Source organism: Aquitalea aquatica (genome assembly GCF_013911085.1).
Lineage (GTDB): Bacteria > Pseudomonadota > Gammaproteobacteria > Burkholderiales > Chromobacteriaceae > Aquitalea > Aquitalea aquatica.
In genome coordinates this window covers 1-57,671 of the sequence record NZ_JACERN010000037.1, presented here as the reverse complement: position 1 = coordinate 57,671, position 57,671 = coordinate 1, and the positions used below count along the sequence as shown (strand labels likewise).

Genomic DNA, 57,671 nt, shown 5'->3' with positions numbered 1-57,671 from the left:
TGGCCAGGGCGAAGGTACCGGTACAGATGGCGCCCAGCGGCACACCCTGTGCCGCGAAACGGCGGATGACGGAAACCACCTTGTCGTCCACCGCTTCGCGTACCTGCCAGCCGCCACAGACAATCAGCATGTCGTACTGCTGCGGGGCTTCGGGAGCAGTGATGGGGGAGAGTTCCAGACCATTGCTGGCGGCGACCGGCTGACCATCGGCCGATAGCAGGCTCCAGCGATACAACTTCTTGCGTGACAGATAATTGGCCATGCGCAGCGGCTCCACGGCATTGGAGAAGGCGATCATGGAAAACCTGTCGAGCAAGAGGAAACCAATATGCGACAACGATGCGATTTGTTGCGGACCCATGGTGACCTCGGCATGTGATGTGTGTTGATCTGTTTTTGTATGAAGGAGGCCGCAGCGGACACGCCGCGCGGCCCGGCCGGGTACTCACCCGCCGCTAGCTGCCCTGCTCGGCCGCCCGCGTGGTGGGCGTATGGCCGAAACTCTCGGTAATGCGGTCCAGAATGATGGCGAGCAGCACCACCGCCAGACCACTTTCAAAACCTAAGCCCACATCCAGTCGCTGGATACTGGCCAGTACGTCGTTGCCCAGGCCACCCGCGCCCACCATGGAGGCGATGATCACCATCGACAGCGCCATCATGATGGTCTGGTTGACCCCAGCCATGATGGACGGCAGCGCGATGGGCAGCTGCACCTTGAACAACAGCTGCCAGGAGGTACAGCCAAAGGCATGGCCGGCTTCCACCTGTTCCTTGTTCACCATGCGGATGCCCAGGCTGGTCAGGCGCACGGCCGGCGGTACGGCAAACACCACCGTAGCCAGAATGCCGGGCACCCGGCCCAGGCCAAAGAACATGGCGGCCGGAATCAGGTAGACAAAGGCCGGCATGGTCTGCATGAAGTCCAGCACCGGGCGCACCAGCATGCCCACCAGCTTGTTGCGCGCACACCAGATGCCCACCGGCACCCCCAGCAGCAGGCTGACACAGGTGGCAGACAAGGTCAGTGCCAGCGTGGCGATGGTCTGGCCCCAGAAGCCGGTGGCCCAGATCAGCCCCAGCGCGGCACAGACGAACAGGGCAAACTTCCAGCCCAGCCGCCAGAAACCGACTCCGGCGAAAATCGCTCCCATCACCAGCGGAGGAATGCCCAGCAACAGGAATTCCACCATGGTGGCAAACCAGTCGATGGTATTGCCGATGGCGTCGAAAGCCCCGGCGTTGTGGTCCAGCATGAAATGAATGACCTTGTTGACCCAGTCGCCAATCGGCAACATGTCTTGCGTGCTGATATCAGCCATGACGGCGTACTCCTTCGCTGCGGCTCACATACCTTCCCGGCACGGTGGCACGGGGATGGCACGGTCTGCCTGTTGTCCGGTTCAGTGGGTGGCGGTGCTTTGCAGGCGGTGCTGGGAAATCTTGCTCAGCACGCTGCTGGGCGTAATCAGCCCCAGGCACTGGCCCTGATCGTCGCGCACCTGCAAGGGTTCGCTCTGTCCCAGCAACTGCTGCAACACATCGGGCAGGCTGCAGGACGGCGGCACATGCAGACCAGGCCGGCCGGAGTGCGGCGGATTGGCCACTTCGATCAGGTCCTTGGCTTGCAGATAGCGCGAGGTATCCACGCTCTTGAAGAAGTTGCGCACGTAGTCGTCCGCCGGGTTTTCGATGATTTGCTGCGGCGTACCCACCTGTACCAGCCGCCCGCCTTCCATGATGGCGATGCGGGTACCGATACGCAGGGCCTCTTCCAGATCATGCGAAACAAAGAAAATGGTGCGGCGCTGTTCGCGCTGCAGATCCAGCAGGATGTCCTGCATTTCCGAGCGCTTGAGCGGGTCCAGCGCCGAGAAGGCTTCGTCCATCAGCATCAGTGACGGGTTGACCGCCAGCGCGCGCACCAGGCCAACCCGCTGCTGCATGCCACCGGACAGTTCATGCGGATACTTGTGCGCAAACGGGGCCAGGCCCACTTGCTCCAGTACCTCCATGCCACGGGCTTCACGTGCCTTGCGGTCTACCCCGGAAATTTCCAGCCCGAAAGCGGCGTTATCCAGCACCGAGCGGTGCGGCATCAGGGCAAAGCTCTGAAATACCATGCTCATGTCGCGCCGACGCAGCTCAACCATCTGCTTGGGCGTAAGCTTGGTGATGTCCTGACCGTCCAGAATGATCTGGCCATCGGTAGGGTCCATCAGGCGGTTGATCAGGCGGATCAAGGTGGATTTGCCGGAGCCCGACAGGCCCATCAGCACGAAGATCTCGCCCTCTTCCACCGCAAACGACACGTCGTTGACCCCCACGACGCTGCCGGTTTTCTTGAAAATCTCATCCTTGTGCTCGCCAGACTTCAGCATGCGCATGACGTCTGCGGACTTCCCTCCGAATACCTTGTAGAGGTTCTTCACCACTATCTTGGCCGACTGCATTGTCTCTTCTCCTTCGTAGCGATCGCACGCTGGCCCTATCCTGCTACCTGCTCCATTCACCGCTGTCCGGGGTACTGGAGTCTTGTGCAACAGAAAGTCATCCATCGTGTCCGGCACGGCAGCGCTGCTGCCGGCCAGTACTGTGGTTTACCCGGATGCGTCGTGCCTTGCTCCGGGCCATCTCATACATGCGTGCCAGGCTGGCCTGGCAGATCGGTGTGCAACGCAGCACCCCATTGCACACAGCGTCCGGTGACGCCGGCCTGTCGTCTATTCCCCATGGCCGTCACCCGTGCGGCAGATGCTGCCGTGAGCGGGCGAATCGCGGCGAGCGGATGCTTGGCACCAGCCAACAAGGCATCCTTTGCGCAGCAGACGATTTCGAAGAATATTTAATGTAAATCAAGGCTCACCTTAGGGAGTTAGTGGTATTCAAAATAACCGCATTCCGACATCAAGCTGTCTTGAAACGACATGAGGTCGAAAAATGACAATTCTTTATCCCCGCTAGCAAAATCAGGCCCTTAGCCGCCCCCGGATGAGCATCAAGCACCACTGATAGCTGTCGTAAAAAAACAGCAACATTGCTTTTTCCGCCCATCGACAGCCAGTGCTTTTCTCTACCGCAACGCAGCAAATATTTCCGCACGAGCACACTGATCAGCTAAAAGGTGATTAGCAAGAAAAATGCCTGCTATCGGAATGACAGACAGGCATCAAGGGAGCCACACGGCGAACCTGCCGGGGAAGCAGGCCCAGGGGAAATTCAGCGGTCGACCACCAGATCGGTCAACGGCTTGCTACAGCAAGGCAGGAAATAGCCCTGATCAACCTCGCGCTGGCGAATGCCACCTTCGTGTTGCATGTCCACCTTGCCTTCCAGCAATTTGGTCTTGCAGGTACCACACACGCCACGCGTGCAGGAAGCCGGCAAACGCATGCCCTTGGCCAACGCGGCGGCCAGCACGGTCTGGCCGGGAGCCACCGACAAATCGTCGCCCATCTTGGCAAAGTGCACATTAAAGCCACCGCCCTCGCAGCTGGCTGAGATTTCGTCCACCGCCTCATCCGGCGCGGCGGCGGCCAGCTCGGCAAAATTGAAGCTCTCTTCGTGGTAGTGCTGCATGTCAAAGCCACAGTCCTGCAGCAGCTGTCGCACCGAAGCCATATAGGGTGCCGGGCCGCAGCAGAACACCTGGCGCGCCATCAGGTCCGGCACCATGTGCAGCAGACGGGCGGCATCCAGTCGGCCGGTAAAACCCGGCCATTCCGGTTCGCCCTGGCGGTTTTCACAGACAATGGCCTGGCTGAAAGTGGGATGGCTGCTCGCTAGCTGGGCCAGCTCCTTGCGGAAAATGATGTCACGCGGAGAGCGGGCGCTGTGTACGAACACGATATCTGCGCCGCTGGCCAGATCGGTCAGCGCGCGGCTCATCGACATCAGCGGGGTGATGCCGCTACCGGCAGACAAGAACAGATAGGGCGTGCTGGCATGGCGCACATAGGTGAATTCACCGGACGGTCCCAGCACATTCAGCTGCATGCCGGGCCGCAGGCTGTCATGCAGCCAGCCCGACACCACGCCACCAGGGATGCGCTTGACGGTAATGCTGACCCGGTCAGGCCGGGTGGGAGAAGACGACAGGGTGTAGCAGCGATTGATGTTTTCGCCGTTTATTTCCAGCTCCAGCGTGATGAACTGGCCGGGCTGGTAATGAAAGCGGCGCGGCGGATCGGCGCGGAAAACAAAGGTTTTGACATCGTGCGTTTCTTCCCGCACCTGCACGCACTGCAGCGTGCTGTCTTCGGCAAGATCCCACAGCGGCAGATCGGCCGGCTGCGGGTGATAGTCCGGGCTGCTGGGTATGCTTGCGCTGGTCATGGTTGGTCCTCGACACGGGCAGATCGCCCTTTGGGGGCTGTTGCTGTGGTGAATACGGCAGGCCAAACTGGCCTGCCGCGTACTGCCTCAATAAAGGTTCACGGCCTGCTGCGCCCGGGTTCTGCAGCAGCAGAGCGCACGATGCAGGCTTATCCCTGCTCCAGGCCGGCTTCCATACGGCCGATATACCAGCTGGTAAATTTTTCCACCAGTTCTTCGGTATAGGGCGAGTAAGGGCCGGGACGGTAGGCACTGCTGTTGACACCCACTTGCGACTCTTCCACCAGATGGCGATCCTGGCCGTTGGTGGCGTTCCACACGCGGGTGAGGTTGGCCACGTCGTAATCCACGCCTTCCACCGCGTCCTTGTGCACCAGCCACTTGGTACGCACCAGGGTGGTGTCCGGGCTCAGCGGCAGCACGGTGAAGGTGACGATGTGGTCGGCCATGAAATGGTGCCAGGAGTTGGGCTGCGTCCAGAAGGACAGGCCACCCGAATCCGCGTCCTTGATGTCGCCCAACAGCTTCTTGCAGGCTGCGCCGGTGTCCATGGTTTGCGACTGGCCCTTGCGGTCCAGCGGCATGCGCATGGTACGGAAGCCAGACACATCGGACAGCTTTTCGATTTCCGCCGACGGCAGGCCACAGGCCTCCCAGCGCGCATGGCTGTCCTTGACGATGTTTTCGTAATTGGCGAGGCCAGCCGCCAGTTCGGCCTTGGGGGCAAAGCCGTAGCTGTAGGCATACAGCGAGATGGTCAGCTCGGGATGGTTGCCGGTGCAGTGGTAGCACTCGCGGTTGTTCTCCATCGTCAGCTTCCAGTTACCGGCCTCGATGATGTCGATCTGGGCAGCTACCTTGGTGTTTTCGATCTGGTGCGGGGCGATATAGGGGCCCATCTGCTCCAGCATCTGGTCGATGTCGGCCGGCGGCTCGTCGGCCAGACAGACAAACAACAGGCCTTCCAGGTTTTTCAGATGCACCGGCTTCAGGCTGTGGTGCGTCAGGTCGAAGCCTTCCGGCATGTGGTCGGCAAAAATCAGCTTGCCGGCCAGGTTGTAGGTCCACTGGTGATAAGGACAGACCAGGTTGCCCACCGAGCCTTTTTCATCGGCACACAGGCGCGAGCCGCGATGACGGCAGACATTGTGGAAGGCTTTGATCTGCATGTCGTCGTCGCGCAGGATCAGGATGGGTTCCTTGCCGATCTCCACGGTGACATAGTCGCCCGGCTCGGGGATTTCCGCCGCTACCGCCACATAAATCCAGTGACGCTGGAAGATGTATTTGAGGTCGGCCTCGAACACCTCCTGCGAATTGTAAAACGGCGCTTCCAGGCTATGGCCCGGCTGGCGGCGGGCGACCAGCTCGCGCAGTTTGTGCACCGGCTGGAAGGTAATGGCGCTCTGTTGCATTTCACTCATCTCCAAACAAGTCTTGGTTTGCATCCTGCGAGCCGGTGGGTGGGGTGCTGGTCGGATGCTGCGGGGTTGTTGTCAGAAATCGACGAGCTGATGTTGCCTGAGGTAATCCAGCACAACTTGCGCTTTCTCGACAGAATCACCCTGTTTTACGACTATCCCGGCCGACTTGCCTTCGCCCCCGGCAATGGCACCCTGCATGCGGGCATGGCCGCTGACCTTACTGGCAGCCACCAGCGCCCGCGCGCGGCGGGCCGGCTCCAGCACCACCTGGGGCAAGGCCGCGCCAGTGGCGGCTTTGCGCTGGATCTTGCCCTGTTGCAGCCGGGCATAACTCCAGCCGACAGCACTGGCCGCACGGGCATGGACACTGGCTACCAGCGGCAGCTTGGCCGCCAGTGTGCGCCGCACACCCTTGGGCAGCGCCTGTAGCGCCTGCCATTGCTGGTCGGATTTCGACAAGTCGAGTACATCCGGCAACAAGGCTCGGCCCAGCTGTTCGGCCAGTTGATAGGGCAGCAGGCCGGAGCCATCGCCGCCACCGGCACGAGCGCCACACAGCACCAAGGCGTAATCCTGCAGGGCCTCGGCCAGGGGGCTCAGTACCTCGCGGCCCGCCGCCAGTGCCAGAGTGTGGATATGTGTGGCACCGCGCGCCAGATAGTCGGCCAGCGCGGCATCGTCGGCGGCTCCGGCATACCAGACATCCACCTGGGACGACAGGCGCTGCGCCAGTGCCAGTGCGGCCAGATCGGCCTCGCCGGCACAGGGCCGGCCACTGACCGGATGCACGGCGGGGGCAATCAATACGGCTATTTTCATTTCAGTGTCTCCTTAAAGCCGAAATCTGCTGCGCTTCGGTGATACTGCGTTAAAAACGCCTTCGGAATGCTCATTTACGCGCATGTAAACTCGGCTTCCTCACGCGTTTCCGCCTTGTCTCACTCTAGCTCGCGAGATTTGCCTCAGACTAAATTACGCTCGCGCCGCACCAGCGCCTCGAATGCGCTGATGAAGGACTGGCAGTCGTCGATGATGCTGAGGTCGGCACGCTTGATCATGGGGGCTGCCGCATCCAGGTTCACCGCAATCACATGACGACAGGACTTGATGCCCTGCAGGTGCTGTACCGCACCGGAAATGCCCAGCGCGATATAGGCACTGGCCTGCACTGTCTTGCCGGTGGCCCCCACCTGCTTGTCGCGGCTAAAGCGGCCATCGTCCACCGCCACGCGGGACGCACCCACGGCAGCGCCCAGCGCTTCGGCCAGCGCCAGAAAGCCCGGCACATTACTGACGCCATTACCCGCAGACACAATCAGGTCGGCCTCTTCCAGCGCCAACTGCGAAGCCGGACTGGCGGCACTGCCCAGGTCCTGCACCTGTTCGCTGATGGCAGGCAAGGCAGCGGTTTGCAGCCGCTCGCCCTTGCCGACAAAGGGCAGCTTGGCCTCGGCCACTCCGCGCGCCAACAACAGCACTTGTGCGCGCTCACGCAGGCTGAAACCGGCACCGGGCTGGCGACGGCGCACTCCATCAGCGGCAATTTCCACCACATCCGTCACCACCGACAGCCGGGCGCGGCAGGCCAGACGTCGCCCTAGGTCAGCATCCTCGCTACGGTCGGCAAACAGCACGGTATGCGGGCTTTCCTGCTGCAGCAGTTGTTGCAGCAAGGCCAGTTTCTGTTCCGGCGCATAACCGGGGTCGGCCACGGTCAGGGCGCGGTCCACCGCCAGCTCGGCCAGCGCTTCCGGCGCAGCGTCTTGCATGCCGTACAGCAAGGCCAGTACTTCGCCGTCCTTGCCCGCCAGAATGGCGGCGGCGGCGATGGCTTCGCGGGCCGCATCATCCAGCTGGCCGCGCTCGGCATGGGCCACCACCAGCAGGCGCTGGCTGAACGGCCCGCTACTGCGCAGCGGCTTGTGGGCCGGGCCGTGGGCCAGCAGGGCGGCATCGCGGCTGCCGCTGTCATCGCCCAGCACAATGCGCTTGAGGCCGCTGGGCCCCAGCACCCACGGGCGACGCGGGTCGATGCGCGGAATGGCCTGGGTAGAAAAATCCATCACATTCTCCTTGTAAGGATGGTCGAACCAGGTGGTGCAGCAGCACCCTGCCCCGGCCCGCCTCAGGCCAGGCGCTCGACCACCAGTTCGGCCAGTTCGATCACGTCTGCCCGCTCACCCACCACGCCTTCCAGCATGGCCGTGCAATTGGGGCAGGCCACCGCCACCCGGCCGGTGCCGGTTTCGCGGATGTCGTCCATGCGCATGTCGGGAATACGGCGCTGGCCGGGAATATCGGTAAAGGCTGCACCACCACCCCAGCCGCAGCAGCGGGCATCCCGCCCGGAGCGCTGCATGTCCACCACCTTGATACCAATGCCTTTCAGCACATTGCGCGGCGCATTGAAGCCATCGTTGTAACGGCCCAGATAGCAGGGGTCGTGAAAGGTGAGCGGCGGCAGCGGCGTGGCATCGGCCTTCAGCGGAATGGCACGACGCGCCAGCAGATGCTCCAGCAGCTTGCTGTGGTGCCATACGTCAAACTGGCCGCCCAGCGCCGGGTATTCATTGGCCAGGCAGTGGAATACATGCGGGTCCGGCGTGACGATGTGGGCAAAGCGGTATTGCGCCAGCGTGGCGATATTGGCCTGGGCCAGCCGCTGGAAACCGGCTTCGTCACCCAGACGCCGCGCCACGTCGCCGCAGTCGCGCTCGGCTGCGCCCAGCACGGCTACGTTTACGCCAGCCGCCTTCAGCACTTTCACCAAGGCGCGCAGTGCACGCTGGTAGCGCATGTCGAACGCGCCCTCACCGGCCAGCAGCAGCCATTCGGTGTGCTCGCCCGGCTGCAATAGCGGCAGGTCCAGGTCGATGGCCCAGTGGTAACGCACCGCCAGCGGGTAGCCGCCCACCGTGTCGGTATTGCGCAGATTGGCCAGCGCCTCACTGCCCTTGCCCGGCACTTCGCCACGGCTGAGGGTGACATGGCGGCGCAGGTTGACCACGGTATCCACGTGCTCGATCAGCATCGGGCAGTTTTCCACGCAGGCGCGGCAGGTGGTGCAGGACCACAACGTCTCCGCCGCCAGCACGCTGCCAACGATGTCCTCGCCCGGCTTCACCACCACGGTGGCCTCGCGGCCCGGATGCGGGTTGCCGGCATAGGCCGGGTCGGTGCCACGGCTTTGCGCCGCCACCATGTCCTGGATCAGCTTCTTCGGGTTGAGCGGCTGCCCGGCGGCATAGGCCGGACAGGCCGCCTCACACTTGCCGCATTGCACGCAGGCATCGAAAGACAGCAGGCGGTTCCAGGCAAAATCCTCCACCTTGGCCACGCCCAGCTCACCAGCGGCCAGATTCAGCGGCTTGAGGTCGGAGGATTTACCGGCAAAGCGTTCGACACGCGGATGGAAAGCCAGATGCAGCAAACCGGCCACCGCATGTTTCATCGGCCAGCCCAGGCCAATGCCCAGCGCCAGTTCGGCACCGCCCAAGGCCAGCATCAGCAATGCCACCACGGCAATCAGTTGCCCGGCCAGGCCCAGCTGCGGACCGGCAAACAGCAGGCCGGCGGCCAGCAGGCTGCCCAGGGCAAACAGGCGCAGACGGGCCGGCAGCACTTGCCAGCGGCCTTGCGACAGCCGCGGCGGTGCTTGCAGACGCCGTGCCTGCATCATGCGTGCGCCCAGCAGCATCACGACGGCCATCAGCACCAGCAACACGTCCAGCCAGCCCTGGTACAGCATCAGGCCGTAGTTGAGTGCCGACAGCAGCAGGATGGCAACGCCACCACCGGCAGCCGCCACGTGGGCGCGGGCCACGGCGGGCTCGCGCGCCACCACGTGGTGGATATCGACAAAATAACGCTTAGGCATGGCCAAGAGGCCAAGCCAGGACACACTGGCGCTGCGCCCCTGCTGCCACAGGCTGGCGCGTCTGGCCAGGCCACCCAGTAGCAGGAGCGCACCCAGCCAGAACAGTCCGGTCAGGGCATGGGCAAGGGAGAAGCTCATGTCAGAAATCCTTCACCAGACGCAGGGCGTCGTAGATGGCACCGTGGATGTTGTGCATGGAAATGCAGTCACCCACGCGGAACAGCAAAAACTCACCCGCCGCCAGCGGCTGCGACAAGGACGGCTGCGGCTGCGAAGCGAACAGGGTGTGGACATCGGTCTGGCCCTGGTTTTTCGACAGCTCCTTCATGTCCCAATACAGGCTGTCATTGGGCAGGATGCCGTTTTCGATCACCACCTGATCCACCGCCCGCTCTTCCAGCGCCTCGGTGTATTCGTTGCGCAGCACGGCGATTTTCTTGTCGCCCTCGGCATACACCTTGTCCAGCCAGAAATTGGGGGTGGGGATGATGCCTTGTGCGTACAGGCGGCGGTAGAAAATCGGGAAGGTTGTCCCGCCGGTGTCGTCGCCCACTTTCACGTCCGGGGTGACGATTTCCACCGTGCTACCACGGCTGGACAGGAAGTCGGCCACGCCAAAACCAGCCTGGGTGCTCACCGCGTCATACACCAGCACGTTCTTGCCCGGTTCCACCTTGCCGGACAGGATGTCCCAGCTGCTGACCGCCACGCCTTCGTCCACGCCCCAGTCCGGCACCTGGCTGGTATAGGGAATACCACCAGTGGCCAGCACCACGATGTCCGGTTTTTCCGCCAGAATCATCGCCTTGTCGGCGGCCACGCCCAGACGGCGATCCACGCCCAGACGCTGGGTTTCCATGTCCAGCCAGCGCACGATGCCGGCCATCTGTTCGCGCTGCGGAGCCTTGGCGGCGAGTACGATCTGCCCGCCTACCTGCGGCTGCTTCTCGAACAGCACCACCTCGTGGCCACGTTCGCGTGCCACGCGGGCGGCTTCCAGCCCGGCCGGGCCAGCGCCCACCACCACCACCTTGCGCAGCTTGTCCGCCTTGGCAATGTCGTGCGGCATGGTGGCTTCGCGGCTGGTGGCGGCATTCTGGATGCACAGCACGTCCTGACCGTGATACTGGCGGTCAATGCAGTAGTTGGCGCCCACACACTGGCGGATCTGATCTTCCTTGCCATCGCGGATCTTGATCACCAGATGCGGGTCAGCCATATGGGCGCGGGTCATGCCCACCATGTCCACCATGCCGCTGGCCAGAATGCGCTCGGCCTGTACCGGGTCGCGAATGCTTTGTGCGTGCATCACCGGCACCTTGGACACGGATTTGATGCCGGCGGCCAGATGCACAAAGGGCTCGGGCGGCAGTGCCATCGGCGGCATGCAATTGGCCAGGGTGTTGTGGGTATCGGCCCCGGAACCCACTACCGACAGGTAGTCGATCAGGCCGGTTTCCGACATGGCCGCCGCAATGTCTTTCAGCATGTCGTGGCTGAGGCCGTCTTCGTGAAACTCATCACCACACATGCGCAGGCCAACGCAGAAATCCGGCCCCACTTCGGCCCGCACCGCATTGAGCACTTCCACGCCAAAGCGCAGACGGTTTTCAAAGCTGCCGCCCCATTCGTCGGTGCGGAAGTTGGTGCGCGGGCTCCAGAACTGGTCGATCAGATGCTGGTGGGCGGCGGAAATTTCGATGCCGTCCATGCCGGCGGCCTTCACCCGGCGCGCAGCCTGGGCAAAGTCGGCAATGATGCGGCGGATTTCATGCGTCTCGATGGTCTTGGCATTGCCACGATGCACCGGCTCGCGAATGCCGGACGGGCTGACCAGGTGCGGCCAGTGCTCGCCGTAATAGCTGGAGCGGCGGCCCATGTGGGTGGCCTGGATCATGATCTTGGCGCCGTGGCGGTGCATGGCCTCGCTCAGTCGTGCCAGCGGCTCGATAACGGCATCGGTGGCCAGGTTCACCGACTTCCACCAGCTTTGCGGGCTGTCGATGGACACCGGACTCGAGCCGCCACAGATGGCCAGCCCCAGGCCGCCCTTGGCCTTTTCTTCGTAATAGCGGATGTAACGGTCGCCGGGCAGGCCGCCCGGCTCGGCATACACCTCGGCATGCGCGGTGCTCACCACGCGGTTGCGCAGCGTCAGCTTGTTCAGGGTAATGGGCGCAAACAGGTGCGGATAGCGCATGGGGCGACTCCCGGCTTACAAGGGGTGAACAGTAAAGATGCAGTAATCGGCACCCAGGCCGGCACACTGGCTTTCGCGGCTGACCGTGCGGTAGTCATGGCCCAGGTTTTCACCCACCCAGTCCATGGCACCGGCAAACCAGCCGGCAAACAAATAGCAGGCCATGTGTTCGCTCTGCGGCGCACCGGCCACGCCCTGGGCCAGTACGAAACAGGAGTTGTCCAGGCGGATGCTGGCATTGCCGGTCACTTCGTCCGCCTCGATGAAGCTGAACTGACCCCAGCCGCGCTGCGACAGGCGCGACAGATAGTGCTCGAACACCGCCTTGCCCTTCAGGCCATGGGTTTGCGCTTCACTGCCACACCAGAAATGGGCAGAGCGGTAGCCGGCTTCGTACAGCGAATCGGCATACACGCGACGGCCCAGCGCGGCCTCGATAGCCAGATGGTTGTTGATGAAGAAATGACGCGGCACATACAGCATGGGCAGGCCGTTGGTAGTCCAGACGCCGGTTTCGGCATCGACGTCGATGGGAAGTTGAGGTTGCATGCCACTCTCCTGAGCAAGATGGGCGATTTGTCCGCCATTGCCCAGCATGGTGCAGCAGGCCCCGCACCGGCGGTGCAGCGGGCACGACAGGTATTTGCCCCATACCGACCAGCTGGTCGTTCCCGGACAAGCCGCGACCGTAAGCCCGGCCTGAAAGACAATGAAGCAGCCCTCCCCGGTGGCGGGGCGACCATTCAGGCGGGTCCTGATCCTGCAAATTCTGCCAGTCCAAGCTGGCTATCAATCCGTGCATATTCAACGGTCATGAACCAGCCCGGCCTGGCCGGCTCCTTACCTCCTCTTTAATCTGGTCCAGCCCATGCATACCATTACCGACGATGGCACCCGCTTGTTCATCAGCAGGATAGGCGACCGTGACGCCCCGCCCCTCATCCTGTCGCACGGCACTTTTTCCAATCAGCGCAGCTGTACCCCGCTGGCCCGCCATCTGGCGGCACGCGGCTGGCAGTGCTGGCTGTTTGACTGGCGCGGCCATGGCAGCAGCGCCATGCCACGCCATCCCTACAATTTTGAAACCATTGCCGGACAAGACGTGGTCGCCATCCTGCGGGCAGTAGAGGAAGAATGCGGCGCGCAGCGGCCATTCTGGCTGGGTCATTCCGGCGGCGGACTGATCGCCAGCCTGTGGCTGGCGCGCCAGGGAGCAGACTGCAAGCGGCTGGCCGGGCTGCTATTGCTGGCGGCACAGGCCAGCAGCACAGACCGGCCATGGTGGCCACAATGGCAGATACGGCTGATGTCCATGCTGCTGCCCTTACGGCAGCAGATTTCGCCGCGCTGGGCCACGGTGGCCAGCGAGGCGGAAAGCAGCCTGCTGCTGCGGCAGTGGTGCCGCTGGAATCTACGGGGAAAAATACACAGCGCGGATGGCTTCGACTACCTGGCCGCACTAGGCCAGCAAACCCTGCCGGTACTGGCCCTGGCCGGCGGGGCGGATCGCTTCATCTCGCCGGGGGATGGTTGCCGGCAGTTGCTGGCAAGCTTTGCCAGCCAGGATCAGCGCTTTGTGCTGTGCGACCGCGACCATGGTTTTCTGGAAGACTACAGCCACGACCGGCTATTGCTGTCCAAGAATGCCAAAACCGAAATCTGGCCCTTGCTGGCCAACTGGCTGGAACAGCGCGCCGCGCTGTCCCGTGCACCAGAGCCGCCCACCCAGCAAGGCCATGCGGGTGAGCACTTCAGCCGGCCAGGCAGCCAGTTACTGACTAATTTTGACAGCGGCTAACCGGCAGCGGCCGGCTGCCCGCCATCAACACAGTGTCAATGCGTCCACTCGCTAACCTTGGCCGGATTGGCCTTGACCCAGCCATCGGCTGCGGCGGCCGGCTTGGCACCATTTTCCACATCCAGCATCACCTTGCCGATCTCTTCCGGCTTCCAGCGGAATTTCTTCAGGAAGGCCACCACTTCCGGTGCCTTGGTAGCAAGGCCGGGGTGGATCACGCTATCGACATGCTCGGCGTCGCCATAGACTTTCTGCGGGTCATCCAGGAAGCGCAGCTTCCACTTGGCAAACATCCAGTGCGGAATCCAGCCGGTAACGGCAATGGCTTTCTTGTTGTTGATGGAGCGGGCCAGTTCGGCCGCCATGCCGGTACCGGAGCTGGGCAGCAGGGTGTAGTCCAGCTGGTATTTCTTGATGGCTTCTTCGGTTTTCTTCATCACGCCGGCACCGGCATCAATACCGACAATACGGCCCTGAAATGCCGCCTTGTTGGCATTGAGGTCGGCAATGGAGTGGGCAGCGACATAGTCCGGCACGATCAGGCCGATCTTGGCCCCCGGGTAGTTGACCGCCACATCCACCACTTTGTCCTTGAACTGGGTGTAATAGGCCTCGTGCGTGGTAGGCAGCCAGGCGGACAAGGTGGCATCCAGATCACCCCGTGCCACCCCCTGCCACATGATGCCGGCGGCCACCGGCACGATTTCCACCGGGTAACCCAGCTTGTTGCGGATGATGTTGGCGGCCACATTGGTGGTGGCCACACTGTCCGACCAGCCCTCTACATAGCCGATCTTGATGGTGGGTTTGTCGGCCGCCTGACTACAGAATGGCAGCGCCAGACCGGCTAGCAGCAGGGCAAGGAAATGGCGTTTCAGCATTGCGTTCTCCACAGAATAGAAAAGGATGAATCAAGGATGAACTGCACAGGCTTGCCGCAGCCAATAATGGCGGGCGCCTGTTGTTGCGACTGCATGCCCGGTGCGCTTGCGGCCCAGGGTTCTTGTGATGGCTTGTTGATGTTTTGCGCCCGGCACAAAACCGACGGGCGAAAAAAAGCGGGGCCTTGCGACCCCGCTCAAGCTCTAACGCCCCCAGACATCTGCAAATACCCGCAGCCAGTTTTGACCCAGCACCTTGCGGATCTTGCCTTCCGACCAGCCGGCCTTTTCCATGGCAGCGGTCAGATTAGGTGTTTCACCGATGGTGCGGATACCTTCCGGATTGAGAATGGTGCCAAAATTGGTCAGCCGGCGATGACGGCCCTTGTCGTGGGTGATCCAGTCAAAGAAGCCCTTGTCGTAGCCCTGGGTAAAGTCGGTGCCGTAGCCCACGCAGTCTTCACCCACCAGATTGATGATGTAGTCCATGGCTTCGACATAGTCGTCCACCGTGGCCTCGATGCCGCGCTTGAGGAAGGGCGGGAACATGGTGACGCCGATGAAGCCGCCGTGGTCGGCGATGAAGCGCAGTTCTTCATCGCTCTTGTTACGCGGGTGTTCTTTGAGGCCGGAGGGCAGGCAGTGCGAGTAGCACACCGGTTTTTTCGATTCCAGAATGGCCTCGCGTGAGGTGTTGCCGCCCACATGGGACAGGTCGACCATGATGCCCACCCGGTTCATCTCGGCAATTACTTCACGGCCAAAGCCGGACAGGCCGCCGTCACGCTCGTAGCAGCCGGTGCCCACCAGGTTTTGCGTGTTGTAACACAGCTGCACCACGCGCACGCCCATGTCGGCAAAGGCTTCGATATAACCCAGGTTGTCTTCAAAGGCATGGGCGTTCTGGAAACCCAGGATGATGCCGGTCTTGCCCTCGGCCTTGGCGCGGCGCACATCTTCCGTGGTACGCACCAGGGTGAGGATGTCGCTGTAATCGCGAATCTGCTTTTTCATCTCGGCGATATTGCCCACCGTGTCCTGAAAACCTTCCCAGACCGACACGGTACAGTTGGCCGCCGACAGGCCACCACGACGCATGTCGTCGAACACCTCGCGGCTCCATTTGGCAATAATCAGGCCATCGATGACCAAGGCATCCTGATGTAGCGTCATTTCGTATTCTCCCTTGCAAATAGCGGTTGGGCGGCAGCCAGCGGCTTAATGCGCACTGGGCATGGCCTCAGGCTGAAACCAGCAGCGGCTGCGGTGCGGCCAACTGGGCAAACAGCGGGTGATCGCTGCGCGCTTCCAGCTGGCATACGGCAAAGCCGTAGGGCTGGGCGGCGCGGCGCAGCAGCCGCCACACGTAGTCGGCAAAGCTGCGGCGGAACAGCACGAACACGCCGTCGCCATCCAGGCGGATGACCTGCACGGTGGCCTTGCCCAGTACGGTGCTCACCATATGGCCCAGCGGGATGGATTCGAAGTCGTACACCCCCAGGTGGCGCAGCACGGTGATGTGCTGCGTGCCACCCAGCCAGGCCAGGGTCAGGCCGCCGCTGGAGTCCACCGTCTGGGCAAACAGCTGTTGCGCGGCAAAACCGGCATCCAGCTGCGCAGTCCAGTCGGCCAGGCGCTGGCGATGGCTCACCAGCAGCCATTCGTCCGGCGAGGTCCACATCAGCACACCTTGCGGGCCCTGGCTGACTGCCCCGGCTTTCAGCGGCAGGGCGAGGCCGGTGACCTGCTCCACCAGCTGGGCAAAACCGGCTTCGGCGGTATCGCCACGCAGCACGGCATAGCCCAGGTGCGGCAGTTCGTTACACCAGATGCGGCCATCGGCACGGCGCGGTTGCGCCTCGGCATCCAGCTTGAAGTGATGGAGCGGCGACTCCATGAATGGTTGGAAACCTTGCTTAGGCATGTTGACGCACCCCTTCCTTGTCCACGAATACTGACGACACCACCTGCGCCGGCACACTCTTGCCATGCGCCCAGACGAACACCGTGTCGCCCTCACGCTTGCTGCCATCCTTCAACACAGCCATGGCAATGGAGCGGCCAAGGAAGGCACTGTGATAACTGGAGGTGACATGGCCCTGCATGGCAGCCGGCACCGTGTCATCGGTATTGCTGAGAATCTGCGCGCCTTCGGCCAGCACCACTTTCGGGTCCAGCGGCAGCAGGCCCACCAGCTGTTTGCGGCCTTCACCTGCGGTGTGCGAGCGCAGCAGCGAACGCTTGCCGAGGAAGCTGAACGGCTTTTTCATGCCGACAGCCCAGCTCATGGCCAGATCGTTCGGGCTCATCGAGCCGTCGGTATCCTGACCGACGATGATGAAGCCCTTCTCGGCACGCAGCACGTGCATGGTTTCGGTGCCGTAGGGAGTGATGTTGAACGCGGCACCCGCCTTCATCACTTCTTCCCACATGTAGCGGCCATAGTTGGCATCCACGTTGATTTCGTAAGCCAGTTCACCGGAGAAGCTGATGCGGAACACCCGTGCCGGCAGGCCGGCCACGGTGCCGCTGCGGCCATCCATGAACTTGAAGGCGTCCTTGTCGAAGTCGATGTCCGTGCACAGCTTTTGCAGCACCTGGCGGCTGTTCGGCCCCACCACGGCCACCGTGGCCCAGTGGTCGGTGGTGGTGGTAAAGCGTACTTTCAGCTCCGGCCATTCGGTCTGGTGCCAGCGTTCCAGCCAGCTGTAAACCCGTGCTGCACCACCGGTGGTGGTGGTCATGTGGAAGTGGTCGTCTGCCAGGCAGGCGGTCACGCCGTCGTCCATCACCATGCCGTTCTCATCCAGCATCAGGCCGTAGCGGCACTTGCCGGGGTCGAGCTTGCTCCAGGCATTGCTGTAGATGCGGTTGAGGAATTCCCGCGCATCCGGGCCCTTGACGTCGATCTTCCCCAGGGTGGAGGCATCCATCACCCCCACGCTGTTACGGGTGGCCAGGCATTCGCGGTTCACTGCGGCATGCAGGTCCTCGCCCGGTTTGGGGAAGTACCAGGGGCGCAGCCACTGGCCCACCACTTCGTACTCGGCCTTGCGCGCATCATGGCTGGCATGCATGGCGGTGTAGCGGCGCACATCGAAGGTTTCGCCCACATGCGGCCCGGCCAGAGCCCCGAAGGTGACCGGGGTGTAGGACGGGCGGTAGGTGGTGGTGCCCACCTCGGCAATGGGTTTGCCCAGTGCTTCGGCAGCAATGGCAAAACCATTGATATTGGACAGCTTGCCCTGATCCGTACCAAAGCCCAGCGCGGTGTAGCGCTTGACGTGTTCGATGGAGCGGTAGTTTTCGCGAATGGCGGTGTGGATGTCGGCGGCGGCCACATCGTTCTGGTAGTCGACAAAGGCCTTGGCACCATGGCCTTCCGGCTTGCCATCCGGCAGGCGGAAGATGGCGCGCGGGGCGGCCACTTCTTCGCTGGCGACGCTGGGCGCATTGCCGCTGCTGCCACGGCCGTGGCCCAGCAACAGGGCAGCCACGGCGGCGTGGGTCTGGCCCAGCGCCTCGGACAGCTCCCAGCGGCCGGTAATGGCACCAACACAGGCGATATTGTCGCGGCCTTCATCCGGGCAGACAAAGGACAGCTGCTGCTGATTCCACACTGGGCGGCCACCGTTGTGGCAGAACAGGTGGACAGTAGAGGTGAGGCCGCCGGAGGACAGCACGGTATCCACACTCAGGCGCGGACCGGAGCCGACCACCTGATTGTTGCGGCCATCCAGCTTCACCAGCTGCGCGCCGCTGACGCTCTTGTCGCCCAGCACCTTGGCAATGCCATGGCCCAGCAGCAGCTCGACACCAGCACTCTTCAACGCCTGTTGCCGCCATGCCGCCGCCCCGCCCTGCCGGGCATCGGCCAGCATCACCTTGACCCCGCACTGCGCCAGGTCCAGCGCGGCTTCGTAGGCGGCATCGTTCTGGGTTTGCACCAGCACTTCGCGGCCCACAGCTACGCCGTAACGGTTGAGATAGCTGTGACCGGCAGCGGCAGTCATCACACCGGGCACGTCGTTATAGCCAAACACCAGCGGGCGTTCGATGGCACCGCTGGCCAGAATCACCTGATGGGCGCGGATCTTGTGCAGACGCTGGCGTGGCAGCGCGGCATTGCGCTCGGTCAGCGGCAGGTGGTCTTGCAGCAGTTCCACCGCCTGCACCAGGTTCAGATCATGCAAGGCAAAAGCCGTCGTGCGCGGCAACACGCTGACATTGGGCAGGCTGGCCAGTTCGGCCAGACGCTGGTTCACCCAGTCCATGCCGGACAGGCCGTCAATACGGCTGCGACGCTCGGTCAGCAGCCAGCCGCCCATTTCGGACTGTTCGTCCACCAGCAGGGTTTTCAGGCCGGCACGGCCAGCCAGCGTGGCCGCCCACAGGCCGGCAGCGCCGCCGCCCACCACCAGCACATCAATATGATGGTGCAGGTGGTCGTAGCTTTCCGGATCGGGCAAGACCGGGGCATGGCCGTAACCCGCCGCCTTGCGGATGTATTTCTCGTAAACGGGCCAGGCTTTCACCGGCTCCATGAAGGTCTTGTAGTAAAAGCCGGGCGGCATGAAGCGGCCAAACTTGCCCAAGAGGCCCTTGAGGTCGAAATCCAGCGAGGGATAGCCGGTGGTGCTGCCGGCCAGCAGGCCCTGGTACAGCTCCACTTGCGTGGCCTTGAGGTCGGGCACGGTATGGGCGCCGGTTTCCAGCTGGATCAGCGCATTGGGTTCTTCGGCACCAAAGCCGACGATGCCGCGCGGCCGGCCATACTTGAAGCTGCGGCCAATCAGGCGCACGCCGTTGGCCAGCAGGGCCGAGGCCAGGGTGTCACCAGAAAAAGCCTTGTACTGCACATTGTCAAACTGGAAGCTGACCGGTTTCTGGCGATTGATGCGCTCGCCCGGGCGATGGATGCGGTAGCCGCTCATGCTTGCTCCTTCAGATACAGTGCCTTGCCGTCGGCCAGTGTCCAGGAACCGGCAATTTCATAAGTGACGGTATGGCGCTTGACGGCGAACACCTTGCGACAGCCAGCCACGTGCTGCCATTGCTCCCAGTGCCAGCCACGCGGATTCTTGCGGTGGAACACATAGTCGCCCCAGGTGGCGTCGTCGGCCTCTTCCGGCACCGCCGGCCGGGCAATATAGGCTTCGCCGGCATAGCTGAATTCTTCTTCTTCCCGCGCCTCTTGGCAGTACGGGCAGGTAATCACCAACATAAGCCTCTCCCTAGTGAGCCACGGCAGCAGCGCCGTGCTCGTCGATCAGATGTCCGGTGGCAAAACGGTCCAGCGAGAAGGCCCGGTTCAGCGGGTGCGGATCGTCATGGGCGATGGTGTGGGCAAACACATTGCCCGAGCCGGGGGTGGCCTTGAAGCCGCCAGTGCCCCAGCCGCAGTTGAAATACAGGCCCTGGATACGGGTTTTGCTGATGATGGGGCAGGCGTCCGGCGACACATCCACAATGCCGCCCCACTGGCGGTTCATGCGCACGCGGGAGAAGGACGGGAACATCTCGATGATGGCGGCGGCGGTGTGCTCGATCACATGCGGGCTGCCGCGCTGGCCATAGCCCAGATAGCTGTCGATACCGGCACCGATCACCAGCTCGCCCTTGTCCGACTGGCTGACATAGCCGTGCACGGCATTGGACATCACCACGGTGTCGATGCAGGGCTTCATTGATTCGGACACGAAAGCCTGCAAGGGGTGGCTTTCCAGCGGCAGGCGCAGCCCGGCCATCTTGGCCAGTACCGAGGAATTACCCGCCGCCACGCAACCCACGCGGTCGGCCATGATATCGCCACGGCTGGTATTCACCCCCTTGATGCGGCCGCCTTCGATGATCAGGCCGGTGACTTCGCACTGCTCGATGATGTCCACGCCCAGCTCGGACGCGCCACGGGCAAAGCCCCAGGCCACCGCATCGTGCCGTGCGACACCGCCACGCGGCTGGAAGCTGGCGCCCATGATGGGGTAGCGCGCACGGTTGCTGATGTCGATCAGTGGCACCATGTCCTTGATTTCCTGCGGGGTCATCACCACCGCGTCCACGCCGTTGAGCAGGTTGGCATTGGCGCGGCGTTCGATGTCGCGCATGTCCTGCAGGGTGTGGCCCACGTTCATCACGCCACGCTGGCTGAACATCACATTGAAGTTGAGGTCCTGCGACAGGCCTTCCCACAACTTCAGGCCGTGTTCGTACAAGTGCGCCGCCTCGTCCCACAGATAATTGGAACGGATGATGGTGGTGTTGCGTGCGGTATTGCCGCCGCCCAGATAGCCCTTTTCCAGCACCGCCACATTCTTGATGCCGTGTTCCTTGGCCAGGTAGTAGGCCGTGGCCAGGCCATGGCCACCACCGCCGACGATGATCACGTCGTACTGCTTCTTCGGCTGCGGGCTTTTCCAGGCCGGCTGCCAGCTTTCATGATGCTTGAGCCCGTTCTTGATCAGGCTCCACAAGGAGTATCGGTTTGCCATCTGCGGCTCCAGCGGGGTGGATGTATTCGGACAAGGCCCATTCTCCCGGCCTCTCCCCTATCCCGTTTGGCTGAAAAGGACAAGCACTTGCCCACAGCCGACACCGCACAACATGTCTGAAATCGACGTAAATCCGGCGTTTGCAAGCCAGCACAGCGGCCAGACAGGCCTTAGGGTTAGCGCACACACCGCAGGCAACACGCCTGTACTACAAGGGAAGACCAGCCATGATTGCCACCACCCCGTCTTATGTCCTGAGCTTTACCTGCCACAGCGCCTCTGGCCAGGTTGCCCGTTTCTCTGCCCTGCTGGAGTCGCAGGGCTGTTATATCGACGAGCTGGCGGTATTCGACGACCCCAGCAGCCAGCGCTTTTTCGTGCGCTGCGTCTTCCACCCGCAAGCGGAAAGTTTCGACCGGTCACGGCTGGCGGCCGGCATGGCCGAGATGAACCAGCACTATCAGGATTTGCGCTGGCAGCTGCACGACCGCCGCGAGCGGGCGCGGGTGATGATCATGGTGTCCAAGCTGGACCACTGCCTGAACGACCTGCTGTACCGGCAGAAAATGGGCGACCTGGAAATGACCGTGACCGCCATTGTTTCCAATCACCGCGACCTGGCCCCCATAGCCGAAGCCTACGGCCTGCCCTTTCACCACCTGCCGGTCAGCCCGGCTAACAAGGCCGAACAGGAAGCCGCCGTACTGGCGCTGATCAAGGAAACCGGCTCCGAGCTGGTGATCCTGGCGCGCTATATGCAGGTGCTATCCAGCGAAACCAGTGCCCTGCTGGCCGGGCGCGCCATCAACATCCATCACTCCTTCCTGCCCGGCTTCAAGGGTGCGCGCCCCTACTGGCAGGCCCACGAGCGCGGGGTCAAGCTGATCGGCGCCACCGCGCATTACATCACCGACGATCTGGATGAAGGCCCGATCATCGAACAAGTGGTAGACCGGGTAGACCACGCCTGCACCCCGGAAGACCTGCAGGCCACCGGCCGCGACATGGAATGCCAGGCGCTGGCCCGCGCCGTGCGCTATCACCTGGAGCGGCGGGTGTTCCTCAACGACAACCGCACGGTGGTGTTGCGCTAGCTGCTTGCAGGTTCGACTGCCCCACCGCCACGACAAGGCATGCAACGATGGGGCAAACACGACTGCACGCAATGTGGCCGGCAAGTTGACACTCCAGCGCCGAGCTGCCAACCTTCCCGGCCCAATTTATTAGCCCATTGCCCACCATGAAAATCACTGAAAACAGCGCCGTCACCCTGCGCATGAAAGTGTCCGACAGCCAAGGCCAGGTTTACGACGATGGCAAGCACCCCGTTTCCTACCTGCACGGCGATTACGACAATCTGTTCGCCAAGCTGGAAGCCGCACTGGAAGGCCAGGAAGCCGGCTTTCAAACCACGCTGGAGCTGGCCACCGAAGACACCTTCGGAGAACGCGACGAAGCCCTAGTCACCACCATGCCCAAGGCCGACTTCCCGCCCGGCATCAAGGTAGGCGGCCAGATCCAGCGCATCGGCCCGGATGGCGAGCCGCGCTACTACTTTGTCACCAAGATCAAAGGCCCCACCGTGTTGCTGGACGGCAACCACCCGCTGTGCGGCAAGACCCTGCGCTTTGCCATCACCGTGCTGAATGTACGGGCGGCCACGGCCGAGGAAATTGCTCACCAGCATGTGCATGGCGAGCACGGGCATCAGCACTGATTCTCCCCTTGTCTGACTGTCAAAGCCCTCCCGCTGCGGAGGGCTTTGTTTATGCAGCGCAGTGGCAGACAGGATAGTGCACTGACTGAACACAATGCCGCATAGCCGGCCACCATGCGGCAATCCGTCAATTCCCCACCGCACCGACACTCCCCTCCTTGCCATCCGCCGCGCCGAAGCGGCAAGGCGAATCATCATCCGCACGCACGGATTCCCAGCAGCCCAATCCTTCGAACACTGCATAAAAATCAAGGGCAAAGACAACTCGCGGCACTCGCCCCGCCGTCGTGGCCCTGTCTTTTGCTGCGCCGGGATGGACCGGAGAGATAGCAGGCAGGTGTACAAGGGGGCGGCACATCCACCTCGGCTTGCGCTGACGGGAATGGGTTTGGCCAGCGCGATGCTTGCTGTCGTGAAAGGTGATGAAGCAGGGGCCTGACTCGGGCCAAGAGATTATGTCAATGTGATAGCATAGCTGCTGTTGGCCATCAGCAGCCAGCTGGCACGTGACGGAAAAGCAGTCGCCCGCCAATACATGTGATGACTGCTGCGTTTGTCAACGGACTTGGTCCGTTAGATCAAGCATTGGCAGGGTTGCCGCTTATTCTTGGCAGAATAGGCAGCGTAATTTGCAGATTAGACGGTGGATTTGCCGCATACAATCCAGTTGTATTACTAGGTTACACAATGGAAATCACTAGCATTGAAGTAGAGCGGTTCAAGCGGGTCCAGAAAGCTGAAATTAATCTGGGCGAGATAAATGTATTGGTCGGTGCTAATAACGCTGGCAAAAGTAGTATGCTCCAAGGTATACATTTTTGCGCTGGTGCTGCCGTTGCGGCGAGACGGCTGGACAAGGTTACATTCACCCAACAGTCTCTTCTTTACTGCCCTGCTAGAAATTTCGTTGACCTTCGCAATGGCGACCCGTATCAAAACCAATCCGCATTTGGTTACCTCAGAGTAAGGGGAGTCGTTGAGGGTGATGACGACCAATACACAGTCCGCGTATATCGCGGAAGAAACGAAGGTAATGTTGGCTGCGAACGACACGGCAATCCGGTTATTGGCGCCATGGTCACAGCATTCATCCCGCCATTCTCAGTTTATGTTCCAGGTTTGGCCGGAATTCCAGAAGTAGAGGAATATCGCTCTGAAAGCGTTATAAGGAAGGGTGTTGCAAGTGGAGACGCAAATCTTTATCTGAGAAATGTTCTTTTATTAATAAAAACCAAAAAACTTCTCAATGAATTAATTCAGTTGATGAAGCTGATTTTTCCTAATTTTTCTATTGATATCAGATTTGATCCTGTTCATGACAATTACATAGAAGTATTGATTAAGGCAGGTACCAGTCAGTCATTAAAACCCATTGAACTCATTGGAACGGGCGTACTTCAAACATTGCAAATCTTCTCATATGCAACCCTCTTCAAGCCAAAGCTATTGCTATTAGACGAACCTGACTCACACTTACACCCAGACAATCAAGGCCTGCTAGCAGCGTCATTTGTTGCACTAGTCGAAAATTTGGAGACGAAAATTATCGTATCCACACACAGTAGGCACCTAGTGGAAGCTTTATATGGTGAGGCCAATTTTGTCTGGATGAAAGGTGGAAAAATTCAGGAGCAGGGCAATTCTCTCGAAAAAGTCCCTATGCTTATGGATATTGGTGCACTTGATAGTTTCGACAAGTTAATAAATGGAAAAATCAAACATGTCCTCCTAACTGAGGACACAAACCTCGATATGATGAAAATTTTGGCGGAGGGGTCTGGCTTCGATATGGCCAGGACGCTCATATATTCATACAAGGCTTCTACCAACCTAAATTCCGCCTACTCCCTATGTGAATTTATTTTGGCATCAGCCCCAGAATGCACGGTAATAATTCACGCTGACAATGATTTCCTAACAAAAGATGAGGAAGAATCTCTACGTGACAAGATAGAAAAATGCGGTGCAAAGGCCTTTATTACTGAATATTCTGATATTGAAAGCTACTTCGCAATCCCCGAGCACATTGGAGTTTTACTTGATGAAGACCCTGCAACTATACGTGAATGGCTTGATGAGATTGCCCTGACTAAGCATAACAAGCTGGCCCACAAGTTTTCAAGAAAACGTGACGAGGCAAAGAAGAAGCTTTACAAAAGTGATAATGCCCCGGACACCCTAGCGCTTATGGGAGAGAATGTGCCACTGCCGGCCGAAAAACGCCTAGGGAAATTCATGCTAGCCGAATTACGCAATGCAATGCATGAGAAATTTGGTCGGACTGTAAACATAATTACTGAGTCCGAGTACCTTTACTCAGATTACTTACAAAGTGTGGCAGAGTAGTTAGACAACAACTCGCTCAAGCACGCGGCTTTGCCGCTGGACACGCTAACGAGCCGCTTTGGTCAAAGCATTAGCGGACGCATTCCCTAGCAGCCAACGACCTCTTAGGGTCGAAACCAGAAACTCCATTTCCCGTATTGGCTTTACCATACAAAGTAACCCTCATCTCCCCGTCTTTCCCACCGCACCAACGCCAAACCTGGGCCCCGTCAAGCATGCCGACGGGTGGCGCTGCTGCGGTTTTAAGCGGCTGGCTGTTTGAGCGATTGGACGGTAGCCAATCGCGAGTTCAGGCGCGCCTCGCCCTGGTCGGGTCCCGGAGGGCAGCCGCAGGCCATGCTTGTGGGGTGGCCTTGGAGGTGAAGGAGGGATTGGCCAAGCAATCCCTCCTTCCCGGCCGCCGCGCGGAAGCGGCATTCACACCATCATCCGCGCCAAGCGGATTCCTACCCACCAGCATCAAGCAACCAGCGCAGGCCACCGCCTCCCCCATGTCGCCACAATCCGCCCCCGTGTCGGCTTTTGACACGCAAGCTTCCCTGCCTGATGGCTAAATCAATGCCATCATCGGCAATCGCCTACCCAGAACACAAGGAAGACACCGTGCAAGATGGCATCCTGAAAAGCTATATCGGTGGCCGCTACCTGGACAATCCAGCGCTGCCGCTCGCCGACAACTTCAACCCCGCCACTGGCGCACTGCTGTGCAAGGTGCAGCAGGCTGGCGCGGCCGAGGCCGAACAGGCGGTGAAGAGTGCCGAAGCCGGCTTTGCCGTGTGGAGCGAAATGACCGGGGCCGAGCGTGGCCGCATCATGAACAAGGCGGTGGGCATTCTGCGTGCACGCAACCGCGAGCTGGCCGAGCTGGAAGTACGCGACAACGGCAAGCCCATCCAGGAAGCCGAGGCGGTGGATGTGCTGTCCGGTGCCGATTGCATCGAATACTTTGCCGGCATGGCCGCTGGCATTCACGGCGAGCACTTTCAGCTCAAGGGCGCATTTGCCTATACCCGGCGCGAGCCGCTGGGCGTATGCCTGGGCATAGGCGCGTGGAACTACCCCATCCAGATTGCCTGCTGGAAATCCGCCCCGGCACTGGCCTGTGGCAATGCCATGATTTACAAGCCCTCGGGCATGACGCCGATGAGCGCGGCGCTGCTGGCTGAAATCTACAGCGAAGCCGGCGTGCCGGATGGCGTGTTCAACGTGATCCAGGGCAGCTCGTCCGTGGCGCGCCAGCTGATTGCAGACGAACGCGTGGCCAAGGTGTCGATTACCGGCTCGGTGGATACCGGCAAGGCCATCATGAAAGACGCGGCCAGCACGCTCAAGCGCGTCACCATGGAGCTGGGCGGCAAGTCGCCGCTGATCATCTTTGACGATGCCGACATCGAACAGGCGGTGTCTGCCGCCATGCTGGCCAACTTCTATACCCAGGGCGAAATCTGCACCAACGGCACCCGCGTGTTCGTGGCCCGCAGCATCCACGCCGCCTTCATGCAGCGTCTGAAAGAACGCACGGCGCTGTTGAAGATTGGCGACCCGATGCACCCGGACACCCAGGTGGGGGCACAGGTATCGCCCAGCCATGCGCAAAGCGTGCTCAAGTACATCGACATCGGCCAGAGCGAAGGCGCGGTACTGGCCGCCGGTGGCCAGCGCGTGATCGTACCGAGCTGCGAAGCCGGCTGGTTCATCGCCCCCACCATTTTCGACCAGTGCCGCGACGACATGCGCATTGTCAGCGAGGAAATCTTTGGCCCGGTGATGTCGGTACTGGTGTTCGACGACGAGGCCGAAGTCATCCAGCGCGCCAATGCCACCCGGCTGGGGCTGGCGGCGGGGGTGTTCACCCGCGACCTGGCACGCGCCCACCGCGTGGTGGCCAAGCTGCAAGCTGGGGTGTGCTGGATCAACAACTACAACATCACGCCGATTGAAATGCCGTTTGGTGGCTACAAGGAATCGGGCCTGGGCTATGAAAACAGCCTTACCGCCATCGACTGCTACACCCAGCGCAAGAGCGTGTATGTGGAGCTGACCGGGGTGGCCAGTCCTTACGCCTGAGCGCTGCCAGCAGAACTCCTGTTGCAGCGTTACCCCGCCTTGCCGTACTGCTTGTACTGTCTGCGTCGGCGCGCCTTGCACCAGGGGCTCTGCCTTATTTTGTCAGCCGCGCCAAGTGGCTCACCCGGTCATCCACACGATAACGGCAGACCTCACGGCCTGCCCTTGTCTTGTCTGAACCATCCGTAGCAAGGAGCACCCATGTCGCAACAGTTCGATTACATCATCGTCGGGGCCGGTTCTGCCGGTTGTGTGCTGGCTGCCCGCCTCACCGAAGATGCCGATGTCAGCGTGCTGCTGCTGGAAGCCGGCGGCCCGGACTGGCGGCTGGACTGGCGCACCCAGATGCCGGCGGCGCTGGCCTACCCGCTGCAAGGCACCACCTATAACTGGGCCTACACCACGCTGCCGGAACCACATATGGGCAACCGCATCATGACCCAGGGCCGGGGCATGGGGCTGGGTGGCTCGTCCTTGATCAACGGCATGGTGTACATCCGCGGCAATGCGCTGGACTTTGACGGCTGGGCCGAAAACAGCGGGCTGGAAAACTGGAGCTATCTGGACTGCCTGCCCTACTTCCGCAAGGCGGAAAGCTACGACAAGGGTGCCAACGACTTTCATGGCGGCGAAGGCCCGCTGCATGTCACCACCCCACGGCCGGACAACAACCCGCTGTACCACGCCTTTATCGCGGCAGGCGAGCAGGCAGGTTACCCGCGCACCGACGACCTCAATGGCTACCGCCAGGAAGGCTTCGGGCCGATGGACCGCACCACTACGCCATCCGGTCGCCGCTGCAGTACCTCGCTGGCCTATCTGGATCAGGCGCGCACCCGCGCCAATCTCACGGTAAAAACCCGCGCACTGGCTGACCAGATCCAGTTTGCCGGCAACCGCGCCGTGGGCGTGAGCTATCTGCAAGGCGGCAACCTGCAACAGGCCGAAGCGCGGCGCGAAGTCATTGTCTGCAACGGCGCGATTGCCAGCCCGCAGCTATTGCAGCGTTCCGGTGTGGGCAATGCCGACCAGCTCAAACAACACGGCATCAGCAGCGTGGTACACCTGCCCGGCGTGGGCGAGAACCTGCAAGACCATCTGGAAATGTATCTGCAATACCACTGCACCAAGCCGGTTTCCATTTACCCGGCGCTGCAGTGGTGGAACAAGCCGCCCATCGGCGTGGAGTGGTATCTGAACGGCACCGGCCTGGGGGCCACCAACCATTTCGAGGCCGGTGGTTTCATCCGCAGCAACAGCGACTTTGCCTGGCCCAACCTGCAATACCACTTCATTCCGCTGGCGATGAATTACGACGGCAGCAATCCGGTGAAGGCGCACGGTTTCCAGTGCCATGTCGGCTCCATGCGCTCGCCCAGTACCGGTTTTGTGCGGCTGGCCAGCCGCGACCCGCGCGTCAAACCCTTGCTCCAGTTCAATTACATGGCGCATGCAGTGGACTGGCAGGAATTCCGCGCTGGCGTGCGGCTGACGCGCGAAATCATCGCCCAGCAGGCGTTTGATGAATTCCGTGGCGAAGAAATCAAGCCGGGCATGAAGATTCAGAGCGATGCCGAGATCGACGCTTTCGTGCGCGAACATGCCGAAACCGCGCTACACCCGTCCTGTACCTGCAAGATGGGCTACGACGACATGGCAGTAGTGGACAAGGACGGCCTGGTGCACGGCGTGGACGGCCTGCGCGTGGTAGACGCCTCCATCATGCCGCGTGTCACCACCGGCAACCTCAATGCGCCGGTCATCATGATGGCGGAGAAACTGGCCGATGCCATTCGTGGCCGCACGTCATTGCCACGTTCGCAAGCCGCGTATTTCACCGCCGGCACGCAGCCGGTACGGCTGATGGGTACGGCGGATTTTCCCTGGCCCGCCAGCGCCACCACGCCGGCACACTAAGCCAGGGTCGCGGGCAGGGCAAGCCAGCGAATCGCGCGAGGTTTGCCCTGCCCATCCCACACGCCACAGTCGCTGCAGCTTGACTGTGGCGCTGTGCTTTCTACAATGCCCTGCAGCAGCTGCGCCGCAGCCGCATGCATGGAGATGAAAATGCACACCGTGAAACCGCGTAATCCCTACGCCTGCTCACCCTTGCTGAAAAAGGGTGGCGCCCACCGCAACAGCCGTTCCGGCCTGCGCCAGAACGCCCGTCAGGCCATGCTGGCCGAGCTGGATGAGCTGGACTGGATCGATCACTCCCCGGCAGCCCACGCTGTCGAACCCAACAGTGAGGACAACGCACCTGGCAGTTTTTCTCGCCACCTCCCCATGACAAAGGCCGCTTCCCAGCGGCCTTTGCCTTGTTATACCCGCCTCTGCGCCTGACTACACGGTAAAGCGCGCCGCCAACACACTGAGCTGCTCGGACAAACCCTGCAACTGCCCCACCGTCTCCGCAGTCCCCTTCATCGCCCGGCTGTTTTCCTCCGACATCTGTGCCACCTGCTCCACATTTTTTGCCAACACCTGGCTGGTATTGCTCTGCTCGTTCAAAGCCATCTGGATGTCGGCCACCACCAGTTGTACCTGGTCAACCTGCTGCTGGATGGTGATGATGGCCGAGCCGGCATCGCGGGCATGTTGCTGGCCGCTTTGCACGGTATGCATCCCAGCATTCATGCTGCCAGCAGCATGGCGCGCCGTACCCTGGATCTGCTGCACGATGCCGGCGATCTCCATGGTGGACTGCGCAGTGCGCTCGGCCAGCTTGCGTACCTCATCCGCCACCACGGCAAAGCCACGCCCTTGCTCGCCGGCCCGCGCTGCCTCGATAGCCGCATTGAGTGCCAGCAGATTGGTCTGATCGGCCACGTCGCGGATCACATCGACAATGCCGACGATGGACTCCGACTGTTTGCTCAGCACCTGAATGGTGTCGGATACGGTGGATATCTCGCGCACGATGCTGTCCATGCTGCGCCCCGCCCCCTGGATCACCGTAGCGCCGGAGCCAGACTGCTGCACCGCGCTACGCGACAGCTCATGCGCCTCGACCGAACGCTCGGCACTCACCGCCAGGCTGGTACTCAACTCCTCTACCGCTGCGGCCATGCTGGAAGCAGCCTCGGACTGACGATCGCTGCTATGCGCCACCTGGCTGGCCCCATCCGCCACGTCATGGGCCGCACCATCCAGCTGTCGTGACGTCGCAACCAGTTGCTGTACCGTCTCGCGCAGCTGATTGCGCATCTGGCGGATGGCGGCCAGCAAGCTGGAATCATCCCTGCCTTGCAGCTCGATACGCGTATCCAGCCGCCCGGCGGCAATCTGCTCCACCACACTCTGCACATAAAACGGCTCGCCCCCCAGCTGGGCGGTAATCGACAGGTATAGCGCAATAAACAGATACGTAGACAGCAGGAAGGCAAAAGCAGCGCAAGCCAGATACACATCGCGCTGCCACTGTATGCGGCCGATGCGGGCGTCCAGCAGGCTGCCCAGTTGTTGCAAGGCTACTTGCTGAAAATGGCCGGCGACCTCTAGCGAAGCGGCCTGCAGGGCGCTGTCGGCCTGTCCCTGCCCGGCAATCGCCTTGTCCAGTGCTGCGGCATTCAGATCCGACTGGGCAACCAGCTTTTCATCCGCGCCGGCAAAGCCGGTTTTGACTGCGGCGTTATAAGCGGCCGCCTTGGCCAGATCCTGTTGCAACCGTTGCAGGCTGTCATGCAATAGCGGTTGCAGGCCCAAGGCCTGATCACGGCCACTGCCGCCCAGCGCTTGGCCCTTGGCGGCCAGCAACAGCCCATTCGCCTGGCTGGTGCGGGTCAGCCAGTGTGGCCATTGCACTGTCACCGCATCCATCAGATAAAAAGTATCGATATCCGGGTCCAGCGTCAGATTCGACTGATCGCTGGCCATGCCGATCAGCTCCAGCAAGCTACCTGTCATTCCCTGGTAATTGGCCAGCTCCGGTGTGCCTTTCAGCTTTTGCCACGCCCCCTCCAGCGCAGCCCACCCCTTGTCCAGCCCCAGACTCCCGTTTAGCTGTTGGTGCGTCTGCTGCATGCGCTGCCATTGCTCTTCCAGTCCGGCGGCAAGTGCGGCCTTGTCGGTTGCCTGCTGTGCCTGCTCCAGGGTCAGCAGCAGCTTCATCGCCGGCTGCAGGTACTGCACGCCAACCAGCTCCTTACTGGAGAAATCGACATTATCCTGATTGCTGCGGTACAGCCCGTAGGTGAGATAAACCAGTGCAATGGCAAAGACAGCCCCGATCACGGCAAAGCGCGTGGGGTAACTCAAGCGCTGCATCCAGCGCGCAACAAGACGGAACATAGACAACTCCTCTGGGATATTCGCCTTGCCCTATGTCTTTTATATGGTGGGCAAGCCTTTCATTTATAGGTGCAAAATTCCTGCCCCATCGCGCCCAGTCCACAGTAATTGCCGAAATTCTTCACGACGCGATGCGCTTGATGCTGGCGATGACAACGCATCATTAAAGATGTATTATTTTTACATCTTTAAGTAGCAGCAAGATTTGTTCGGCAAAGCACTGCGCGCCAATAAAGATTCATTTTAAAAACATCATAAGGAATTGCCATGTTAGACGTGTCCACCCGCCAGCTGGTCAAAGCCACGGCTCCCATCCTGAAACAGCATGGAGTACTGCTGACCAGCCATTTTTACCAACGCATGTTCCAGCACAATCCAGAGCTGAAAAACATCTTCAACCAAGGCCACCAGCATGCCGGCCAGCAGCAACAAGCCCTGGCCATGGCCGTAGCAGCCTACGCCGAACATATCGATGCCCCCGAGGTACTGCTGCCGGTACTGGAGCGGGTAGCCCACAAGCACACCAGCCTGGGCATCCGTGCCGAGCACTACCCGATTGTTGGCAAGCATCTGCTGGCGTCCATCCGCGAGGTTCTGGGCGAAGAAGCCGCTCCGGACAGCCTGCTGGAAGCCTGGGCCGCGGCCTATCAGCAACTGGCCGATCTGCTGATCAATCTGGAAAACAGCCTGTACCAGCGCGCTGCCACCCAGCCTGGCGGCTGGAGCGGCTGGCGGCCGTTCCGGGTGGTGAACAAGCAGCAGGAAAGTGCAGAAATCACCTCCTTCTATCTGCACCCCGCCGATGGTGGCGCGCTGCCAGACTTCCAGCCCGGTCAGTATGTATCGGTACAGCGCTTTATCCCGGAATGGGGCCTGAGCCAGCCGCGCCAATACAGCCTGTCCGATGCTCCCGGCAAAGACTGGCTGCGCATTTCGGTCAAGCGCGAAGCAGCACAAGGGGAAGCCCCGGCAGGCAAGGTATCCGGCCAGTTGCATGCCGAACTGAAAGAAGGCGACATCCTGCAGGTGTCGCCGCCCTTCGGTGACTTCGTACTGCATCAGGATCGCGCGACCCCGGTAGTGCTGATCAGCGCCGGAGTGGGCCAAACTCCCCTGCTGTCCATGCTCAAGCACCTGCTGGAAAGCGGTAGTCAGCGCCCCATCCGCTACCTGCATGCCGCACGGCACGGCCAGGTCCATGCCATGAAACAGGAAGTCGGCCAACTGGCGGCACAGCACCCGGCGCTGGCCAGCACAGTATTTTATGAATGCCCGCAAGATGCAGACCGACTGGGCCAAGACTACCAGCGTGCCGGCCGCATCGATGCCGAAGCCATCCGTGAACATGCCCTGCTGACCGATGCCGACTACTACCTGTGTGGCCCGCAAGCCTTCATGCAGCAGCAACGCACACAGCTGCGTGCCAGCGGTGTGCCAGCAACACGCATCCACATGGAAGTATTCGGCTCCAACGCCATGGCCGGTGACTGATTGCCAGATGCACGGGGTTTGCCGCAGCGCATTGTGAGGGTGGGCCGTGCGGAGTATCCTGCGCGGCACCGCCTTTACCCATCCCGCCCATGCAACTGAACCGTTTTACCGATCTGGCACTGCGCGTGCTGATGTACCTGACACATCGAGATCGCGCACAGGCCGTTACCATCAGCGAAATCGCCGAGCGCTTTGCCGTATCGCGCAATCATCTGGTGAAAGTGGTGCATTTCATGGGGCAGCAAGGCTGGCTGCTGACCAGCCGTGGCAAGGGTGGCGGCCTGGCACTGGCACAGCCGCCGGAGCATTACCGGCTGGGTGGCATCATTCGCACGCTGGAGGGCAATGCCGCCCTGATCGACTGTGCCACGCCCCCTTGCGCATTACGCCAGGATTGCCGTCTCAAATCGGCACTGGATATCGGCTTACAAGCCTTTTTTACAGCTCTTGATGGATATACCCTGCGCGATATCGTCGCCAGCCCCACCGGAGAGGCGATTATTCGGCTGCACAGACAGCAAAATCCGCCCTCCTTGCCGGAGGACGCCGTAGAAGGCTGAGCGAAGCACGCCAATCTGTTGTAAAAAACCATCACTTTTCAAACAAAAAGCCCGCTGTGCGCGGGCTTTTTTTCACGGTTTTTTTCAGGGTTTCCCCTTGGAAAAACAGCAATCAGTGCATCAAATCGTCTTGGAATAACGCGCCTTGGTTTCACGTTCGCGCAAATGGCGGTCAAACAACATGGCGATATTGCGGATCAAGAAACGCCCCTTGGGCTCCACCATCAGGAAATCACCGTCAAAAGTCAGCAAGCCCAGCTTGTGATATTCACGGATGGCCGGCAGTTCGGCGGCAAAATATTCGGCAAAATTGATACCGTGCACCTGCTCGATGGCCTCCACCGATAGCGAGAAGCGGCACATCAGCGCCTGAATAATGCCACGGCGCAGGATGTCGTCCTGGTCCAGCACCATGCCGCGCATCACCGGCAGGCGGCCTTCGTCCAGCGCCGCGTAATAGCTGTCCAGGTCTTTCTCGTTCTGGCTGTAACAGGGGCCAACCTTGCCAATGGACGATACCCCAAGGCCGATCATGTCGCAGTCGGCATGAGTGGAATAGCCCTGGAAATTGCGCTGCAGGCGGGCCTGACGCAAGGCGATGGCCAGGTCGTCTTCCGGCTTGGCAAAGTGGTCCATGCCGATAAATACATAGCCGGCATCCGCCAGGCTTTTGACCGCGTCCTGCAGGATGTCCAGCTTGGTGCTGGCGGCCGGCAGATCCGCTTCATTGATGCGCCGCTGCGGCATGAACACCGTGGGCAGGTGGGCATAGTTGTACAGCGCCAGCCGGTCCGGGCTGATGGCAATCACCTTGTCCAGCGTGGCTTTCAGCGATGCACGCGTCTGCAGCGGCAGTCCGTAGATCAGGTCCACACTGACCGATTTGAAGCCCGCCTCGCGGGCAGCATCGATCACTTCCATGGTCTCGGCTTCGCTCTGCACCCGATTAACCGCCTGTTGTACCTGCGGGTCGAAATCCTGAATACCCACGCTCATGCGATTAAAACCAAGACGTGCCAGATGGTGCACGGTATCGCGACCGACCTTGCGCGGATCGATCTCGATGGAATATTCTCCCTCCGGCAAAAATTCGAAGTGAGTGCGCAGCATGCCCATCAACCGGTCCAGCTGTTCATCAGACAGGAAGGTGGGGGTACCACCGCCGAAATGCAGCTGGATCAGCTTTTCGCGACAGCCCAATGAAGCCGCAACCAGCTTGATCTCTTTTTCCAGATAGTCGAGGTAACGATCAGCGCGGCTTTTGTCTTTGGTGATGATCTTGTTGCAGCCGCAGTAGTAACATACCGTGTTGCAGAACGGTATATGAACGTACAATGATATTGCGTTCTGATGCATGCCGAGGTGGCGTTGCTTCAGCCAGTGTTTATAGTCCTTCTCGCCAAACGCCGGGGTAAACCGGTCGGCAGTCGGGTAAGAAGTGTATCTTGGGCCAGAGCCATCAAGACGTTCGATCAACGCTCGGTCGAACTCACAGTGGGTGGGCGAAAACGGATGGGTGGTGTGCATGTCGTCGGGTATTGATAGTCAAACGTCAGGTGGACTGGTAAATTTGCGGAAAACGTGTGAATTCCGCTTTGACAAGGGTCAAGCTTCTTTACAGGGTTGTACAAAACACTCGATGTCTGACCAAAACCAACACACTATTCACGCACTGAAGGTGTCCTGCTCCAACTGCAGCCTGCGCGAACTCTGCCTGCCCATCGGGTTGAACCGCGACGAAATGACGCAGCTGGATGCCGTGATCCGTCAGAGCCGCCGCCTCAAGCGCGGCGAGTACCTGTTCCGCAGCGGCGAGGGCTTCAAGTCCCTGTTCGCAGTGCGTACCGGTTTCTTCAAAACCAGCGTCGCCAGTCAGGACGGTCGCGAGCAGGTCACCGGCTTTTTGATGTCCGGCGAACTGATGGGCCTCGATGGCATTTCGTCCAATGTGCATGGCTGCGACGCCATTGCCCTGGAAGACAGCGAAGTCTGCGAGCTGCCCTTCAACCGCATGGAAAGCCTGGGGCGCGACATTCCCAGCCTGCAGCACCACTTTTTCCGGCTGATGAGCCGCGAAATCGTACGCGATCAGAATGTCATGCTGCTGTTGGGCAATATGAAGGCGGAAGAACGCCTGGCCGCCTTCCTACTCAATTTGTCGCAACGTCTGTCCACGCGCGGCTTTGCCGCCAACGATTTCATCCTGCGCATGAGCCGTGAGGAAATCGGCAGCTTCCTCGGCCTGAAACTGGAAACCGTCAGCCGTACGCTGTCCAAGTTCCAGCAGCAGGGCTGGCTGAGTGTTGATCACAAGCACATCCAGCTGATCAAGGCCGACGCACTGAAAGACCTGATTGCCGGCTGCACCCACGCCAACGGCGTCTGAAGCAGCAGGAAACCAAGAACACTGCAGCCTGTTTCCAGACAGCCTGCGGTGTTTTTTGCATATTGCGCACTACTGGCAGTGCCGACCATTCGTCTGAAGACCTAGTCCGGTCGGCTAAACCCTTGTCAGACGCTCACCAGCGCCCCACCAGCAAGCCCGCAGCCAGCATGTCTCCCCGCTCGATTGCCTGTTCTCGATGCTGCGGCGATACCTCACCCTGGGCCAGCAAGGGCGGCAAGACTTCCTTCCAGCCATAACCACAAGCAATGCGTCGCATGGCCTGGATCGCCCCCAAACCATCCGTGCCCGCTGATACCAGCATCAGGTAGGGTAGCCCTTCGGTTTTCCCCTGCGCCGGGTAATAGGTACGATCAAAAAAATCTTTCATTTTACCCGCCATATAGCCGAAGTTTTCCGGCGTTGCCAGCACGATGGCATCAGCTACCAGCAAGTCATCCAGATCAGCCGAGTCTGCTGAGAGGCGGCTGATGCTGAGCTCTGCGCACAGTGGCAATAGCGGCTGACAGAAGGCATCGACCAGTTGCAGGGTGTGGCCAGTCTGACTGGCGTAGACAATCAGCAACCGTTTCATGGAGCGGGCCTGCCATCAATCGTGGCCAGCAAATCCTGCAGCCGCTCCTGCTGCGGCCAGCCTGGTGGCACCACAAAGCCGCGCGCCACCTCCTCCCAGCAACCATCGCCCACTGGCAGCAATTCGGCCACCAGCTGCGGCACCGCCGCCTGCAACAGCTCTTGGCGCAGGCTGTCCTGCTCACGTACCGCACCTTGCGCCACCCGCGCCGGGGCCAACCAGCCCAGCCGCGACAGCCATATCCAGCGTCCACCGCTGGAAAAGCTTGGCCAGGGCTGCTGCAGCGGACTGATCCAGCCTTGCAGTTGATCCTCAGCCAGAGGGGCTAGCAGAGTGGTCGGCACATCGGCATAGAAAAACCAGCCCGCCAGTCGCGCCACACTGGCACAGCCAGCAAAACCGGGCGGCAAGACGCGGGCAGCCGCTGGATGACGGGCCAGTTGCAGTTGTTCCTGTAATTTGGCGGCCTTGAGCGGCCAGGCATCGCGCAGGCTGGGGCCAACCAGGGTGTCCGGGCCATGCCCCAGTTGCAGATAGAATTTGCTGGCGGTTTCCACATGCAGCGGCACGCCATCCAGCCGGATCAGGAAATCGAATTCGCCAATGGTGCGGCCGGCGGAGTCACGCACTGGCAGGTTGGCCGCCACCAGTTCGATATGCGGAGCCAGCCGGAACCAGAAAGCCAGCAGGCGTTCGGCATAGTGGCCAAGCCGCTGGCAAGGCTGTTGCGCCAGCCAGTGGACAAGCGGCGTGGGGTCTTGCTCCAGCGCCGCCAGCAGAGCCTCGCCCTGCTCCCCCAGCAACTGCGCGGGCGAGAGATTGCGGCCACTATTCCAGGGCGCAGGCGAGATTAGCAGAAAAGCCAGATCACGCAGCGCCGGCTGCGTGTAAGGGAGATGAAAACCGCGCTCAGGCTTCGCCGTCGTGCTCATGGCCATCTGCCACGCGTTGGATCTGTTTCATCAGGCCACGCAGGATGTCCACCTCGTCGCGCAGCATGCCGGAACGATTGAACAGCGCACGCATGCGGCGCATCAGGCGTTCGCTGTTGCGGCGGCGGTAATAGCCGATGGCATCCATGGTCTGGTCCAGATGCTGGCAGAAGCCTTCCACCTCGCCCAGGCTGGCGGTTTCGCTTTCCGGGCGCAGGTATTCCACATCCACACCGGTATGGCTGAACAGCTCGTAGGTCATCACCTGCACGGCCATGGCCAGATTGAGCGAGAAATAATCCGGATTGCCGGGGATGGTGACCAGCCGGTTGCACTGTTCCACTTCTTCAATCGACAGGCCGAAGGTTTCATTGCCGAACACCAGCGCCACCTGTTCGCCATCACGGGCACGGGCCACCAGTTCTGGCGTGGTTTCACGCGGAGTGGACAAGGGCGTGGTCAGCTCGCGGCGGCGGCTGGTCAGCGCGCAGGCCACGGTGACATCGCTCAGGGCCTCGGCCAGGCTGGACACCACGGTCGCGCTCTCCAGCACATCCACCGCACCGGAAGCCAGCGCATTGGCCTCATCGCTGGGAAACACCTTGGGTTCCACCAGATATAGCCGGGTCAGGCCCATGGTTTTCATGGCACGGGCGGCCGAGCCGATATTGCCCGGATGGTTGGGCCGGGCCAACACCACACGAATGTTTTTCAGAAAATCAGGTACTTGGGGTTTATTCATCAGCGGTTTCACATTAAAATAGCGGGCATATCAAAAAGCCCGCGCACTCGCGTCGGCTTTTTTTGTTCCTTAACCCAGATTGTTACCGTCAGATGTCGAGCCGTGTTGGCTGACATCTGCTATCCGTTCTAGAGGCCGTCAATGCATCCGATGCTCAATATCGCGGTTAAAGCCGCTCGCCGTGCTGGCAGTGTTGTCCAGCGCGCGTCGCTTAACCTCGATACCATTCGCGTAGAAAAGAAAAAGCACAATGACTTTGTGACCGATGTGGACCGCGCTGCCGAGCAGGCCATCGTCGACATGATTCTTGAGGCGTACCCCAAGCACGCCATTCTAGCAGAAGAGTCCGGCGCCAAAGGCGTGGGCTCCTCCGAATACGAGTGGATCATCGACCCCATCGACGGCACCACCAACTTCCTGCACGGCCATCAGCAATACGCCATTTCCATCGCCCTGGCGCACAAGGGCCAGGTACAGCAGGCCGTGGTATACGACCCCAGCCGCAACGACCTGTTCACCGCCAGCCGTGGCGTGGGCGCCTTCCTGAATGACCGCCGTATCCGTGTCTCCAAGCGCTTCATGATGAATGAATGCGTGATCGCTACCGGTTTCCCGGTATCCGACCAAAGCTATATCGACCAATACCTGGGCATGCTCAAAGACGTGCTGGGCAAAACCGCCGGCGTACGTCGCGAAGGCGCAGCCTCGCTCGACCTGTGCAATGTAGCCTGCGGTCGCGTCGATGGTTTCTGGGAACTGAACCTGAAGCCGTGGGACATCGCTGCCGGCAGCCTGATCGTGCAAGAGGCAGGTGGCATCGTCACCGACCTGACCGGCGAACAGGAATGGCTGGAATCCGGCGATATCGTGGCTGCCAACCCCAAGGTGCTGGCCCAGCTGCTGGCTACCATCGCTCCGCACCTGAACAAGTAATCATTGCCTCTGGCAGGCAGCAAAAACGGCGACCCGCGGGTCGCCGTTTTTTATTGCCCACTCACCGCCGGCTATTCGTGCATCACCACTTCCACCGCGGGCGCATCTGCAGCTGCCTGGCGCGGCTTGAGCAGCAGCAACAAGGGCAGCATCGCCAGAAAGCTGTAGGTAATCAGCCAGTACACATCGACAATCGACACCATCAGCGCCTGACGCTGCAGCTCGGCCGCCAGTTGCACGGCGGCAGTGCTGTCCAGGCTGGTCTTGCCCATGCGCGCCAGATAGTCGCTCAGCCACGGGTTATACAGATTGAACTGCCCCACCATGGCATTCCAGGCCGACTGCTCACCGCGTGAATAAGCCGTGCTGACAATGGCAATGCCCACCGAGGAACCCATGGTACGCAACAGGCTGAACAGCCCCGCAGCCTCGGCCGACAGCCGTGCAGGCAAGGTGGACATGGCCATGGCCGACAGCGGCACGTAGATCATCCCCAGCCCAAAGCCTTGCAGCAGCACCGGCCAGGCAAACCAGAAGGGACTGGTGTCCAGATTGTAGTGCGTACAGACCCAGGTACCACAGGCCCCGATCAGCAAACCGCTGCCAATCAGATAGCGAGAATCCACCCGGCCAATCAGCCGGCCCACGATCATCATGCTCACCAGGCTGGCGATGCCGCGCGGTGCCATGATCAGGCCGGTATCCATGGTGGGGTAGTGAAACAGCCCTTCCAGCATGATGGGCTGGATCACCATGGCCCCGTACATGGACAGGCCCAGCGCGGCAATGACGATGCTGGCGGCAACAAAGTTACGGTCCTTGAACATGTGCAGGTCGAACAAGGGGTGCGCCGCGCCGAACAGACCGCGCCAGATAAAACCCACCGCACCCAATACCGCCAGCAAGGCTGCCGTGACAATGCCGCGGCTGGAGAACCAGTCATCACCATTGCCACGGTCCAGCACATACTGGATGCCGCCAATGGCCAGCGAAATCATCATCAGGCCCAGCCAGTCTATGCCACGCTCACGCCGTGGCGTGTCCGGCACCTGCCGCGCCAGCAACAGCGACAGCAAGCCCACCGGCAGATTGATGAAGAAGGTCCAGCGCCAATCGAACATATCAGTCAGCCAGCCGCCCAGCGTGGGCCCGGCAATCGGCCCCACCATCACCCCCATGCCCCAGATGGCCATGGCCTTGCCGCGCTGCTCGCGCGGATAGTTATCTACCATGATGGCCTGCGACAAGGGTACCAGTGCCGCACCGAACACCCCTTGTAGCAGACGGAAAGCCACCAGCTGCCCCAGATTCAGCGCCACGCCGCACAGCATGGAGGCCAGCACAAAACCGCTGATCGACAATAGCAGATAGCGCCGCCGCCCCAGCCGGTCGGTCAGAAAGCCGGTAAGTGGCATGCAGATGGCCGACGCCACCAGATAACTGGTCAGCACCCAGCTGATCTGGTCTGATGTCGCACCCAGCTCGCCCTGCATCTGCGGTAACGCGACGTTGACGATGGTGGTGTCCAGCACCTGCATCACCGTGGCAGCCATCACCGCCACGGTCACCAGCAGCCGCTTGCTCACGCAGGCGGCTCCTCTGCCTGTTCGGCCGCTGCGCGGATTTGCGCCAGCACCTTGATACAGGTCTGCAATTCCTGCGGGTCCAGCCCGTCCAGCAGCTCGGCCTTGAGTGCATCAGCCACCTGCAGCAACTCGCCGGACAACTGCTGCGCCTTGGCCGTCAGGCAAATCCGCTTGGCGCGACGGTCCTGCTCATCCTGCTGACGGACAATCCAGCCATCGGCCTGCAACACATCCAGCAGGCGCACCAGCGAAGCGGGTTCGATGCCGACACGGGCCGCCAGCTCGTTTTGCAGTAAGGGCTCGCCCGCACGGCCCAGCTTGAGCAAGACCTGCCAGGTGGCCTGGGAAAAACCATAAGGCCGCAGCCGCTGGTCCAGCAGCGCCCGCCAGGCCTTGGGTACCGCACCCAGCAACTCGGCCACTTCCTGATGCGACTGACTCATGCCTTGCTCCATCAAATAATTAGCCAGCTAATTATATTGACACAAACAATAACCGGCAATCGACTTTTCCAGCCCCAATGTCGCCGAACCAACTGGCATCCGGCCATGCCGACATGACAGATGGCATAACCCATCTGCTATCCTGACAGTTAACCAGCACGCGGAGCCCTGCATGTCCTCACACATTCTGTACATGGCACTTGGCCTCCTGCTCTGCCTGCCACCACTGGCGCAGGCTGCCGGCCCGGATTGCAGTCGCAGCTATACCCTGGCGCTGCACGAACATGGCTTGCTGTATAACGCCAGCAGCCGCAGCGGTATCGACAAGGACGTGGCGGACGAACTGATACGCCGCAGCGGCTGCCGCGTGGATATCAGCCTGCTGCCACGCTCGCGCATCTGGAAACTACTGGAAAGCGGCAACCTGGACTTCAGCCTGTCCGGCATCACCAACGATGAGCGAGAAAAATTTGCGGCTTTTGCCTGGTATTTTGCCGACAAATACAGCCTGATCGTGCGCAAGGACGCCGCGGTACAGAATCTGGCGGACTTTCAAATCCGTAGCGATCTCAAGCTGGGGGGAATTCTCAGCTTTCGCTACAGCGACACCATCAACCAACTGGTGGACACACTGGATCATGACGGGAGACTGATCGGCAGCTACGATTACGATGCCCTGTACCAGAACCTGAGGCAGGGACGCACCCAGGCCATCATCATCGAGCCGTTCGACTATTCAGATCTGGACAAATACCAGGTGGCCAAGCTGGTGCGCATCATGGAAACCAACGACCAGCCCACCCCGCACGGGCTGATCATGTCGCGCAAGACCATTTCACCGGAACAGCAGGAGCGCTGGCGCGAAATCATCAACAGCATGCGCCGCGATGGCAGCATGCTGAAAATCTTCCGCAAGTATTTCAACCGCGACGAAGCGCAGCAGATGATGAATTTCTGATCAGCCGCTCAGCAGCGGTTTACCTGGCGGCCGGTAGCAGATCCAGCCGGTCGGTACAGACACTGTCCACGCCCCAGCCGATGATTTCACGCGCCCGCGCTAGCTCGTTCACCGTATAACACAGCAACTGGTAACCGGCGGCCTTGATGGCGGTGGCTTGCTCACGCGTCAGGGTGCAGTGGTCGCAATGCAGGGCAATGCAGTCCATTTCCTGCAGCATGGCCTGCCAGTTGGCCGGCACCTCTTCCACCAGCCAGGCACGAGGCAGCGCCGGTACGGCATGCTGTGCAGCACGCAAGGCGACGTCACTGAACGACGACAGCAAGGGAGGTATCGCGGCTCCGGCCCACAAGCGCGCGGCCTCCTGCGCCACCAGCCGGCCGGTTTCCTCTTCGCGTCCCGGGCAGGGTTTGATTTCCACGTTCAGCAGCATGCCCTGAGCCTGACAATAAGCGGCCACATTGGCGAAAGTGGGCAGGGCCTCGCCGGCAAAAGCCGCACCCTTCCATGCCCCGGCATCCAGCTGGGCCAGACTGGCCATGCTCAGCTCGGCAGCCAGACCCTGGCCATTACTGGTGCGGTCGACCGCATCGTCATGCAACAGGAAGCAGACATTGTCTGCCGACAGCTTCACATCGCATTCGGCAGCGCGGTAGCCATGAGCAATGCCGGCGCGAAAACCGGCCAGGGTATTTTCCGGAGCCATGGCCCCACCACCCCGGTGTGCCACCACGGCAGGATAAGGCCAGGGGCTTCGCAGCTGCAGCTGGGACATAGATTCTCTCCATCAAGACGCTTGCAATGGTTGGACAGGCAGCGGCGGCAGTTGGCCGGTGCCGATATGGCTTAGCATGAACATGGCAGGCATGCAGATCACACCAGAGCAGCATGCGCCATCTTGCATTAAAGCGGCAAAAAGCGCGCATTATCCGTCGCCGATGTGACGCATGCATGACAAAACCCGACCTGCCGGGCAAGTCGGGTCTTAAACAGCATGAGCCGAGGCCCGCGTAGGCTTACTGGTAGCTCAGACTGTCGGCCTTGCCCCAGAACACCCGGTAGGCAAAGGCGGTATAAGCGATGATGCAAGGCAGTACCAGCAAGGCGCCCCACAGGATGATCCACAAGGCCTCCGGATCGCTGGCGGCCTGCCAGATATCCATACGGCCGATCACCACCTGCGGAAACACACTATAGGCCAGCCCCCAGAAGGCCAGCAGCACAATGCCCACGGTGGCGGCAAAGGGCAGCCAGCAGTAGCGATCATTGCCGACAGCCTGGCGGCGCGCCAGCCGCGGCAGGATGATCAATTGCAGGGCAAACAGGGCAACCGTTCCCAGCGGCAAAGGCAGCAGCAGGAATAACTGCGGCAGGGCAAACCATTTGGCGGCAATCGCCGGATTCACCAGCGGCGTCACCCCCGACACCAGCAATACCGCCAAGGCCGCGCCCGCCACACTATGGCGCGCCCAGCTGATGGCCCGGGCCTGCAAGGGGCCATCGGTTTTCATGATCAGCCAGCAGGCACCGAGCAAGGCATAAGCCGCGCTCAGCCCGACGCCCACCAGCAAGGCAAACAGCCAGGACAGTGCACCATCAGCAAAGCCAGTGAGATAACGCCCCAGCATCACCCCCTGCGCCAGCGAGGCCAGCAGCGAACCCAGCGCGAAAATGGCATTCCACCAGGGGCGGTGCGGGTCGCGTGCCTTGACGCGAAAGTCGAAGGCTACCCCGCGCAGGATCAGCCCCACCAGCATCAGCAGCACCGGAATGTACAGCGCACCAAACACCACGCCATGCGCCATGGGAAAGGCCACCAGCAGCAGCCCTGCCCCCAACACCAGCCAGGTTTCATTGGCATCCCAGAACGGGCCGATACTGGCCACCATGCGGTCCTTGCCGGCATCGTCCGCCAGCGGCAGCAACAAGCCCACCCCCAGGTCAAAGCCATCCAGCACCACATACACCAGCATGGCCAGGCCCATCAGTCCGGCGAAGATCACCGGCAACCAGTAAGCAGCGTTCATGCCTGCACCTCCTGCAGCACGACAGCAGCATCAGCCTGTCCTGCCGCTTTTTTGGCCAGATGAAACAGCACCGAGACATAAGCCAGCAGCAGGCCGGCATACAGTGCCAGATAAGTGAGCAGCGACCCGGCCACCATGCTGGTAGTGGCCTGCCCCGCCGCCTGTGCCGTAGTCAGCACACCGGTTACCAACCAGGGCTGGCGGCCGATCTCGGTGACATACCAGCCCGCCAGCGTGGCTACCCAGCCGGCAAAGGTCATGCCCACCAGCCAGCACAGCAGACGCCGGTCCAGCAGTGCTGCAGGCGCATCCCGGCGCAGCTGCCAAGCGCCAAACCAGGCAGTCAGCAACATCAGCACGCCCACCCCCACCATCACGCGGAAACTCCAGAACACCTTGGCCACCGGCGGGTGCTGGGCAAATTCGTTCAGGCCGCGGATTTCGCCGTCCAGATCATGCTTGATGATCAGGCTGGCCAGATGCGGAATACCCACGGCGTAATCGTTACGCTGGGTATCGGCATTGGGCAGGGCAAACAGCAGCAGGGGCGCGCCGCGCTCGGTATGCCACACCCCTTCGATGGCCGCCAGCTTGGCCGGCTGGTGCTCCATGGTATTCAGGCCGTGCGCATCGCCCACCAGAATCTGCAAGGGAATCAGCAGTGCCGCCAGCCTCACCCCGGTTTTCAGCGCTGCGCCATTGCCCGCGCTGCGATCCCCTTTCAGTTGACGGTAAGCCGACAGCCCGGCCAGCAAAAAGGCCACGGTCAGGCCGGAGGCCAGCAGCATGTGAGTCAGCCGGTAAGGCATGGACGGATTGAAGATCACCTGCAGCCAGTCGCTCACATGAGCGCGGCCATCCTTCATCACGAACCCGGTCGGGGTTTGCATCCAGGAATTGAGCGCGATGATCCAGAAGGCCGACAGGCTATTGCCAAAGGCCACCAGCAGTGTGGCAAAGGTGTGCACCCGCTCGGACACCCGTGGCCGGCCAAACAGCATGATGCCGAGAAAGCCTGCCTCCAGGAAAAACGCCGTGAGGATTTCATAAGCCAGCAGCGGGCCGGCGATATTGCCCACCGTCTGCATATAGCCCGGCCAGTTGGTGCCGAACTGAAAGCTCATGGTGACGCCGCTGACCACGCCCAGAGCGAAAGACAGCGCGAAGATCTTCACCCAGAAGCCGTAGGCATCCATCCACGCCTGCTTGCCGGTACGCAGATAGCGCAGCTTGAAGAACAACAATACCCAGGCCAGTGCGATATTGATGCTGGGAAACAGAATATGAAAGCTGATATTGGCACCAAACTGGGCACGCGCCAGCGTTAAGGCATCCAGTTCCATGATGGCTTACTCCCTTTCCGTGTCACGCCCGGTCAGCTTGCTCAGCGACTGGGTGAACTGCAGTACTTTTTGCACCTGTGAACCCAGCTTCATCAGCCGCTGCAGGGTTTCCACATCCATGTGCTGGATATCGGAAAACCAGGTGGTGACCAGTTCGATCAACTGGTACATCTCTTTCATGCGTGCCTGCGCATGGCGGTCGGCCTCGCTGCCGGCGGTCTCCATCATTGCTCCGCGCAGCATGGTGAGCGTCGGTTCCACTTCGCGCTTCTTGCGCTCCTCGGCCAGGGTTTTGAAGATGGCCCACACATCATCCGGGGTAGAAAAGTATTCGCGCCGGTCGCCCGGGTAGTGCTGCAGCCTCACCAGCCGCCACGACTCCAGTTCTTTCAGGCCCATGCTGACATTGGAGCGGGAAAAACTCAGGCGCTCGGCGATCTCGTCGGCATTGAGCGGTTTTTCGGAAACAAACAACAGGGCATAGATCTGACCGACGGTGCGGTTAATGCCCCAACGGCTGCCCATCTCGCCGAAATGCGAGACAAAAGACTGAACTAAAGGGGTGGCATTCATGACTTCCTCAATTTTCAGGAATTTCTGAAACTTTGATAAAGATCATACTTTTGTCACTTGATGCCCGTCAATGCACAGATTGCTTGATTAAAAGACTTGCCAATCAGCACAGACCAAAGGGGCAACACACAACGTCTGGTCCATTGCTGGCGACTGCCGCCTGACACCCGGCCCCCGCTACGGTAAAATCGCGCTTTCATGTCAGCGCCCCGCTAAAGCGGGGCGTTGTCATCTGCACCCGATACCGACCAGAGCACTACGCCCATGAGCACGCCCCAGCACACTCCGATGATGCAGCAATACTTCGCCCTGAAAAGCCAGCACGCCGACAAGCTGCTGTTCTACCGCATGGGCGATTTTTACGAGCTGTTCTACGAAGATGCGGAAAAGGCGGCGCGCCTGCTGGACATCACCCTCACCACCCGTGGCGCCAGCGGCGGCAACCCCATCAAGATGGCCGGTGTGCCTTACCATGCTGCCGAAGGCTACCTGGCACGGCTGGTAAAAATGGGCGAGTCGGTGGCCATTGCCGAACAGATTGGCGACCCGGCACTGGCCAAAGGCCCGGTGGAGCGCAAGGTAGTACGCATCGTCACCCCCGGCACGCTGACCGATGCCGCGCTGCTGGACGACAAGCGCGACAACCTGGTGCTGGCGGTAAACATGCACAAGGGCACGCTGGGCCTGGCCTGGCTATCCATGGCCAGCGGTGAATTCAAGATCATGCAAACCGGCGTGGAAGAATTCGCCAGCGAACTGGAACGGCTGAAACCGGCCGAACTGGTGCTACCGGACGACAGCGGGCTGAACATCTTCGAACAGGTCAGTTGCCCGCGCAAAAAGCTGCCGCCCTGGCAGTTCGACACCGCGTCCGCCCAGTTGGCGCTGACTCGCCACTTCGGCACGCATGATCTGGCCGGCTTCGGCGCCGACACCCTGCCGGTAGCGGTGGGGGCGGCCGGTGCACTGCTGGAATACGTCAAATCCACCCAGAGCGTGAACCCGGCGCATATTTCCCAGCTGGCGGTAGAGGATGCCGGCGAGCTGATCCGCATGGATGCCGCCACCCGCCGTAATCTGGAACTGACCGAAACCATACGCGGCGAACCCTCGCCCACGCTGGCGTCCTTGCTGGACACCTGCGCCACCAGCATGGGTAGCCGCCTGCTGCGCCACTGGCTGCACCACCCCATCCGCCAGCATGCCAAGCTGCAACGCCGCCTGGAATCGGTGCGCGCCCTGCTGCCGCTGCACCAGGACGTGCACAGCCAGTTGCGCGAAGTGGCCGACATCGAACGCATCACCGCCCGCATCGCCCTGCGCAGCGCCCGTCCGCGCGATCTGGCGGCCCTGCGCGATTCGCTCAAGGCCCTGACCGGTGCCAAGCAGCTGGCCAGCAGCCTGGATGCCCCGCTGCTGGGCGAACTGGCACGGCTGCTGCCGGACAACTCTCCGGTGGAAAGCTTGCTCACCGCCAGCATCCTGCCGGAACCGGCCACCTTTTTGCGCGATGGCGGGGTCATCAACCACGGCCTGAATGCCGATCTGGACGAACTGCGCGCTATCCAGACCGACTGCGGCGACTTCCTGCTGGCGCTGGAAGCGCGCGAAAAGGAGCGCACCGGCATCACCACCCTCAAGGTGGAATTCAACCGCGTGCACGGCTTCTATATCGAAGTATCACGCGCGCAGGGCGACAAGGTGCCGGACGACTACCGCCGCCGTCAGACCCTGAAAAATGCCGAACGCTACATCACGCCGGAGCTGAAAGAATTCGAAGACAAGGCCCTGTCGGCGCAGGACCGCTCACTGGCATTGGAAAAGCAGCTGTACGAACAATTGCTCGACCAGCTGGCGCCGCACATTCCCGACCTCAAGCTGATCGCCCAGGCCGTGGCCGGGCTGGACGTGCTGGCCGCCTTTGCCGAGCGCGCCAGCAGCAATAATTATGTTGAGCCCCAGTTCGTCAGCGATACCCGGCTGGAAATCATCGCTGGACGTCACCCGGTGGTGGAAGCCGAGGTAGAACGCTTCATCGCCAACGACACCCGCCTCAGCGACGAGCGCAAGCTGCTGCTGATCACCGGCCCGAACATGGGCGGTAAATCCACCTATATGCGGCAGAACGCGCTGATCACCCTGCTGGCGCACATCGGCAGCTTCGTGCCGGCCGAGCGCGCCGTCATCGGCCAGATCGACCGCATCTTCACCCGCATCGGCGCCTCGGATGACCTGGCCGGCGGCCGCTCCACCTTCATGGTGGAAATGACCGAAACGGCGAATATCTTAAACAACGCCAGCGCCCAGTCATTGGTGCTGATGGACGAAGTTGGCCGGGGCACCTCCACCTTCGATGGCCTGGCGCTGGCCTGGGCCATCGCCAAGGCACTGATCGAAAAGAGCCGCGCCTACACCCTGTTTGCCACCCACTATTTCGAGCTCACCACCCTGGCCGATCAGTACCCGGCCGTCGCCAATGTGCACCTGTCTGCCGTCGAGCACAAAGACCGCATCGTATTCATGCACCATGTGGACGAAGGCCCGGCCAGCCAGAGTTACGGCCTGGCGGTGGCCCAGCTGGCCGGGGTGCCGCCCAAGGTGATTCGCGAAGCCAGGCGCTATCTGGTGGAGCTGGAAAATCAGTCGGCAGCCCGCGTCCAGCCCGATCTGTTCAGCGCACCGCCGGCCATAGTCGACACCGTGGAAAGCGAGCCGAATCCGGCGCTGGACATGCTGCAAGACATCAACCCGGACGAGCTCACCCCGCGTCAGGCACTCGACTTTCTCTATCAAGTGAAAAAAGTGCTGAATTGATACAGCAAAATGACAAGCATCATCTATGATGAAAAAATCATGACACGCAGAGAACAGGAGTAAGCACTATGTCGTCGCAGAGCACTGCCAGCAACCCGGGGTTTGTTCGCCTGTTTGGACACACTGGAGATGATGGCAGCATCACCCTTCAAGCCATCCGCGAGCGCGCCAGCAAACAACTGGCCAAGTTTGCCAGCCTGGCGGAAGAACAACTGGTGGAACGTCAGATCAGCATGCCACCTGCCATCAGTCTGGTAAGTTGCCCGGCGTGCAGCCTTACCCTGGAAAACAACCATCCCCAATCCGATGAAATCCTCAGCTGGCTGACTGACAACGCCAAGCTGTCCAGCCAATTCAAAGAAGTAGAAGTACTGTTCGAACTTGTACGTGCTGCCGAAGCTGCAGGTGAAATCTTCCCCGAGACATCCTGCTTTCATATCGGTCTGACCAGTGCCGGTCCGATTGCGTATTTCGAGGACCATTCGTGTAGTCCTTACCAGCAATAGTTTTGGCTTTCCGCCTTAGCCGCTCAGGGGAGACATCTGTCTCCCCTGCCTGCTTTTCAGCGTTACACCGGCCCTAGCTGGCCACAGAATTTACAGCGCATCAACGAGAAAATTCGCTAGTAATCATCAGACTCTCTATCCGGCCTGCCCTTCTACCATCAAGGTATCACATACCTTTGGAGCAAGAACATGCCGCTGACCGAATCCCCCCGCCAGCCTGCACAGGCCCTGCCGGCCCCCACCCTGAGCGACAATTTGCGCCTGCAAGCCAAAACCCTGCTGGGCAGCCTGGGACGGCAAGCCCGCCTCGAACTGCTCACCCGTGGCATACACATCCCGCCTGCCATCTGCCTGGGCAGCGATCAGCACGGCCAAGTGCTGCTACTCAGCCCACATCCGCAGGCTCGTCAAATTCGCCTGTGGCTGAAAAACAGCCATTACCTGGGCGAACTGTTCCTGGAGCTGAGCAGCCTGTTCGAACTGTTGCAGGCCTGTAATGCAGAGCGTCCGGCGGCGGCAAACAGCCGCTTTTGTCTTGGCCTCACCTCAGCAGGCCCGCTGGCTTACTTCGAGGATTACCCTCAGTCAGCAACCAGCGCACACGCTAGCTGAGTCCTGCCACAGACATGAAAAAAGGGAAGCCACGGCTTCCCTTTTTCAGTCTTGCTCATCCACACCCCGGCAAGGTCGCGCCTGCCGCCGCGCCAGCGCGTGGACAAAGCGCATTTCTTCCGGATAAGGATAGAAGTCCTCCATATAGCCAGCACGGATGCGCTGCTGGCGCTGCTGCCAGAAATCCGGCGTCAGCAAGTCGCGGTGGTATTGCAGAAAGGTCTTGCGCACCAGCGGGTCACCCAGCAGGAAGGTGCCGAACTCCTCGGGAAACACATCATGACGCGCCACCGGATACCAGACCTCGCCGGACATCTCCATTTCCGGATTCGGCGCTTCCGGTATCTGACGAAAATGACAATCGGTCAGATATTCGATTTCATCGTAGTCATAAAAGATCACCCGGCCGTAACGGGTGACACCGAAGTTCTTGAACAGCATGTCGCCGGGAAAGATATTGGCGGCAGCCAGCTCCTTGATCGCCAGGCCGTAGTCGCGGATCACCCGCTCTTTTTCCTGCTCATCGCAGTTCATCAGATACATGTTCAGCGGCTTCATGCGCCGCTCGATATACAGGTGGCGGATGACAATGCTGTCTTTCCCCTCCTCCATCATCGACGGCGCCAGACTGCGCAGCTCCTCGAGCAGCTCGGCGGTAAAGCGCTGGCGCGGAAAAGCGACATTAGAGAACTCCAGCGTGTCCGACATGCGCCCCACCCGGTCGTGCCGCTTCACCAGCCGGTACTTCTGCTTCACGGTGTCGCGGTCTATTTCCTTGGGGCCGCCAAACACATCCTTAATCAGCTTGAACACATAGGGATAGGACGGCAGGGTAAACACCAGCATCACCAGGCCGCGGATGCCCGGGGCAATGATGAACTGGTCATTGGAATGCTGCAGATGCTGCATGAAATCGCGGTAGAAGGTGTTCTTGCCCTGCTTCTGCAAACCCAGCATGGTGTAAAGCTCGGCCTTGGTCTTGCCCGGCAGCATGCCGCGCAGAAACTGCACATAGCCGGAGGGCACTTCCATATCCACCAGGAAGTAAGCGCGGCTGAAGGAAAACAGCACGCCAATACGCCATGGCTCCAGCAGCACGGTATCCAGATACAGGCGGGCATCGGCATCGTGCAACACCGGCACGGCAAAGGGATAGCTCAAGCCGCCATTGATCACCTTGCCGAAAATATAGGCCGTCTTGTTGCGATAAAAGGGGGAGGACAACACCTGTATCTGCAGATTCGCCTCGGCATGCGGCCAGGCACCGGCAAAAAAGTCGTTGGCGTACTGCAAGACCAGCGCCAGATCGCGGCGCAGGCGGACAAAGGGGCGGTTCCAGCCCATGTCGGCGATGATCTGCCGCATCACCCGACGCAAGCTGCTGCTGGCCGGATAGTAACTGCGATAGGACGGCGGGTCGGACTCGATATATTCCGTGGAAATGGCCGGCCGGATGAAGATGAAATCGTTGTTGAAATAATCCCGGTGCAGCATGCGGGTGAACACCGAGTTGAAGAAGGTCTCCGCCAGCTCCGGCTGCTTGTGATTGGTCAGCAGGCCGATGAAATACAGCTTGGCCTGCTGCCATATTTCATCGTCCAGCAGATCGGCATGAAACTCGCCGTGCAGCCGGGCTACCGTCTCCACCACCCGTTCATCGTAAAACTGGATGCGATCCCGAATGGCCTGCTGCACGCCTTGCCAGTCGCCGCGCTCGAACAAGCCCTTGGCCTGGCGGTTGCAGTCGCGAAACAGCCGGTAGTGCTTGTCAAAGCCATCGATCAGGGCCTGAGCGATATCACGCGCCACCGGATTGTAATACTCGGGAATCTGCATACTCTGGCCTCGCTGTGACCACGTCCGCCATCACGGCAAACGGCAGGTGCTCATGGCTTGTTTCTGCGGGCAAAGCGGAATGAGGGCTGCGGCCCCGCCTTGCTGCCTGCGGCTGTGCTCTTGCGAGCAGGGGCGTCGCGGCCCTGCCCCAGACGCTCAGCATGCGACAGCGCCGGCAAATCTTCAAGATTCACACTGATGCTGCGCAGCTCGCCCGGCTGCAAACCATCCAGTTGCCAGGGACCAATGGCCGCCCGCACCAGGCGCAGCGTGGGCAAACCCACCTTGGCCGTCATGCGCCGCACCTGGCGGTTCTTGCCTTCACTGATGATGATTTCCAGCCAGCAGTCCGGCACCGTCTTGCGAAAGCGCACCGGTGGCTTGCGCTCCCACAGCGCCGGTGGCTCGATCTGCCGCACCTGTGCCGGCCGGGTGACAAAATCGCCCAGATCGACCCCCGCACGCAATGCCTCCAGCTGCTCCTCGCTCACACGCCCCTCCACCTGCACCCAGTAGGTCTTGGGCAGCTTCCAGCGCGGGTCGCTGATGCGGTGCTGCAAGGCACCTTCGCCGGTCAGCAGCAGCAAACCTTCGCTATCGGTATCCAGCCGGCCAGCCGGGTAGACGCCGGGTAACGCGATATGGTCTTTCAACGTGGGATGCAGCTCGTGCTGGGAAAACTGGCAGATGACACCATAGGGCTTATTGAACAGGATGAGCTGAGACATTTTCTGGCAGACCGTAAACGAGTGATGCGCCGGATGATAGCAAGGACTGACTGGCGCGGTCATGCTGGAGCTTGCCCGACAGGCTCCTGCAACAAACTATTCGCATCGCTGTCAATTGCAGTGGCTATGCTGTGGAGTGCAGCTCACAGCACCGGTGCGGAAAATTCACATTCGAACAGTTGTTTCTCTAGTCGAAATGGCAAAGTTCGGATACTTACAAACAGTGCGCAGATTTGAGGGGTATAATTCACTTCCGAAAAGTCACCCGCAAGCCCACGGGCCACGCTGCCACGCACAGGCTGCCTAGCGCAGCCCGGCAAAACGCCCGCCTGATGCAGTGCCTTTCCACGCGCCTAGCGGAACATCCCCCAGTATGCGAAAGCCGCCTTGCGTAGTTGTTCTGACGTCAAAATAATCATTGGAGATAGAGTATGCCCACAAAGCAGCCGACCATCATCTACACCCTGACCGACGAAGCACCGGCGCTGGCCACCAGCGCCTTCCTGCCGGTCGTTCGCACCTTTACCGGCGTTGCCGGCATCAATATCGAAACGGCAGATATCTCGGTTGCTGCCCGCGTACTGGCCGAATTCCCCGAATACCTGACTGAAGAACAAAAAGTACCGGACACCCTGAGCACCTTGGGCAAACTCACCCAAGACCCGGACACCAACATCATCAAGCTGCCGAACATCAGCGCCTCGGTTTCGCAGCTGATCTCCTGCATCAAGGAACTGCAAGCCAAGGGCTATGCACTGCCCGACTACCCGGAACTGCCCAGCAGCGACGCCGACCATGCCCTCAAGACCCGCTACGCCAAGTGTCTGGGCTCGGCCGTCAACCCGGTACTGCGCGAAGGCAACTCCGACCGCCGCGCCCCGCTGGCCGTGAAAAACTACGCCAAGAAGCACCCGCACTCGATGGGCGAATGGAAACAATGGTCGCAGACCCATGTTTCCCACATGCACCATGGCGACTTCTACCATGGCGAAAAGTCCATGACGCTGGACAAGGCACGTGACGTGAAGATGGAGCTGACCACCAAGAGTGGCAAGACCATCATCCTCAAGCCCAAGCTGGCCCTGCAAGCTAGCGAAATCATCGATTCCATGTTCATGAGCAAGAAGGCGCTGTGCGACTTCTACGAAAGCGAAATGGAAGACTGCCGCGAATCCGGCATCCTGTTCTCGCTGCACGTGAAAGCCACCATGATGAAGGTGTCCCACCCCATCGTGTTTGGCCACTGCGTCAAGATCTACTACAAGGATGCTTTCGAAAAGCACGGCAAGCTGTTCGAAGAACTGGGTGTCAACGTCAACAACGGCATGGCCAATCTGTACGAAAAAATCGAGACCCTGCCGGCCACCAAACGCGAAGAAATCATCCGTGACCTGCACGCCTGCCAGGAACACCGTCCGCGTCTGGCCATGGTGGACTCCGCCAAGGGCATTACCAACTTCCACTCGCCCAACGACGTGATTGTTGATGCCTCCATGCCGGCCATGATCCGTAACGGCGGCAAAATGTGGGGTGCTGATGGCAAACCGGCCGACTGCAAGGCCGTGATGCCGGAATCGACCTTTGCCCGTATCTATCAGGAGATGATCAACTTCTGCAAATGGCACGGCAACTTCGATCCGAAAACCATGGGCACCGTGCCCAATGTCGGCCTGATGGCGCAGAAGGCCGAAGAATACGGTTCGCACGACAAAACCTTCGAAATCGCCGAAGACGGCGTGGCCAACATCGTTGACCTGGCTACCGGCGAAATCCTGCTGAGCCAGAACGTGGAAGCTGGCGACATCTGGCGCATGTGCCAGGTGAAGGATGCCCCGATCCGCGACTGGGTAAAGCTGGCCGTGACCCGTGCCCGCAACTCCGGCATGCCGGCAGTGTTCTGGCTCGACCCGTACCGCCCGCATGAAAACGAGCTGATCAAGAAGGTGGAAACCTATCTGCAGGACTACGATACCAGCGGCCTGGAAATCCACATCATGTCGCAGGTCCGCGCCATGCGCTTCACCCTGGAACGTGTCGCCCGCGGCCTGGATACCATCTCGGTTACCGGCAACATCCTGCGCGACTACCTGACCGACCTGTTCCCCATCATGGAACTGGGCACCTCGGCCAAGATGCTGTCCATCGTGCCGCTGATGGCCGGTGGTGGCATGTACGAAACCGGCGCCGGCGGTTCGGCACCGAAGCATGTACAACAGCTGCTGGAAGAAAACCACCTGCGCTGGGACTCGCTGGGCGAATTCCTCGCACTGGCGGTATCGCTGGAAGAACTGGGCATCAAGACCGGCAACAACAAGGCCAAGATCCTGGCCAAGACCCTGGATGCAGCCACCGGCAAGCTGCTGGACAACGACAAGTCGCCGTCGCGCCGCACGGGTGAGCTGGACAACCGTGGCAGCCAGTTCTACCTGGCCAGCTACTGGGCCGAAGCGCTGGCAGCACAAAGCGAAGATGCTGAACTGCAAGCCCAGTTCGCCCCACTGGCCAAGCAGCTGGCCGGCAGCGAGCAGCAAATCATCGACGAACTGAAAGCCGTACAGGGCCAGCCGGCCGACATCGGCGGCTACTACCTGCCGGATGCGGCCAAGTGCCAGGCCGTAATGTGCCCGAGCGCCACCTTCAATACCGCACTGAAAGCGGTACAGGCCTAAGCCTTGCCCGGCCGATGCCGGCTGGCAGCAAACCACCAAGCGCCAGGATCCGTCCTGGCGCTTTTTTTGTCCGCCCTTCCCCCGCCAACGATTTTCAAAAAAATTTGTCTGATAATCTTCTGCAACAGCCCTGCCACAGTCTAGGCTGAGTGAGTGGAGAAACACTGCTGTCTGTCACAGCCCGTTACCCCGTTACAAGGAGAGAAAAACAATGAGTGAATCCCATATCAAGGTTCCCGCAGCAGGACAGAAAATCATCCCGGGGCAAGCCACCCCCGACCACCCCATCATTCCCTTCATCGAAGGTGATGGCATCGGCATCGACATCACCCCGGTGATGATCAAGGTGATCGATGCTGCGGTGGCAAAAGCCTATGGCGGCGCCAAGAAAATCCACTGGATGGAAGTGTATGCCGGCGAGAAATCCACTCGCCTGTACGGGCCGGATGAATGGCTGCCCAAGGAAACCTTCGACGCGCTGAAAGAATACGCAGTGTCCATCAAAGGCCCGATGACCACCCCGGTAGGCGGTGGCATCCGCTCGCTCAATGTGGCGCTGCGCCAGGAGCTTGACCTCTACCAGTGCGTACGCCCGGTGCAGTACTTCCAGGGAGTGCCCTCACCGCTCAAGCAACCCGAACTGGTCAATATGGTGATCTTCCGCGAGAACACCGAAGACATCTATGCCGGCATCGAATGGCAAGCCGGCTCCGATGCGGTGAAGAAAGTGATCGCCTTCCTGCAAAACGAAATGGGCGTAAAGAAAATCCGCTTCCCGGACAGCTCCGGCATCGGCATCAAGCCCATCTCGGTCGAGGGCACCGAGCGCCTGGTGCGTGCGGCCCTCAACTACACCATAGACAATGACCGCAGCAGCCTGACCATCGTCCACAAGGGCAATATCATGAAGTTCACCGAAGGCAACTTCCGTGATACCGCCTATGCGCTGGCGCGCCGCGAATTCGGCGCCGAACTGATTGCCGGCGGCCCGTGGTGCAAGTTCAACAATCCCCAAACCGGCCGCGAGATCATCGTCAAGGACGCCATTGCCGATGCCTTCCTGCAGCAAATCCTGCTGCGTCCGGCCGAATACGACGTGATCGCCACCACCAACCTCAACGGCGACTACATCTCCGATGCCCTGGCCGCGCAAGTGGGCGGTATTGGTATCGCACCGGGGGCCAATATTTCGGACAAGTATGCCTGCTTCGAGGCCACCCACGGCACCGCACCCAAATATGCCGGCCAGGACAAGGTCAACCCCGGCTCGCTCATCCTGTCGGCGGAAATGATGCTGCGCCACCTGGGCTGGACCGCCGCAGCCGACCTGGTGATCAAATCCATGGAAGCCGCCATTGCCGACAAACAGGTCACCTACGACTTCGCCCGGCTGATGGAAGGTGCCACCGAGGTATCCTGCTCCGGCTTTGGCGACGCCATGATCGCCCGCATGTAAGCCATCGGCAGGCGTAGTCCGCCACAAGGCCCGCCCCTGCGGGCCTTGCCTGTTTCAGCCATCTGCCAAGGCGCGCGCTGCGTCCAGTACCAGCGTTTTTGCCGCATCCACCCGCTTGCCCGCGCGCCAGGCCATCATCACTTCCCAATGCCACGCCGGCAGCTCCGGCAGGCATAGCCTGACCAGGGTGCCATCCTGCAGATCAGCCTTGATCGACAGCTCCGGCATGAAAGAGACAAAACGATGCCGCAATACCAGCTCACGCGCCGCCGAGGCCGGCTGTACCGCATGAATCGGGCTGGGAAGCTGCCGCAACATGCGGATTTGCTGGATCAGGCTTTCGCACTCGTCCCCCCAAAATTGCGGAGCAATGCGATGACGGGCAAGATCAGCCAGCGCCAAGGGGGTACGGCAGTCCGCCAACGGATGATGGGCAGCCACCACCGCGACAATCGGCGAACGCCACAGCAGCTCCATCTGAATGCCGGCCATCGCCGGACATTTCAGCACAAAGCCCACCTCCACCTGCCCGGTCAGCAAATCTTGCATGATCTGCTGTGAGTGGTCGGTACCACAGCGTATCTCCATCGGCGCATCGGCCAGCTTCATCAGCAAAGGTCCGAAAACCGGCGAGGTCAGCGATGGCAGGCAGGATAGCCGGATACGCGGCACACTCGGCGTGCCCTGCATGGCCTCCAACCCTTGCCGATAGGCCGTAAGCGACTGGCGTGCCGCAGCAAGGAAAGCCTGGCAGGCATTGGTAGCCACCGCACCACGCCGATGCCGGGTAAACAGGCGGACATCCCACTGTTGCTCCAACAGGCTGATACGCTGGCTGACCTGTGGCTGCGACCAGCCGCGCTTGGCCGCCGCCTGACTGAAACTGCCCAGCTCAGCCACATCCAGCAATAACTCCAGATCAGACAAAGCCACAGACGGCGGTTTCAAGGGCCAAGTGCAACACGAACCAATTAAAGGTTAAGTTGTTGCATGCAAAGAACTTATGAGCACCTAAGTGCCGAAGAACGCGGGTTCATCATGGCAATGAAACAGCAGGGAGA

47 protein-coding genes (1 of these 47 running past the window's edge) are annotated in these 57,671 nt (G+C 60.8%); 17 read left to right on the top strand and 30 right to left on the bottom strand.

Going from position 1 to position 57,671, the window contains the following annotated elements:
• From H2Z84_RS14850 to H2Z84_RS14805, 10 genes are all read right to left on the bottom strand, one after another.
• Positions 1–361, bottom strand: partial view of a GlxA family transcriptional regulator gene (locus H2Z84_RS14850; protein ID WP_124642474.1) — the beginning only. Its footprint begins 626 nt before the window's first position; 361 of the gene's 987 nt are visible here — the first part of the coding sequence; it begins with the start codon at positions 359–361; its stop codon lies off the left edge, out of view.
• Positions 362–455: 94 nt separating this feature from the next.
• Positions 456–1,322, bottom strand: a complete 867-nt coding sequence (locus H2Z84_RS14845) for an ABC transporter permease (RefSeq protein WP_258869422.1) — start codon at positions 1,320–1,322, stop codon at positions 456–458.
• A gap of 81 nt (positions 1,323–1,403) precedes the next feature.
• Positions 1,404–2,453 (bottom strand): quaternary amine ABC transporter ATP-binding protein, encoded by a 1,050-nt coding sequence (locus tag H2Z84_RS14840; protein ID WP_181836676.1) that lies wholly within the window; start codon positions 2,451–2,453, stop codon positions 1,404–1,406.
• Between the two features lie 766 nt (positions 2,454–3,219).
• Entirely contained in the window at positions 3,220–4,335 is a 1,116-nt protein-coding gene (locus H2Z84_RS14835; RefSeq protein ID WP_181836675.1) for an FAD-binding oxidoreductase, read from the bottom strand.
• A 149-nt stretch (positions 4,336–4,484) separates the two neighbouring features.
• Positions 4,485–5,750, bottom strand: coding sequence for an aromatic ring-hydroxylating oxygenase subunit alpha (locus H2Z84_RS14830; protein WP_181836674.1), 1,266 nt, complete (start codon positions 5,748–5,750; stop codon positions 4,485–4,487).
• Positions 5,751–5,831: 81 nt separating this feature from the next.
• Complete coding sequence (locus H2Z84_RS14825) at positions 5,832–6,578, bottom strand: adenine nucleotide alpha hydrolase family protein (RefSeq protein WP_181836673.1); 747 nt, start codon at positions 6,576–6,578, stop codon at positions 5,832–5,834.
• Between the two features lie 143 nt (positions 6,579–6,721).
• Positions 6,722–7,822, bottom strand: a complete 1,101-nt coding sequence (locus H2Z84_RS14820; protein ID WP_181836672.1) for an electron transfer flavoprotein subunit alpha/FixB family protein — start codon at positions 7,820–7,822, stop codon at positions 6,722–6,724.
• Between the two features lie 62 nt (positions 7,823–7,884).
• Positions 7,885–9,774, bottom strand: coding sequence for a DUF3483 domain-containing protein (locus tag H2Z84_RS14815; RefSeq protein WP_181836671.1), 1,890 nt, complete (start codon positions 9,772–9,774; stop codon positions 7,885–7,887).
• A 1-nt stretch (position 9,775) separates the two neighbouring features.
• On the bottom strand, positions 9,776–11,836 hold the full coding sequence (locus tag H2Z84_RS14810) for an NADH:flavin oxidoreductase (protein ID WP_181836670.1): 2,061 nt from the start codon (positions 11,834–11,836) through the stop codon (positions 9,776–9,778).
• A gap of 15 nt (positions 11,837–11,851) precedes the next feature.
• Positions 11,852–12,385, bottom strand: coding sequence for a DUF5943 domain-containing protein (locus tag H2Z84_RS14805; RefSeq protein ID WP_103525419.1), 534 nt, complete (start codon positions 12,383–12,385; stop codon positions 11,852–11,854).
• A 319-nt stretch (positions 12,386–12,704) separates the two neighbouring features.
• Between H2Z84_RS14805 and H2Z84_RS14800 the strand changes: the two genes are divergently transcribed.
• Positions 12,705–13,634, top strand: coding sequence for an alpha/beta hydrolase (locus H2Z84_RS14800; RefSeq protein ID WP_181836669.1), 930 nt, complete (start codon positions 12,705–12,707; stop codon positions 13,632–13,634).
• 35 nt (positions 13,635–13,669) lie between these two features.
• Here the strand turns inward: H2Z84_RS14800 and H2Z84_RS14795 are convergent, their stop codons facing one another.
• The 6 genes from H2Z84_RS14795 to H2Z84_RS14770 form a co-directional block, all read right to left on the bottom strand.
• Positions 13,670–14,515 carry a glycine betaine ABC transporter substrate-binding protein gene (locus tag H2Z84_RS14795; RefSeq protein ID WP_181836668.1) on the bottom strand — a complete coding sequence of 282 codons (846 nt, stop codon included), beginning with the start codon at positions 14,513–14,515 and terminating at the stop codon, positions 13,670–13,672.
• A 204-nt stretch (positions 14,516–14,719) separates the two neighbouring features.
• Entirely contained in the window at positions 14,720–15,688 is a 969-nt protein-coding gene (locus tag H2Z84_RS14790; protein WP_181836667.1) for a dipeptidase, read from the bottom strand.
• A gap of 67 nt (positions 15,689–15,755) precedes the next feature.
• Positions 15,756–16,412, bottom strand: a complete 657-nt coding sequence (locus H2Z84_RS14785) for a sarcosine oxidase subunit gamma (RefSeq protein WP_181836666.1) — start codon at positions 16,410–16,412, stop codon at positions 15,756–15,758.
• A gap of 19 nt (positions 16,413–16,431) precedes the next feature.
• Positions 16,432–19,449: a sarcosine oxidase subunit alpha family protein gene (locus tag H2Z84_RS14780; protein ID WP_181836665.1), complete on the bottom strand. Its 3,018-nt coding sequence runs from the start codon at positions 19,447–19,449 to the stop codon at positions 16,432–16,434.
• Positions 19,446–19,739 (bottom strand): sarcosine oxidase subunit delta, encoded by a 294-nt coding sequence (locus H2Z84_RS14775; RefSeq protein WP_103525425.1) that lies wholly within the window; start codon positions 19,737–19,739, stop codon positions 19,446–19,448. The genes H2Z84_RS14780 and H2Z84_RS14775 overlap by 4 nt, the downstream gene beginning before the upstream one ends.
• Positions 19,740–19,749: 10 nt before the next feature.
• Complete coding sequence (locus H2Z84_RS14770) at positions 19,750–21,003, bottom strand: sarcosine oxidase subunit beta family protein (protein ID WP_103525426.1); 1,254 nt, start codon at positions 21,001–21,003, stop codon at positions 19,750–19,752.
• Positions 21,004–21,230: 227 nt separating this feature from the next.
• On the opposite strand from H2Z84_RS14770, the gene purU reads away from it, so the two are divergent.
• The 6 genes from purU to H2Z84_RS14740 all read left to right on the top strand — a co-directional run bounded on the left by purU (position 21,231) and on the right by H2Z84_RS14740 (position 29,476).
• Complete coding sequence (gene purU, locus H2Z84_RS14765; RefSeq protein WP_181836664.1) at positions 21,231–22,097, top strand: formyltetrahydrofolate deformylase; 867 nt, start codon at positions 21,231–21,233, stop codon at positions 22,095–22,097.
• Between the two features lie 146 nt (positions 22,098–22,243).
• Complete coding sequence (locus H2Z84_RS14760; protein WP_181836663.1) at positions 22,244–22,720, top strand: FKBP-type peptidyl-prolyl cis-trans isomerase; 477 nt, start codon at positions 22,244–22,246, stop codon at positions 22,718–22,720.
• A 540-nt stretch (positions 22,721–23,260) separates the two neighbouring features.
• On the top strand, positions 23,261–25,066 hold the full coding sequence (locus H2Z84_RS14755; RefSeq protein ID WP_181836662.1) for an AAA family ATPase: 1,806 nt from the start codon (positions 23,261–23,263) through the stop codon (positions 25,064–25,066).
• A 558-nt stretch (positions 25,067–25,624) separates the two neighbouring features.
• Positions 25,625–27,133, top strand: a complete 1,509-nt coding sequence (gene betB, locus H2Z84_RS14750) for a betaine-aldehyde dehydrogenase (RefSeq protein ID WP_181836661.1) — start codon at positions 25,625–25,627, stop codon at positions 27,131–27,133.
• A gap of 201 nt (positions 27,134–27,334) precedes the next feature.
• Complete coding sequence (betA, locus tag H2Z84_RS14745; protein ID WP_181836660.1) at positions 27,335–29,050, top strand: choline dehydrogenase; 1,716 nt, start codon at positions 27,335–27,337, stop codon at positions 29,048–29,050.
• 150 nt (positions 29,051–29,200) lie between these two features.
• On the top strand, positions 29,201–29,476 hold the full coding sequence (locus H2Z84_RS14740; protein WP_181836659.1) for a hypothetical protein: 276 nt from the start codon (positions 29,201–29,203) through the stop codon (positions 29,474–29,476).
• Here H2Z84_RS14740 and H2Z84_RS14735 read toward each other — a convergent pair whose 3' ends face one another.
• On the bottom strand, positions 29,477–31,423 hold the full coding sequence (locus H2Z84_RS14735) for a methyl-accepting chemotaxis protein (RefSeq protein ID WP_181836658.1): 1,947 nt from the start codon (positions 31,421–31,423) through the stop codon (positions 29,477–29,479).
• Between the two features lie 267 nt (positions 31,424–31,690).
• Between H2Z84_RS14735 and hmpA the strand changes: the two genes are divergently transcribed.
• Together hmpA and H2Z84_RS14725 are read left to right on the top strand one after the other, a co-directional pair.
• Entirely contained in the window at positions 31,691–32,914 is a 1,224-nt protein-coding gene (hmpA, locus tag H2Z84_RS14730) for an NO-inducible flavohemoprotein (protein WP_181836657.1), read from the top strand.
• An 89-nt stretch (positions 32,915–33,003) separates the two neighbouring features.
• Entirely contained in the window at positions 33,004–33,474 is a 471-nt protein-coding gene (locus H2Z84_RS14725) for an RrF2 family transcriptional regulator (RefSeq protein ID WP_181836656.1), read from the top strand.
• 120 nt (positions 33,475–33,594) lie between these two features.
• Here the strand turns inward: H2Z84_RS14725 and hemN are convergent, their stop codons facing one another.
• Entirely contained in the window at positions 33,595–35,001 is a 1,407-nt protein-coding gene (hemN, locus tag H2Z84_RS14720) for an oxygen-independent coproporphyrinogen III oxidase (protein ID WP_181836655.1), read from the bottom strand.
• Between the two features lie 112 nt (positions 35,002–35,113).
• Between hemN and fnr the strand changes: the two genes are divergently transcribed.
• Positions 35,114–35,860: a fumarate/nitrate reduction transcriptional regulator Fnr gene (gene fnr / locus H2Z84_RS14715; protein WP_059285224.1), complete on the top strand. Its 747-nt coding sequence runs from the start codon at positions 35,114–35,116 to the stop codon at positions 35,858–35,860.
• Between the two features lie 133 nt (positions 35,861–35,993).
• Here the strand turns inward: fnr and H2Z84_RS14710 are convergent, their stop codons facing one another.
• The 3 genes from H2Z84_RS14710 to H2Z84_RS14700 are packed head-to-tail and all read right to left on the bottom strand — an operon-like array spanning position 35,994 to position 38,126.
• Complete coding sequence (locus tag H2Z84_RS14710; protein WP_181836654.1) at positions 35,994–36,452, bottom strand: flavodoxin family protein; 459 nt, start codon at positions 36,450–36,452, stop codon at positions 35,994–35,996.
• Positions 36,449–37,384 (bottom strand): DUF1853 family protein, encoded by a 936-nt coding sequence (locus tag H2Z84_RS14705; protein WP_181836653.1) that lies wholly within the window; start codon positions 37,382–37,384, stop codon positions 36,449–36,451. The genes H2Z84_RS14710 and H2Z84_RS14705 overlap by 4 nt, the downstream gene beginning before the upstream one ends.
• Positions 37,362–38,126 (bottom strand): RNA methyltransferase, encoded by a 765-nt coding sequence (locus H2Z84_RS14700; RefSeq protein ID WP_181836652.1) that lies wholly within the window; start codon positions 38,124–38,126, stop codon positions 37,362–37,364. The genes H2Z84_RS14705 and H2Z84_RS14700 overlap by 23 nt, the downstream gene beginning before the upstream one ends.
• A gap of 141 nt (positions 38,127–38,267) precedes the next feature.
• Between H2Z84_RS14700 and H2Z84_RS14695 the strand changes: the two genes are divergently transcribed.
• Positions 38,268–39,059, top strand: a complete 792-nt coding sequence (locus tag H2Z84_RS14695; protein ID WP_181836651.1) for an inositol monophosphatase family protein — start codon at positions 38,268–38,270, stop codon at positions 39,057–39,059.
• A 71-nt stretch (positions 39,060–39,130) separates the two neighbouring features.
• Here H2Z84_RS14695 and H2Z84_RS14690 read toward each other — a convergent pair whose 3' ends face one another.
• Positions 39,131–40,645, bottom strand: coding sequence for a DHA2 family efflux MFS transporter permease subunit (locus tag H2Z84_RS14690; RefSeq protein ID WP_220272859.1), 1,515 nt, complete (start codon positions 40,643–40,645; stop codon positions 39,131–39,133).
• Positions 40,642–41,088: a MarR family winged helix-turn-helix transcriptional regulator gene (locus tag H2Z84_RS14685; protein ID WP_181836650.1), complete on the bottom strand. Its 447-nt coding sequence runs from the start codon at positions 41,086–41,088 to the stop codon at positions 40,642–40,644. Before H2Z84_RS14685 ends, H2Z84_RS14690 begins: the two co-directional genes overlap by 4 nt.
• A gap of 172 nt (positions 41,089–41,260) precedes the next feature.
• Between H2Z84_RS14685 and H2Z84_RS14680 the strand changes: the two genes are divergently transcribed.
• Positions 41,261–42,046 (top strand): substrate-binding periplasmic protein, encoded by a 786-nt coding sequence (locus tag H2Z84_RS14680; protein ID WP_181836649.1) that lies wholly within the window; start codon positions 41,261–41,263, stop codon positions 42,044–42,046.
• A gap of 19 nt (positions 42,047–42,065) precedes the next feature.
• Here H2Z84_RS14680 and ugpQ read toward each other — a convergent pair whose 3' ends face one another.
• The 4 genes from ugpQ to H2Z84_RS14660 form a co-directional block, all read right to left on the bottom strand.
• Positions 42,066–42,821 (bottom strand): glycerophosphodiester phosphodiesterase, encoded by a 756-nt coding sequence (gene ugpQ, locus H2Z84_RS14675; protein ID WP_181836648.1) that lies wholly within the window; start codon positions 42,819–42,821, stop codon positions 42,066–42,068.
• A gap of 241 nt (positions 42,822–43,062) precedes the next feature.
• On the bottom strand, positions 43,063–44,073 hold the full coding sequence (locus H2Z84_RS14670) for a cytochrome d ubiquinol oxidase subunit II (protein WP_181836647.1): 1,011 nt from the start codon (positions 44,071–44,073) through the stop codon (positions 43,063–43,065).
• A complete protein-coding gene (locus H2Z84_RS14665; protein ID WP_181836646.1) occupies positions 44,070–45,416 on the bottom strand; it encodes a cytochrome ubiquinol oxidase subunit I in 1,347 nt (448 codons plus the stop codon). The genes H2Z84_RS14670 and H2Z84_RS14665 overlap by 4 nt, the downstream gene beginning before the upstream one ends.
• A gap of 6 nt (positions 45,417–45,422) precedes the next feature.
• A complete protein-coding gene (locus H2Z84_RS14660; protein ID WP_181836645.1) occupies positions 45,423–45,989 on the bottom strand; it encodes a GbsR/MarR family transcriptional regulator in 567 nt (188 codons plus the stop codon).
• A gap of 264 nt (positions 45,990–46,253) precedes the next feature.
• Here H2Z84_RS14660 and mutS point away from each other — a divergent pair, with 264 nt between their 5' ends.
• From mutS to H2Z84_RS14645, 3 genes are all read left to right on the top strand, one after another.
• A complete protein-coding gene (gene mutS, locus H2Z84_RS14655) occupies positions 46,254–48,803 on the top strand; it encodes a DNA mismatch repair protein MutS (protein ID WP_181836644.1) in 2,550 nt (849 codons plus the stop codon).
• A gap of 68 nt (positions 48,804–48,871) precedes the next feature.
• Positions 48,872–49,309, top strand: a complete 438-nt coding sequence (locus H2Z84_RS14650; protein WP_181836643.1) for a hypothetical protein — start codon at positions 48,872–48,874, stop codon at positions 49,307–49,309.
• A gap of 189 nt (positions 49,310–49,498) precedes the next feature.
• Positions 49,499–49,921 (top strand): hypothetical protein, encoded by a 423-nt coding sequence (locus tag H2Z84_RS14645; protein WP_181836642.1) that lies wholly within the window; start codon positions 49,499–49,501, stop codon positions 49,919–49,921.
• Positions 49,922–49,966: 45 nt separating this feature from the next.
• Here H2Z84_RS14645 and aceK read toward each other — a convergent pair whose 3' ends face one another.
• Both aceK and H2Z84_RS14635 read right to left on the bottom strand, forming a co-directional pair.
• Positions 49,967–51,757 carry a bifunctional isocitrate dehydrogenase kinase/phosphatase gene (gene aceK, locus H2Z84_RS14640; RefSeq protein WP_181836641.1) on the bottom strand — a complete coding sequence of 597 codons (1,791 nt, stop codon included), beginning with the start codon at positions 51,755–51,757 and terminating at the stop codon, positions 49,967–49,969.
• Positions 51,758–51,807: 50 nt separating this feature from the next.
• Positions 51,808–52,485, bottom strand: a complete 678-nt coding sequence (locus tag H2Z84_RS14635) for a pseudouridine synthase (RefSeq protein ID WP_181836640.1) — start codon at positions 52,483–52,485, stop codon at positions 51,808–51,810.
• Positions 52,486–52,916: 431 nt separating this feature from the next.
• Here H2Z84_RS14635 and H2Z84_RS14630 point away from each other — a divergent pair, with 431 nt between their 5' ends.
• Both H2Z84_RS14630 and icd read left to right on the top strand, forming a co-directional pair.
• Positions 52,917–55,154, top strand: a complete 2,238-nt coding sequence (locus tag H2Z84_RS14630) for an NADP-dependent isocitrate dehydrogenase (protein WP_181836639.1) — start codon at positions 52,917–52,919, stop codon at positions 55,152–55,154.
• 211 nt (positions 55,155–55,365) lie between these two features.
• Positions 55,366–56,610, top strand: coding sequence for an NADP-dependent isocitrate dehydrogenase (gene icd, locus H2Z84_RS14625; RefSeq protein WP_181836638.1), 1,245 nt, complete (start codon positions 55,366–55,368; stop codon positions 56,608–56,610).
• A gap of 54 nt (positions 56,611–56,664) precedes the next feature.
• On the opposite strand, the gene H2Z84_RS14620 is transcribed toward icd, so the two are convergent.
• Entirely contained in the window at positions 56,665–57,558 is an 894-nt protein-coding gene (locus tag H2Z84_RS14620; protein ID WP_220272858.1) for a LysR family transcriptional regulator, read from the bottom strand.
• Positions 57,559–57,671 lie beyond the last annotated feature (113 nt).

Excerpts from the sequence above, each read along its gene's own strand:
- H2Z84_RS14845 (WP_258869422.1), bottom strand. The coding sequence starts at position 1,322 with ATGGCTGATATCAGCACGCAAGACATGTTGCCGATTGGCGACTGGGTC.
- H2Z84_RS14840 (WP_181836676.1), bottom strand. The coding sequence starts at position 2,453 with ATGCAGTCGGCCAAGATAGTGGTGAAGAACCTCTACAAGGTATTCGGA.
- H2Z84_RS14835 (WP_181836675.1), bottom strand. The coding sequence starts at position 4,335 with ATGACCAGCGCAAGCATACCCAGCAGCCCGGACTATCACCCGCAGCCG.
- H2Z84_RS14830 (WP_181836674.1), bottom strand. The coding sequence starts at position 5,750 with ATGCAACAGAGCGCCATTACCTTCCAGCCGGTGCACAAACTGCGCGAG.
- H2Z84_RS14825 (WP_181836673.1), bottom strand. The coding sequence starts at position 6,578 with ATGAAAATAGCCGTATTGATTGCCCCCGCCGTGCATCCGGTCAGTGGC.
- H2Z84_RS14820 (WP_181836672.1), bottom strand. The coding sequence starts at position 7,822 with ATGGATTTTTCTACCCAGGCCATTCCGCGCATCGACCCGCGTCGCCCG.
- H2Z84_RS14815 (WP_181836671.1), bottom strand. The coding sequence starts at position 9,774 with ATGAGCTTCTCCCTTGCCCATGCCCTGACCGGACTGTTCTGGCTGGGT.
- H2Z84_RS14810 (WP_181836670.1), bottom strand. The coding sequence starts at position 11,836 with ATGCGCTATCCGCACCTGTTTGCGCCCATTACCCTGAACAAGCTGACG.
- H2Z84_RS14805 (WP_103525419.1), bottom strand. The coding sequence starts at position 12,385 with ATGCAACCTCAACTTCCCATCGACGTCGATGCCGAAACCGGCGTCTGG.
- H2Z84_RS14800 (WP_181836669.1), top strand. The coding sequence starts at position 12,705 with ATGCATACCATTACCGACGATGGCACCCGCTTGTTCATCAGCAGGATA.
- H2Z84_RS14795 (WP_181836668.1), bottom strand. The coding sequence starts at position 14,515 with ATGCTGAAACGCCATTTCCTTGCCCTGCTGCTAGCCGGTCTGGCGCTG.
- H2Z84_RS14790 (WP_181836667.1), bottom strand. The coding sequence starts at position 15,688 with ATGACGCTACATCAGGATGCCTTGGTCATCGATGGCCTGATTATTGCC.
- H2Z84_RS14785 (WP_181836666.1), bottom strand. The coding sequence starts at position 16,412 with ATGGAGTCGCCGCTCCATCACTTCAAGCTGGATGCCGAGGCGCAACCG.
- H2Z84_RS14780 (WP_181836665.1), bottom strand. The coding sequence starts at position 19,449 with ATGAGCGGCTACCGCATCCATCGCCCGGGCGAGCGCATCAATCGCCAG.
- H2Z84_RS14775 (WP_103525425.1), bottom strand. The coding sequence starts at position 19,739 with ATGTTGGTGATTACCTGCCCGTACTGCCAAGAGGCGCGGGAAGAAGAA.
- H2Z84_RS14770 (WP_103525426.1), bottom strand. The coding sequence starts at position 21,003 with ATGGCAAACCGATACTCCTTGTGGAGCCTGATCAAGAACGGGCTCAAG.
- purU (WP_181836664.1), top strand. The coding sequence starts at position 21,231 with ATGATTGCCACCACCCCGTCTTATGTCCTGAGCTTTACCTGCCACAGC.
- H2Z84_RS14760 (WP_181836663.1), top strand. The coding sequence starts at position 22,244 with ATGAAAATCACTGAAAACAGCGCCGTCACCCTGCGCATGAAAGTGTCC.
- H2Z84_RS14755 (WP_181836662.1), top strand. The coding sequence starts at position 23,261 with ATGACTGCTGCGTTTGTCAACGGACTTGGTCCGTTAGATCAAGCATTG.
- betB (WP_181836661.1), top strand. The coding sequence starts at position 25,625 with ATGCCATCATCGGCAATCGCCTACCCAGAACACAAGGAAGACACCGTG.
- betA (WP_181836660.1), top strand. The coding sequence starts at position 27,335 with ATGTCGCAACAGTTCGATTACATCATCGTCGGGGCCGGTTCTGCCGGT.
- H2Z84_RS14740 (WP_181836659.1), top strand. The coding sequence starts at position 29,201 with ATGCACACCGTGAAACCGCGTAATCCCTACGCCTGCTCACCCTTGCTG.
- H2Z84_RS14735 (WP_181836658.1), bottom strand. The coding sequence starts at position 31,423 with ATGTTCCGTCTTGTTGCGCGCTGGATGCAGCGCTTGAGTTACCCCACG.
- hmpA (WP_181836657.1), top strand. The coding sequence starts at position 31,691 with ATGTTAGACGTGTCCACCCGCCAGCTGGTCAAAGCCACGGCTCCCATC.
- H2Z84_RS14725 (WP_181836656.1), top strand. The coding sequence starts at position 33,004 with ATGCAACTGAACCGTTTTACCGATCTGGCACTGCGCGTGCTGATGTAC.
- hemN (WP_181836655.1), bottom strand. The coding sequence starts at position 35,001 with ATGCACACCACCCATCCGTTTTCGCCCACCCACTGTGAGTTCGACCGA.
- fnr (WP_059285224.1), top strand. The coding sequence starts at position 35,114 with ATGTCTGACCAAAACCAACACACTATTCACGCACTGAAGGTGTCCTGC.
- H2Z84_RS14710 (WP_181836654.1), bottom strand. The coding sequence starts at position 36,452 with ATGAAACGGTTGCTGATTGTCTACGCCAGTCAGACTGGCCACACCCTG.
- H2Z84_RS14705 (WP_181836653.1), bottom strand. The coding sequence starts at position 37,384 with ATGAGCACGACGGCGAAGCCTGAGCGCGGTTTTCATCTCCCTTACACG.
- H2Z84_RS14700 (WP_181836652.1), bottom strand. The coding sequence starts at position 38,126 with ATGAATAAACCCCAAGTACCTGATTTTCTGAAAAACATTCGTGTGGTG.
- H2Z84_RS14695 (WP_181836651.1), top strand. The coding sequence starts at position 38,268 with ATGCATCCGATGCTCAATATCGCGGTTAAAGCCGCTCGCCGTGCTGGC.
- H2Z84_RS14685 (WP_181836650.1), bottom strand. The coding sequence starts at position 41,088 with ATGAGTCAGTCGCATCAGGAAGTGGCCGAGTTGCTGGGTGCGGTACCC.
- H2Z84_RS14680 (WP_181836649.1), top strand. The coding sequence starts at position 41,261 with ATGTCCTCACACATTCTGTACATGGCACTTGGCCTCCTGCTCTGCCTG.
- ugpQ (WP_181836648.1), bottom strand. The coding sequence starts at position 42,821 with ATGTCCCAGCTGCAGCTGCGAAGCCCCTGGCCTTATCCTGCCGTGGTG.
- H2Z84_RS14670 (WP_181836647.1), bottom strand. The coding sequence starts at position 44,073 with ATGAACGCTGCTTACTGGTTGCCGGTGATCTTCGCCGGACTGATGGGC.
- H2Z84_RS14665 (WP_181836646.1), bottom strand. The coding sequence starts at position 45,416 with ATGGAACTGGATGCCTTAACGCTGGCGCGTGCCCAGTTTGGTGCCAAT.
- H2Z84_RS14660 (WP_181836645.1), bottom strand. The coding sequence starts at position 45,989 with ATGAATGCCACCCCTTTAGTTCAGTCTTTTGTCTCGCATTTCGGCGAG.
- mutS (WP_181836644.1), top strand. The coding sequence starts at position 46,254 with ATGAGCACGCCCCAGCACACTCCGATGATGCAGCAATACTTCGCCCTG.
- H2Z84_RS14650 (WP_181836643.1), top strand. The coding sequence starts at position 48,872 with ATGTCGTCGCAGAGCACTGCCAGCAACCCGGGGTTTGTTCGCCTGTTT.
- H2Z84_RS14645 (WP_181836642.1), top strand. The coding sequence starts at position 49,499 with ATGCCGCTGACCGAATCCCCCCGCCAGCCTGCACAGGCCCTGCCGGCC.
- aceK (WP_181836641.1), bottom strand. The coding sequence starts at position 51,757 with ATGCAGATTCCCGAGTATTACAATCCGGTGGCGCGTGATATCGCTCAG.
- H2Z84_RS14635 (WP_181836640.1), bottom strand. The coding sequence starts at position 52,485 with ATGTCTCAGCTCATCCTGTTCAATAAGCCCTATGGTGTCATCTGCCAG.
- H2Z84_RS14630 (WP_181836639.1), top strand. The coding sequence starts at position 52,917 with ATGCCCACAAAGCAGCCGACCATCATCTACACCCTGACCGACGAAGCA.
- icd (WP_181836638.1), top strand. The coding sequence starts at position 55,366 with ATGAGTGAATCCCATATCAAGGTTCCCGCAGCAGGACAGAAAATCATC.